General features: G+C 61.9%; 61 protein-coding genes, 3 tRNA genes and 1 pseudogene (1 of these 65 cut by a window edge). 38 read left to right on the forward strand and 27 right to left on the reverse strand.

Annotated features, from left to right (window positions below; translation table 11 throughout):
• The 6 genes from modC to B4L76_RS04225 all read right to left on the reverse strand — a co-directional run.
• Positions 1 to 365, reverse strand: the 5' end (the start) of a protein-coding gene (modC, locus tag B4L76_RS04200; RefSeq protein ID WP_296230721.1) for a molybdenum ABC transporter ATP-binding protein. It extends 727 nt beyond the left edge of the window; the window shows 365 of its 1,092 coding nt (coding positions 1–365); its start codon is at positions 363 to 365; its stop codon lies beyond the left edge, outside the window.
• A gap of 1 nt (position 366) precedes the next feature.
• The gene (modB, locus tag B4L76_RS04205; protein ID WP_296230723.1) at positions 367 to 1,047 is read right to left on the reverse strand and encodes a molybdate ABC transporter permease subunit; all 681 of its coding nucleotides are present in this window, start codon (positions 1,045 to 1,047) and stop codon (positions 367 to 369) included.
• On the reverse strand, positions 1,047 to 1,802 hold the full coding sequence (modA, locus tag B4L76_RS04210; RefSeq protein WP_296230724.1) for a molybdate ABC transporter substrate-binding protein: 756 nt from the start codon (positions 1,800 to 1,802) through the stop codon (positions 1,047 to 1,049). The genes modB and modA overlap by 1 nt, the downstream gene beginning before the upstream one ends.
• A 91-nt stretch (positions 1,803 to 1,893) precedes the next feature.
• Positions 1,894 to 2,982: an NAD(P)H-dependent flavin oxidoreductase gene (locus B4L76_RS04215; RefSeq protein WP_296230725.1), complete on the reverse strand. Its 1,089-nt coding sequence runs from the start codon at positions 2,980 to 2,982 to the stop codon at positions 1,894 to 1,896.
• Positions 2,983 to 3,021: 39 nt separating this feature from the next.
• Complete coding sequence (locus B4L76_RS04220) at positions 3,022 to 3,192, reverse strand: hypothetical protein (RefSeq protein WP_170030435.1); 171 nt, start codon at positions 3,190 to 3,192, stop codon at positions 3,022 to 3,024.
• A gap of 6 nt (positions 3,193 to 3,198) precedes the next feature.
• Positions 3,199 to 3,501 (reverse strand): DUF1883 domain-containing protein, encoded by a 303-nt coding sequence (locus B4L76_RS04225; RefSeq protein ID WP_004375922.1) that lies wholly within the window; start codon positions 3,499 to 3,501, stop codon positions 3,199 to 3,201.
• A 160-nt stretch (positions 3,502 to 3,661) separates the two neighbouring features.
• Here B4L76_RS04225 and B4L76_RS04230 point away from each other — a divergent pair, with 160 nt between their 5' ends.
• The 11 genes from B4L76_RS04230 (at position 3,662) to B4L76_RS04280 (ending at position 15,037) form a co-directional block, all read left to right on the forward strand.
• Positions 3,662 to 4,021 (forward strand): hypothetical protein, encoded by a 360-nt coding sequence (locus tag B4L76_RS04230; protein WP_296230729.1) that lies wholly within the window; start codon positions 3,662 to 3,664, stop codon positions 4,019 to 4,021.
• 77 nt (positions 4,022 to 4,098) lie between these two features.
• Positions 4,099 to 4,749: a c-type cytochrome gene (locus B4L76_RS04235; protein WP_296230731.1), complete on the forward strand. Its 651-nt coding sequence runs from the start codon at positions 4,099 to 4,101 to the stop codon at positions 4,747 to 4,749.
• Positions 4,746 to 5,660 carry a c-type cytochrome gene (locus tag B4L76_RS04240; protein WP_296230732.1) on the forward strand — a complete coding sequence of 305 codons (915 nt, stop codon included), beginning with the start codon at positions 4,746 to 4,748 and terminating at the stop codon, positions 5,658 to 5,660. Before B4L76_RS04235 ends, B4L76_RS04240 begins: the two co-directional genes overlap by 4 nt.
• A gap of 255 nt (positions 5,661 to 5,915) precedes the next feature.
• Positions 5,916 to 6,755, forward strand: coding sequence for a UTP--glucose-1-phosphate uridylyltransferase GalU (gene galU / locus B4L76_RS04245; protein ID WP_013973181.1), 840 nt, complete (start codon positions 5,916 to 5,918; stop codon positions 6,753 to 6,755).
• Between the two features lie 96 nt (positions 6,756 to 6,851).
• Positions 6,852 to 8,207, forward strand: coding sequence for a glutathione-disulfide reductase (gene gorA / locus B4L76_RS04250; protein WP_296230734.1), 1,356 nt, complete (start codon positions 6,852 to 6,854; stop codon positions 8,205 to 8,207).
• Between the two features lie 197 nt (positions 8,208 to 8,404).
• A complete protein-coding gene (locus B4L76_RS04255; RefSeq protein ID WP_296230735.1) occupies positions 8,405 to 8,929 on the forward strand; it encodes a fimbrial protein in 525 nt (174 codons plus the stop codon).
• A gap of 61 nt (positions 8,930 to 8,990) precedes the next feature.
• A complete protein-coding gene (locus tag B4L76_RS04260; protein ID WP_296230736.1) occupies positions 8,991 to 9,728 on the forward strand; it encodes a fimbrial biogenesis chaperone in 738 nt (245 codons plus the stop codon).
• A 67-nt stretch (positions 9,729 to 9,795) separates the two neighbouring features.
• The gene (locus tag B4L76_RS04265) at positions 9,796 to 12,225 is read left to right on the forward strand and encodes a fimbria/pilus outer membrane usher protein (RefSeq protein ID WP_296230737.1); all 2,430 of its coding nucleotides are present in this window, start codon (positions 9,796 to 9,798) and stop codon (positions 12,223 to 12,225) included.
• 139 nt (positions 12,226 to 12,364) lie between these two features.
• Entirely contained in the window at positions 12,365 to 12,928 is a 564-nt protein-coding gene (ahpC, locus tag B4L76_RS04270; RefSeq protein WP_054884952.1) for an alkyl hydroperoxide reductase subunit C, read from the forward strand.
• Between the two features lie 190 nt (positions 12,929 to 13,118).
• On the forward strand, positions 13,119 to 14,681 hold the full coding sequence (ahpF, locus tag B4L76_RS04275; protein WP_296230739.1) for an alkyl hydroperoxide reductase subunit F: 1,563 nt from the start codon (positions 13,119 to 13,121) through the stop codon (positions 14,679 to 14,681).
• 167 nt (positions 14,682 to 14,848) lie between these two features.
• Entirely contained in the window at positions 14,849 to 15,037 is a 189-nt protein-coding gene (locus B4L76_RS04280; protein WP_170030426.1) for a hypothetical protein, read from the forward strand.
• A 4-nt stretch (positions 15,038 to 15,041) separates the two neighbouring features.
• Here the strand turns inward: B4L76_RS04280 and B4L76_RS04285 are convergent, their stop codons facing one another.
• The 3 genes from B4L76_RS04285 to nhaR all read right to left on the reverse strand — a co-directional run bounded on the left by B4L76_RS04285 (position 15,042) and on the right by nhaR (position 17,985).
• The gene (locus B4L76_RS04285) at positions 15,042 to 15,689 is read right to left on the reverse strand and encodes a YceH family protein (RefSeq protein ID WP_296230742.1); all 648 of its coding nucleotides are present in this window, start codon (positions 15,687 to 15,689) and stop codon (positions 15,042 to 15,044) included.
• Positions 15,690 to 15,776: 87 nt separating this feature from the next.
• Positions 15,777 to 16,988 carry a serine/threonine transporter SstT gene (sstT, locus tag B4L76_RS04290; protein WP_296230744.1) on the reverse strand — a complete coding sequence of 404 codons (1,212 nt, stop codon included), beginning with the start codon at positions 16,986 to 16,988 and terminating at the stop codon, positions 15,777 to 15,779.
• A 103-nt stretch (positions 16,989 to 17,091) separates the two neighbouring features.
• Positions 17,092 to 17,985: a transcriptional activator NhaR gene (gene nhaR, locus B4L76_RS04295; protein ID WP_296230746.1), complete on the reverse strand. Its 894-nt coding sequence runs from the start codon at positions 17,983 to 17,985 to the stop codon at positions 17,092 to 17,094.
• A 132-nt stretch (positions 17,986 to 18,117) separates the two neighbouring features.
• On the opposite strand from nhaR, the gene B4L76_RS04300 reads away from it, so the two are divergent.
• Both B4L76_RS04300 and B4L76_RS04305 read left to right on the forward strand, forming a co-directional pair.
• Positions 18,118 to 18,357 carry a hypothetical protein gene (locus B4L76_RS04300; protein ID WP_296230748.1) on the forward strand — a complete coding sequence of 80 codons (240 nt, stop codon included), beginning with the start codon at positions 18,118 to 18,120 and terminating at the stop codon, positions 18,355 to 18,357.
• Positions 18,358 to 18,386: 29 nt separating this feature from the next.
• Positions 18,387 to 19,139, forward strand: a complete 753-nt coding sequence (locus B4L76_RS04305) for a TerC family protein (RefSeq protein ID WP_296230749.1) — start codon at positions 18,387 to 18,389, stop codon at positions 19,137 to 19,139.
• Between the two features lie 125 nt (positions 19,140 to 19,264).
• Here the strand turns inward: B4L76_RS04305 and B4L76_RS04310 are convergent, their stop codons facing one another.
• A complete protein-coding gene (locus B4L76_RS04310) occupies positions 19,265 to 19,441 on the reverse strand; it encodes a hypothetical protein (protein WP_296230750.1) in 177 nt (58 codons plus the stop codon).
• Positions 19,442 to 19,662: 221 nt separating this feature from the next.
• On the opposite strand from B4L76_RS04310, the gene B4L76_RS04315 reads away from it, so the two are divergent.
• Entirely contained in the window at positions 19,663 to 20,349 is a 687-nt protein-coding gene (locus B4L76_RS04315; protein ID WP_296230752.1) for a peptidase C39 family protein, read from the forward strand.
• 78 nt (positions 20,350 to 20,427) lie between these two features.
• Here the strand turns inward: B4L76_RS04315 and B4L76_RS04320 are convergent, their stop codons facing one another.
• Positions 20,428 to 21,711 (reverse strand): NAD(P)/FAD-dependent oxidoreductase, encoded by a 1,284-nt coding sequence (locus B4L76_RS04320; RefSeq protein ID WP_186674499.1) that lies wholly within the window; start codon positions 21,709 to 21,711, stop codon positions 20,428 to 20,430.
• A 203-nt stretch (positions 21,712 to 21,914) separates the two neighbouring features.
• Here B4L76_RS04320 and B4L76_RS04325 point away from each other — a divergent pair.
• The 4 genes from B4L76_RS04325 to B4L76_RS04340 all read left to right on the forward strand — a co-directional run bounded on the left by B4L76_RS04325 (position 21,915) and on the right by B4L76_RS04340 (position 23,573).
• Positions 21,915 to 21,991: transfer RNA gene (locus tag B4L76_RS04325), tRNA-Val, on the forward strand.
• Positions 21,992 to 22,180: 189 nt separating this feature from the next.
• A tRNA-Val gene (locus B4L76_RS04330) sits at positions 22,181 to 22,257 on the forward strand.
• 131 nt (positions 22,258 to 22,388) lie between these two features.
• Complete coding sequence (locus tag B4L76_RS04335; RefSeq protein ID WP_296230755.1) at positions 22,389 to 22,958, forward strand: SPOR domain-containing protein; 570 nt, start codon at positions 22,389 to 22,391, stop codon at positions 22,956 to 22,958.
• A 189-nt stretch (positions 22,959 to 23,147) separates the two neighbouring features.
• On the forward strand, positions 23,148 to 23,573 hold the full coding sequence (locus B4L76_RS04340; protein ID WP_296230756.1) for a GTP pyrophosphokinase: 426 nt from the start codon (positions 23,148 to 23,150) through the stop codon (positions 23,571 to 23,573).
• A 21-nt stretch (positions 23,574 to 23,594) separates the two neighbouring features.
• Here B4L76_RS04340 and B4L76_RS04345 read toward each other — a convergent pair whose 3' ends face one another.
• Positions 23,595 to 23,837, reverse strand: a complete 243-nt coding sequence (locus tag B4L76_RS04345) for a DUF1654 domain-containing protein (RefSeq protein ID WP_296230757.1) — start codon at positions 23,835 to 23,837, stop codon at positions 23,595 to 23,597.
• Positions 23,838 to 24,076: 239 nt separating this feature from the next.
• Between B4L76_RS04345 and B4L76_RS04350 the strand changes: the two genes are divergently transcribed.
• From B4L76_RS04350 to B4L76_RS04380, 7 genes are all read left to right on the forward strand, one after another.
• Positions 24,077 to 25,033 (forward strand): sugar ABC transporter substrate-binding protein, encoded by a 957-nt coding sequence (locus tag B4L76_RS04350; protein ID WP_296230758.1) that lies wholly within the window; start codon positions 24,077 to 24,079, stop codon positions 25,031 to 25,033.
• Between the two features lie 22 nt (positions 25,034 to 25,055).
• Entirely contained in the window at positions 25,056 to 26,609 is a 1,554-nt protein-coding gene (locus B4L76_RS04355; RefSeq protein ID WP_296230760.1) for a sugar ABC transporter ATP-binding protein, read from the forward strand.
• Positions 26,606 to 27,601, forward strand: a complete 996-nt coding sequence (locus B4L76_RS04360) for an ABC transporter permease (protein ID WP_296230762.1) — start codon at positions 26,606 to 26,608, stop codon at positions 27,599 to 27,601. The genes B4L76_RS04355 and B4L76_RS04360 overlap by 4 nt, the downstream gene beginning before the upstream one ends.
• 4 nt (positions 27,602 to 27,605) lie before the next feature.
• Positions 27,606 to 28,628 carry a LacI family DNA-binding transcriptional regulator gene (locus B4L76_RS04365; protein WP_296230764.1) on the forward strand — a complete coding sequence of 341 codons (1,023 nt, stop codon included), beginning with the start codon at positions 27,606 to 27,608 and terminating at the stop codon, positions 28,626 to 28,628.
• A 15-nt stretch (positions 28,629 to 28,643) separates the two neighbouring features.
• On the forward strand, positions 28,644 to 29,552 hold the full coding sequence (gene rbsK / locus B4L76_RS04370; protein WP_296230766.1) for a ribokinase: 909 nt from the start codon (positions 28,644 to 28,646) through the stop codon (positions 29,550 to 29,552).
• Positions 29,549 to 29,947 (forward strand): D-ribose pyranase, encoded by a 399-nt coding sequence (rbsD, locus tag B4L76_RS04375; RefSeq protein WP_296230767.1) that lies wholly within the window; start codon positions 29,549 to 29,551, stop codon positions 29,945 to 29,947. The genes rbsK and rbsD overlap by 4 nt, the downstream gene beginning before the upstream one ends.
• Before the next feature lie 167 nt (positions 29,948 to 30,114).
• On the forward strand, positions 30,115 to 31,116 hold the full coding sequence (locus tag B4L76_RS04380) for a nucleoside hydrolase (protein WP_296230769.1): 1,002 nt from the start codon (positions 30,115 to 30,117) through the stop codon (positions 31,114 to 31,116).
• On the opposite strand, the gene B4L76_RS04385 is transcribed toward B4L76_RS04380, so the two are convergent.
• The gene (locus B4L76_RS04385; protein WP_170030407.1) at positions 31,088 to 31,300 is read right to left on the reverse strand and encodes a hypothetical protein; all 213 of its coding nucleotides are present in this window, start codon (positions 31,298 to 31,300) and stop codon (positions 31,088 to 31,090) included. The two genes, B4L76_RS04380 and B4L76_RS04385, sit on opposite strands and share 29 nt — an antisense overlap.
• A gap of 271 nt (positions 31,301 to 31,571) precedes the next feature.
• Between B4L76_RS04385 and B4L76_RS04390 the strand changes: the two genes are divergently transcribed.
• Positions 31,572 to 31,892, forward strand: a complete 321-nt coding sequence (locus B4L76_RS04390) for an I78 family peptidase inhibitor (RefSeq protein WP_296230771.1) — start codon at positions 31,572 to 31,574, stop codon at positions 31,890 to 31,892.
• A gap of 187 nt (positions 31,893 to 32,079) precedes the next feature.
• On the opposite strand, the gene B4L76_RS04395 is transcribed toward B4L76_RS04390, so the two are convergent.
• Both B4L76_RS04395 and B4L76_RS04400 read right to left on the reverse strand, forming a co-directional pair.
• The gene (locus B4L76_RS04395) at positions 32,080 to 32,292 is read right to left on the reverse strand and encodes a cold-shock protein (protein ID WP_003250656.1); all 213 of its coding nucleotides are present in this window, start codon (positions 32,290 to 32,292) and stop codon (positions 32,080 to 32,082) included.
• 162 nt (positions 32,293 to 32,454) lie between these two features.
• Positions 32,455 to 32,760, reverse strand: coding sequence for a hypothetical protein (locus B4L76_RS04400; protein WP_296230773.1), 306 nt, complete (start codon positions 32,758 to 32,760; stop codon positions 32,455 to 32,457).
• A 336-nt stretch (positions 32,761 to 33,096) separates the two neighbouring features.
• On the opposite strand from B4L76_RS04400, the gene thrS reads away from it, so the two are divergent.
• The 9 genes from thrS (at position 33,097) to B4L76_RS04445 (ending at position 40,572) form a co-directional block, all read left to right on the forward strand.
• Positions 33,097 to 35,019, forward strand: a complete 1,923-nt coding sequence (gene thrS / locus B4L76_RS04405; RefSeq protein WP_296230776.1) for a threonine--tRNA ligase — start codon at positions 33,097 to 33,099, stop codon at positions 35,017 to 35,019.
• Positions 35,019 to 35,570 carry a translation initiation factor IF-3 gene (infC, locus tag B4L76_RS04410; protein WP_013972005.1) on the forward strand — a complete coding sequence of 184 codons (552 nt, stop codon included), beginning with the start codon at positions 35,019 to 35,021 and terminating at the stop codon, positions 35,568 to 35,570. Before thrS ends, infC begins: the two co-directional genes overlap by 1 nt.
• Positions 35,571 to 35,631: 61 nt before the next feature.
• On the forward strand, positions 35,632 to 35,826 hold the full coding sequence (gene rpmI, locus B4L76_RS04415) for a 50S ribosomal protein L35 (RefSeq protein ID WP_003250667.1): 195 nt from the start codon (positions 35,632 to 35,634) through the stop codon (positions 35,824 to 35,826).
• A 27-nt stretch (positions 35,827 to 35,853) separates the two neighbouring features.
• On the forward strand, positions 35,854 to 36,210 hold the full coding sequence (rplT, locus tag B4L76_RS04420) for a 50S ribosomal protein L20 (RefSeq protein WP_003250671.1): 357 nt from the start codon (positions 35,854 to 35,856) through the stop codon (positions 36,208 to 36,210).
• Between the two features lie 109 nt (positions 36,211 to 36,319).
• Positions 36,320 to 37,336, forward strand: a complete 1,017-nt coding sequence (pheS, locus tag B4L76_RS04425) for a phenylalanine--tRNA ligase subunit alpha (RefSeq protein ID WP_170030402.1) — start codon at positions 36,320 to 36,322, stop codon at positions 37,334 to 37,336.
• Between the two features lie 33 nt (positions 37,337 to 37,369).
• Positions 37,370 to 39,751 carry a phenylalanine--tRNA ligase subunit beta gene (gene pheT, locus B4L76_RS04430; protein ID WP_296230780.1) on the forward strand — a complete coding sequence of 794 codons (2,382 nt, stop codon included), beginning with the start codon at positions 37,370 to 37,372 and terminating at the stop codon, positions 39,749 to 39,751.
• Positions 39,752 to 39,755: 4 nt separating this feature from the next.
• Positions 39,756 to 40,058, forward strand: a complete 303-nt coding sequence (gene ihfA, locus B4L76_RS04435; RefSeq protein ID WP_003250679.1) for an integration host factor subunit alpha — start codon at positions 39,756 to 39,758, stop codon at positions 40,056 to 40,058.
• Positions 40,039 to 40,395: a MerR family transcriptional regulator gene (locus tag B4L76_RS04440; protein WP_170030400.1), complete on the forward strand. Its 357-nt coding sequence runs from the start codon at positions 40,039 to 40,041 to the stop codon at positions 40,393 to 40,395. The genes ihfA and B4L76_RS04440 overlap by 20 nt, the downstream gene beginning before the upstream one ends.
• Before the next feature lie 100 nt (positions 40,396 to 40,495).
• Positions 40,496 to 40,572: transfer RNA gene (locus B4L76_RS04445), tRNA-Pro, on the forward strand.
• A 70-nt stretch (positions 40,573 to 40,642) separates the two neighbouring features.
• On the opposite strand, the pseudogene B4L76_RS04450 reads toward B4L76_RS04445, so the two are convergent.
• Both B4L76_RS04450 and B4L76_RS04455 read right to left on the reverse strand, forming a co-directional pair.
• Positions 40,643 to 40,837 (reverse strand): annotated as a pseudogene (locus tag B4L76_RS04450) (site-specific integrase); the annotation flags it as partial.
• Between the two features lie 31 nt (positions 40,838 to 40,868).
• The gene (locus B4L76_RS04455; protein ID WP_296230785.1) at positions 40,869 to 41,180 is read right to left on the reverse strand and encodes a hypothetical protein; all 312 of its coding nucleotides are present in this window, start codon (positions 41,178 to 41,180) and stop codon (positions 40,869 to 40,871) included.
• Between the two features lie 103 nt (positions 41,181 to 41,283).
• On the opposite strand from B4L76_RS04455, the gene B4L76_RS04460 reads away from it, so the two are divergent.
• The gene (locus tag B4L76_RS04460; RefSeq protein ID WP_296230786.1) at positions 41,284 to 42,282 is read left to right on the forward strand and encodes a HEPN domain-containing protein; all 999 of its coding nucleotides are present in this window, start codon (positions 41,284 to 41,286) and stop codon (positions 42,280 to 42,282) included.
• A 252-nt stretch (positions 42,283 to 42,534) separates the two neighbouring features.
• Here B4L76_RS04460 and B4L76_RS04465 read toward each other — a convergent pair whose 3' ends face one another.
• The 6 genes from B4L76_RS04465 to B4L76_RS04490 all read right to left on the reverse strand — a co-directional run bounded on the left by B4L76_RS04465 (position 42,535) and on the right by B4L76_RS04490 (position 46,048).
• Positions 42,535 to 42,744 carry an integrase core domain-containing protein gene (locus B4L76_RS04465; protein WP_296230788.1) on the reverse strand — a complete coding sequence of 70 codons (210 nt, stop codon included), beginning with the start codon at positions 42,742 to 42,744 and terminating at the stop codon, positions 42,535 to 42,537.
• Positions 42,745 to 42,764: 20 nt separating this feature from the next.
• Positions 42,765 to 42,977, reverse strand: a complete 213-nt coding sequence (locus tag B4L76_RS04470) for a DDE-type integrase/transposase/recombinase (RefSeq protein WP_296230806.1) — start codon at positions 42,975 to 42,977, stop codon at positions 42,765 to 42,767.
• Between the two features lie 18 nt (positions 42,978 to 42,995).
• Complete coding sequence (locus B4L76_RS04475; protein ID WP_296230790.1) at positions 42,996 to 43,376, reverse strand: IS3 family transposase; 381 nt, start codon at positions 43,374 to 43,376, stop codon at positions 42,996 to 42,998.
• Positions 43,373 to 43,630: a transposase gene (locus B4L76_RS04480; protein WP_296230791.1), complete on the reverse strand. Its 258-nt coding sequence runs from the start codon at positions 43,628 to 43,630 to the stop codon at positions 43,373 to 43,375. The genes B4L76_RS04475 and B4L76_RS04480 overlap by 4 nt, the downstream gene beginning before the upstream one ends.
• A gap of 194 nt (positions 43,631 to 43,824) precedes the next feature.
• A complete protein-coding gene (locus B4L76_RS04485; protein WP_296230793.1) occupies positions 43,825 to 44,718 on the reverse strand; it encodes a NotI family restriction endonuclease in 894 nt (297 codons plus the stop codon).
• Positions 44,711 to 46,048: a DNA cytosine methyltransferase gene (locus tag B4L76_RS04490; protein WP_296230794.1), complete on the reverse strand. Its 1,338-nt coding sequence runs from the start codon at positions 46,046 to 46,048 to the stop codon at positions 44,711 to 44,713. Before B4L76_RS04490 ends, B4L76_RS04485 begins: the two co-directional genes overlap by 8 nt.
• 884 nt (positions 46,049 to 46,932) lie before the next feature.
• Between B4L76_RS04490 and glsB the strand changes: the two genes are divergently transcribed.
• Positions 46,933 to 47,841, forward strand: coding sequence for a glutaminase B (gene glsB / locus B4L76_RS04495; protein WP_296230795.1), 909 nt, complete (start codon positions 46,933 to 46,935; stop codon positions 47,839 to 47,841).
• Between the two features lie 97 nt (positions 47,842 to 47,938).
• Here the strand turns inward: glsB and B4L76_RS04500 are convergent, their stop codons facing one another.
• Entirely contained in the window at positions 47,939 to 48,202 is a 264-nt protein-coding gene (locus tag B4L76_RS04500) for a DUF3077 domain-containing protein (RefSeq protein WP_296230797.1), read from the reverse strand.
• 82 nt (positions 48,203 to 48,284) lie between these two features.
• Positions 48,285 to 48,527, reverse strand: a complete 243-nt coding sequence (locus B4L76_RS04505; protein ID WP_296230800.1) for a hypothetical protein — start codon at positions 48,525 to 48,527, stop codon at positions 48,285 to 48,287.
• Between the two features lie 360 nt (positions 48,528 to 48,887).
• On the opposite strand from B4L76_RS04505, the gene B4L76_RS04510 reads away from it, so the two are divergent.
• Positions 48,888 to 49,550 carry an HD domain-containing protein gene (locus B4L76_RS04510; RefSeq protein WP_296230801.1) on the forward strand — a complete coding sequence of 221 codons (663 nt, stop codon included), beginning with the start codon at positions 48,888 to 48,890 and terminating at the stop codon, positions 49,548 to 49,550.
• Positions 49,551 to 49,590: 40 nt separating this feature from the next.
• On the opposite strand, the gene B4L76_RS04515 is transcribed toward B4L76_RS04510, so the two are convergent.
• Positions 49,591 to 50,754, reverse strand: a complete 1,164-nt coding sequence (locus B4L76_RS04515; protein WP_296230802.1) for an AAA family ATPase — start codon at positions 50,752 to 50,754, stop codon at positions 49,591 to 49,593.
• 77 nt (positions 50,755 to 50,831) lie between these two features.
• Entirely contained in the window at positions 50,832 to 51,554 is a 723-nt protein-coding gene (locus B4L76_RS04520; protein WP_289132925.1) for a FadR/GntR family transcriptional regulator, read from the reverse strand.
• Between the last annotated feature and the right edge of the window lie 71 nt (positions 51,555 to 51,625).

Here is a 51,625-nt window from a genome sequence, read left to right on the forward strand (position 1 = left end):
AATTGGCAGGCCTGCTCCAGGCTGACCTTGCGTTCGGCAGGGGCCACCCGGCGCCAGCCGAACTCCAGGTTGCCACGCACCGACAGGTGCGGGAACAGGCTGGCCTCCTGGAATACATAGCCTACCGGGCGCAGGTGCGGCGGTCGGAAGTAGCCGCGAGCACTGTCTTCCCAGACTTCGCCATTGACCTCGATATAGGCACTGGCGGCCCGTTCCAGCCCGGCCAGGCATCGCAGGCAGCTGGTCTTGCCAGAGCCCGAGTGGCCGAACAGTGCGCTGATACCGCGCCCCGGCAGGTGCAGGCCGACATCCAGGGTGAAGTCGTCGCGGGCCAGTTTCAGGCGTACCACAATCGAACCGCTCATTTCAGCTCCAGCCAGCTTTGCCGCGGCGTCCAGCGTACAGCAGGAGCAGCACCAGGAAAGAGAACAGCAGCATGGCGCCAGCCAGCCAGTGCGCTTGCGTATAGGCCATGGCCTCGACGTGGTCGAAGATCTGCACCGAGACCACGCGGGTCTTGTCCGGGATATTGCCGCCGATCATCAACACCACGCCGAACTCGCCCACGGTATGGGCGAAGCCGAGGATGCTGGCGGTGATGAAGCCCGGGCGAGCCAGCGGCAGCACCACGTGGACGAAGCTATCCCAGGGGCTGGCGCGCAGCGTGGCGGCCACTTCCAGCGGGCGCTGGCCGATCGCGGCAAAGGCGTTCTGCAGCGGCTGGACCACGAACGGCATGGAGTAGATCACCGAGCCGATCACCAGGCCACTGAAGCTGAACACTACGCTGCCCAGGCCCAGTGCCTGGGTTGCCTGGCCCAGCCAACCCTGCGGGCCGAGGGCGATCAGCAGGTAGAAACCGATTACCGTGGGTGGCAACACCAGCGGCAAGGCCACCACGGCACCCACCGGGCCACGCAGCCATGAACGCGTGCGCGCCAGCCACCAGGCGATCGGCGTGCCGACGATCAGCAGAATCAGGGTGGTCAGGCTGGCCAGTTTCACGGTCAGCCAGATAGCCCCCAGGTCACTGGCGTCCAGCGGCATCAGATTTCATACCCGTAGGCTTTGATCACTGCTGCGGCCTTCGGGCCCTTCAGGTACTCGACCAACGCCTTGGCGGCGGGGTTGTCCTTGCCTTTTGCAAGGATCACCGCGTCCTGGCGAATGGGCGCATGCAAGGACGATGGCACGATCCACGCCGAACCGCTTTCGACCTTGCCGTCCTTGTAGATTTGCGACAGGGCCACGAAGCCCAGCTCGGCGTTGCCGGTGGAGACGAACTGGAACGCCTGGGTGATGTTCTGCCCCTCCACCAGCTTCGGCCGGGTGGCCTCGGTCAGCTTCAGCTTGTCCAGCACCTGCAGGGCAGCCACGCCGTACGGTGCGGTTTTCGGGTTGGCGATCGACAGGTGCTGGTACTGGTTCTTCTGCAGCACCTGGCCTTGGCTGTCGACGTAGCCTGGCTTGGCTGACCACAGGGCCAGGGTGCCGATGGCGTAGGTGAAGCGCGAGCCGGGGACGATGGCCTTTTCCGCCTCGAGCCTGGCCGGCGTACTGTCGTCGGCGGCGAGGAATACTTCGAATGGCGCGCCATTGCTGATCTGCGCGTAGAACTGCCCGGTAGCGCCATAGGCAGCGATCAGCTTGTGGCCGGTGTCCTTCTGGAAGTCCCGGGCGATGGCCTGTATGGGGGCTGTGAAGTTCGCTGCGACCGCGACCTGGACCTCATCGGCCCAGGCAGTGTTGTAGGCAAGCAGGCTGGCCAGGGTGGTGGCCAGATAGGGAAGGCGGTTACGCATGAACGCAGCTCCTCGGGTTATCGTTATATTGATAACTATATAGCGATGGGCCGCAGGTCTGAAAGAGGCAAAAAGCGCGGGTCAGGCTTGCTCAGGAAAATGCCGCTGGCCCGACCATGGCCAGTGCTTTCTCGGCAATTTCGCGGGTCAACTCGCCCGCCGGCCGGTGCCGGCCCAGGCGCAATGCCTGCCCCGACCACAGGTTGCTGAAATCGCTGATGCCCTGCGGGTCGGTGATCGCGCGCAACGGCATCAGTGCGCCACCGGCCAGCGGGAAGCGCGGTGCCAGCTCGCTCATCGGCCCCAGCTCGCGCATGATGCGGTTGTTGATACCGCGCGCCGGGCGGCCGGTGAACAGGTTGGTCAGCGCTGTATCGCTGGCAGATGCCGTGTCCAGGGCCTGGCGATGCGCCAGCGAAACCTTGGCCTCGGGGCAGAACAGGTACGCCGTTCCGATCTGTACCGCCGAGGCACCCAGGGCCAGTGCTGCGGCCAGGCCGCGGTGGTCGCCAATGCCACCGGCGGCAATCACCGGCACGCGGACCGCGTCGGCCACCTGTGGCACCAGGGCGAAGGTACCGATCTGGCTGGTGATGTCGTCGCTGAGGAACATGCCGCGATGGCCGCCCGCTTCATAGCCCATGGCGATGATCGCGTCACAGCCGTGCTGCTCCAGCCACAGGGCTTCTTCCACGGTAGTGGCACTGGACAGCACCTTGGCACCGCTGGCCTTGACCCGTTGCAGCAGGTCGGTACGGGGCAGGCCGAAATGGAAACTCACCACCTCCGGGCGCAGCTGTTCGACCAGCTGGCAGCTCTGTTCGTCGAAAGGTGCGCGGTTGGACACCGGCGTGGGGGCTGCGAAATCCGCCCCTACTTCCCGGTAATACGGTTCGAGCGCCTGTTTCCAGCGGGCATCGCGTTCGGCATCGGGCGCAGGTGGCTGGTGGCAGAAGAAGTTCAGGTTCAGCGAGCGGCCCGGGCAGGCGGCCCGGAAGGCGGCGATGTCGTCGCGCACCTGGTCAGCCGTGAGCATGGCGCAGGGCAGGGCCCCCAGCCCGCCCGCCAGGCCCACCGCAATGGCCATGGGCGCACCGCTCGCCCCCGCCATCGGCGCCTGGAGGATGGGCAGTTCAACGCCCAACAGGTCGAGGATGCGGCGGTCGGGCCAGTGGCTCATGCGGTTCTCCTTGCTTGGGCGATGCAATGGGGGCGGGGCTTACAAGGCTTTGCTGACCTGGATGTCGCTGATCTTCTCGGCGTCTTCACCGTGGATCTTGCGCAGGGCTTCCAGGGCTTGTTCGAGGGAAGCGTCGGGCATCTGCGCGAAGTCCCAGCGGCGCTGGCCGTCGAGTTTGTATTTGATGACGTACTTGATGGTCTGGGTCATGGGGCCTTACCTGAGTTTCGACGACGAACGACGGACAATCTTGATCTTGTGGGTCAAGGTCGGCTTGCGGGTGACCGAGATCGGGCGGGTGGTCACGGTATCGATGGTGATGTTCCAGAAGCCGGTACTGGGCACGGTGATCTTCGCCGGGAACTTGTCGAAATGGCCGCCGTGGTAGGTGTGACGGCCGCCATTCTTGAAGCTGCGGAAGTTGGCGTCGTTCATCAGGCGGATGTTGCAGCGCTGGGAGCACTCGATGACGACGATGTCGTCCTCGTTCAGGTGCTCGCGCTGGTGTACGAATTTCATGTGATGCTCCGCAAGGATTGGTTCTGCAAAGGCAAACGATACCATGATGTCGGGTTACACTGCCGCGCTGTTCAGCCAGGCGCAGATAAATCTGCCAAAGCAGGGAGCAAAACCGCCTGGCAGTGGTCGAAGCGGATTCTTGATGGCAGAGGTGCTGCAAATGAAGTGGATGGTGGCGGCGTTGGCGGTAACGCTGGGTGGCTGCGTGAGTGTCGCGGAGCTGGAACAATCGCATGAAACACTGGACGTGATTTCCGGCAAATCCCCGCGCGAGTATGCCGATTGCGTCAAGCACAAGCTGGCCGAAACGCGCGACCCGCTGGTGGAAGAGCAGCGGGGCGATGGCCTGCGGCTGATCGTACCGCAGAAGATCAGCTCCGGCGTCGGCCCGGCGGCGCTGGTTGACATCGACAAGCGTGGCAGCGGCAGCAGCATCAAGCTACACGAACGGTTGAACAACTTCCCGCTGCGCCTGGGCGACGTACGCACCGCAGCCACGCAATGCATCTCCGGAAGTTGATCCAGGGCAACTGATCTCGCTCCTTTTGCTTATATGTTTTAGGCCTAAGCATATAACAATAGAAAAGGAGATTCGTGATGACACCCCTGAGACGTGTCGTGGTCGGCAGCCTGCTGATCCTGGCCTGGCCTGCGGCGCATGCCGCCGATGGCCAGAAGGTCTTCACCCAGGGTGGGGCCAACCCCGCCGCCATGGCTTGCCTGGGTTGCCATGGCCCAGACGGCAAGGGCATTGCCGCTGCCGGCTTTCCGCGCCTGGCCGGGCTGCCGGCTGGCTACCTGCGCAAGCAGCTGCATGACTGGCGCAGCGGCAGCCGCAAGCAGCCGGTGATGGCGCCGTTGGCCAAGGCGTTGAGCGATGACGAGATCGACGCGGTCAGCAGCTACCTGGCCAGCCTGCCGGCCAGCCCCGCCGGCGAACTGCGCCGTCAGCAGATCGCCAATGACCCAACCACCCGCCTGGCCCTGTACGGCGACTGGAGCCGGCAGATACCCGGCTGCGTGCAGTGCCATGGCCCGGGCGGCAGCGGTGTTGGCGAACACTTCCCGCCTTTGGTTGGGCAGCCCGCCAGTTACCTGGTGGCTCAGCTTGATGCCTGGCGTGACGGCAGCCGCAGCAATGACCCCAACCAGCTGATGGTCGGTGTGGCCAAGGCCATGACCGATGACGAGATCAAGGCCATCGCCGAATTCTTCGCCCGCCCTGCCAGCCAGGAGGTCACGCCATGAAACCGCTGCTTGCAACCCTGTTGCTGCTGGCCATGGGCAGCGCCCAGGCCGCGCAGATCGCCATGGAAGACCAGTCCCAGTTGAAAGTGCCTGGGGCCCGGAAAGCGCCGCAGTTCGTGCCGCCAGCCGAAAGCGATTTGCCCGACAATGCCTTCGGCAAGATGGTGCGTGAGGGGCATGCATTGTTCGTCGACACCCGTCGGCTTATGCCTGAGGCGGTGGGCAACGGCATGAACTGCAGCAACTGCCACCTTGACCAGGGCCGGCTGGCGCATTCCGCGCCGATGTGGGGGGCGTACCCGATGTACCCCGCATACCGCAAGAAAAACGACAAGGTCAACACTTATGCCGAGCGAATCCAGGGGTGTTTCCAGTTCAGCATGAACGGCACGCCGCCGGCCGCCGACAGCCCGCAGATGACGGCGTTGGCCGTGTATTCGTACTGGTTGTCGACCAAGGCGCCGACGGGCGTGGAAATTGCCGGGCGCGGTTACCCGGAGGTGGCGCAGCCCCAGGGCGGCTACGACTTCAAGCGTGGCCAGCAGGTGTACCGCGAACAGTGCGCGATCTGCCACGGTGACAACGGCGAAGGGCAGAAGGTAGCCGGTGAGTACGTGATGCCGCCACTGTGGGGCAAGGACTCCTACAACTGGGGTGCCGGGATGCACCGCATCAACACAGCGGCGTCGTTCATCAAGTACAACATGCCGCTGGGCAGGCCGGGCAGTCTCAGCGACCAGCAGGCCTGGGACGTGGCGGCCTGGATCAACCGCCATGAGCGGCCGCAGGACCCGCGGCTGGTCGAAGACTCCATCGAGAAGACACGGCTGAAGTTCCACGCCAATGACGGGGTGAACCTGTATGGGCAGAAGGTCGATGGCGTGCTGATCGGGCAGGGCACAGGTAGCTGAATGACCTGTACCGGACTCTTCGCCGGGGAATGCTGTTGCAGTACCCTGTGGGAGCGGGTTTCCCGCGAAGAGGCCGGTACTGGCGAACGCAGCCGTGGCCATCCCTGAACGCAATATTTACCTTCCATTGGAACTATCTACACTGGGTTATCTCTATGTTCCCAACGGTCGGCCGGCGGTAGGGCATTGTAAGGTGACTGCCGCGTGATTAGACTGCGCCGAATTCCACAGGCCTAGCCTTTTGTAAGGACGTATATGATCAAAAAATGCTTGTTCCCGGCAGCCGGTTACGGCACTCGCTTCCTGCCCGCTACCAAAGCCATGCCCAAGGAAATGCTGCCGGTGGTCAACAAGCCACTGATCCAGTATGGCGTTGAAGAGGCACTGGATGCCGGCCTGAACGAGATTTCCATCGTCACCGGGCGCGGCAAGCGTGCCCTGGAAGACCACTTCGACATCAGCTACGAGCTGGAAAACCAGATCAAGGGCACCGACAAGGAAAAATACCTGGTCGGTATCCGTCGCCTGCTCGACGAGTGCTCGTTCTCCTACACCCGCCAGACCGAAATGAAAGGCCTGGGCCACGCCATCCTCACCGGCCGCCCGCTGATCGGCGACGAGCCGTTCGCCGTGGTGCTGGCGGACGACCTGTGCGTCAACCCCGAAGGTGACGGCGTGCTGACCCAGATGGTCAAGCTGTACAACCAGTTCCGCTGCTCGATCGTTGCCATCCAGGAAGTCGACCCGCAGGAAACCAACAAGTACGGCGTGATTGCCGGTGACATGATCCGTGACGACATCTTCCGTGTCACCAACATGGTCGAGAAGCCAAAGCCGGAAGACGCCCCGTCCAACCTGGCGATCATCGGCCGTTACATCCTGACCCCGGATATCTTCGATATCATTGCCAACACCGAGCCGGGTAAAGGTGGTGAGATCCAGATCACCGACGCGCTGATGCAACAGGCGCAGAATGGCTGCGTGATCGCCTACAAGTTCAAGGGCAAGCGTTTCGACTGCGGTGGTGCCGAAGGCTATATCGACGCGACCAACTTCTGCTTCGAGAACTACTACAAGACCGGCAAGGCTTATTGATCAGCCTGCTGGCCGCAAAGCCACCCTTCGGGGTGGCTTTTTTGTTTGCGGCAGCCAACGGCGTTATGCTGGGCGCCTGCCTAGGAGACTGAATACATGGCCTACGATTTTGATCTGTTCGTGATTGGCGCCGGGTCCGGCGGTGTGCGGGCGGCGCGCTTTGCCGCCGGCTTCGGCGCGAAGGTGGCGGTGGCCGAAAGCCGCTACCTGGGCGGTACCTGCGTCAACGTCGGCTGCGTGCCGAAAAAGCTGCTGGTGTACGGCGCGCACGTTGCCGACGAGCTGGAGCAGGCGGCAGGTTTCGGCTGGAGCCTTGAAGAAGGGCACTTCGACTGGGGCACGCTGATTGCCAACAAGAACCGCGAAATCGAACGCCTCAATGGCATCTACCGCAACCTGCTGCTCAACAGTGGGGTGACCCTGCTGCAGGGTCATGCGCGGTTGACCGGTGCCAATGAAGTGGAAGTGGAAGGCCAGCGCTACACTGCCGAGCACATTCTCATTGCCACCGGTGGCTGGCCACAGGTGCCGGACATTCCAGGCAAGGAACTGGCCATCACCTCCAACGAAGCCTTCTACCTCAAGGACCTGCCGCGCCGGGTGCTGGTGGTCGGCGGCGGTTATATCGCCGTGGAGTTCGCTGGCATCTTCCACGGGCTGGGTGCCAACACCACCTTGCTGTATCGCGGCGACCTGTTCCTGCGAGGCTTTGACGGCTCGGTGCGCACCCACCTCAAGGAAGAGCTGGAAAAGCGCGGCCTGGACTTGCAGTTCAACGCCGACATCCAGCGCATCGACAAGCTCGAGGACGGCAGCCTCAAGGCCACCCTCCACGACGGCCGCGAGCTGGTTACCGATTGTGTGTTCTACGCCACCGGCCGCCGCCCGATGCTCGACAACCTGGGCCTGGAAAACACCGGTGTGGAACTGGACGCGCGCGGCTTCATCCATGTCGACGATCAATACCAGACAACCGCGCCGTCGATCCTGGCCATCGGTGACGTGATTGGTCGTGTGCAACTCACCCCGGTCGCCCTGGCCGAAGGCATGGCGGTGGCGCGGCGCCTGTTCAAGCCTGAGCAATATCGCCCGGTGGATTACCGCAACATCCCCACGGCAGTGTTCAGCCAGCCACCGATCGGCACTGTGGGCCTGAGCGAAGAGCAGGCGCTGGAAGCCGGGCACAAGGTGCAGATCTTCGAAAGCCGCTTCCGCGCCATGAAGCTGACCCTCACCGATATCCAGGAGAAGACCCTGATGAAGCTTGTGGTGGATGCCGAGACCGACAAGGTGCTGGGCTGTCACATGGTCGGCCCGGATGCCGGCGAGATCATCCAGGGGCTGGGCATCGCGCTGAAGGCCGGCGCCACCAAACAGCAGTTCGACGAGACCATCGGCGTTCACCCCACTGCCGCCGAAGAGTTCGTTACCCTGCGCACCATCACCCGCTGATGGTCCCCGGCGGGAAGCATGGTCTCGTGTACACGAGGTCATGTTTCCTACCTTGGGGGGGTGATTTTCAACTGCTCGGCTGCTGAGTCAGCCTACATTTTTCCCGTGTCACCTTACTGATACTGCACCGCGCCGCATCCAGCGGCCGGGGCCTGGCAGCCAATGCCTGGCCATTTCCATGAGTAAAGAGGGTGACTATGAACTCGAAGTCGTTGCTTGCAGGCTGCTGCATGCTGTTCTTCTGGGCGCAGGCAGCACAGGCCGATTATGGCCAGATCAGCCTGGACGGCCTGGTAGAGGCGCCAACCTGTCAAATCAATGGTGGTAACGGCAACCTGCCGGTCTCGTTGCCTCCGGTAAACGCGGCATTGCTTGCCAGCCCCGGTCAGACTGCCGGGAACACGCCCTTCCAGCTGGATCTCACCAATTGCTCCCCGGGTGTCACCCGGGTATCGACCTATTTCGAAACTGGCCCGACCATCAGCCCGGAAGGGCGTCTGATCGTGGATGCAGGCGGTAGCGAGAATGTCCAGGTGGAACTGCTCAACGGTGAACAGCGGCCGATGAACCTGGCGGCGCCAAAGGGCTCGCAGAACTCGCAGGTGGTGCCGATCGTCAGCGGCAGTGCGACATTGCGCTACACCGCCCGCTACTACTCCACCGGTGGCACCACGCCTGGCTTGGTGGCAACCCGCGTGCAGTACTCGCTCGACTATCCATGACATTTCCCCGAAGGCGGCCCGTTCCAGGGCTGCCTTTCCGACGTTCCTGAGCACCTACATCATGCGTTTCTTCTTCAACGTCCTGCGGCGTGGACTGCTGCTGGCCGTCTGCCTGGCATCGCCGCCTCTTGCCGCCAATGTGGTCATCGCCAACACGCGGGTTGTGTTTCCTGCCGCCCAGTCCGAAGTCACGGTCAAACTGAGCAATGTCGGCAGTTCGCCCTCGCTGGTCCAGGCCTGGGTCGACGATGGTCGGCCACAGGCCCAGATACAGGACCTGCAGGTGCCATTCAACGTGATGCCCGCCATGTTTCGCCTCGATGCTGGCAAAGGCCAGAGCCTGAGGCTGTTCCATGACGGTGAGGCAATGCCCGCCGACCGCGAAAGCCTGTACTGGCTCAATGTGCTGGAAGTGCCCCCGAAGGGTTCGGGGAATGCCCTGCAGGTGGCGCTACGTTCACGCATCAAATTGCTCTATCGGCCGGCAGGGTTGCCGGGGAAAGCCGTCGATGCCCACCGTCGGCTTACCTGGCAATTGCTGCGTGAAGGCCAGCAATGGCTGCTTACCGCCAGCAACCCCGGCCCGTATGTGGTCAACCTGGCCAGTGTGACCCTGGAGCAGGACCGCCACAGCCCAGTGGAGCTGGGCCCCAACCATGTGCTGCCGTTCGCCAGCACCCGCTTCAGCGTCGAGCGCCTGGCTGGCCAGGCCACTGTTCGGCTGCACTATGCCTTCATCGACGACTACGGCGCGGTACGTGCCGCACCACAAGCGGTGACCGTGCATTTGGCCAACTGAGGCGCAGGGTACGATGCATAAGCCATTGCGACTCAAGCTTCGCCGTCCTTCAGCCGCGGGCGTGTTGATGGGGTTGCTCATTGCCCCGGCAAGCGCCGTCGAGTTCGATGCCGGGCTGCTTCGGGAGGGAACCCCAGCCGACCTGCGTCGCTACGAGCAAGACACGGTAGTGCCCGAGGGCAGGTACTCTCTCGACGTGATGCTGAACCAGCAGTGGCTGGGGCGTCATCGGGTGCTTCTGCGGGCGCAGGGGCAAAGTGGTCAGGCAACACCTTGCTACAGCGAAACCTTGCTGCAGGCGCTGGGCGTGGACCTGCGCCGCCTTGGCCGCGAGAGCGCCGACCTGCTCGCCCAGGAGGGCGCTTGCGCAGGGCTGGGTAGCCTCGTTGCGCAGAGCCGCGAAACGCTGGATTTCGCCAACCTGAGGCTGGACCTGAGCATCCCGCAGCAAGCCTTGCAGCGCTTGCCCGGCGGATACCTGCCGGCGGAAAACTGGGACAGCGGCATTACTGCCGGGTTCTTCGACTACCGCCTGAACCTGTATGAGCAGCAGGACCTTGAGCAGGGCAATACCACCCGCCAGGCCTACCTGGGGGTACGCTCCGGGTTCAACAGCGGCCGCTGGTACTGGCGCCACGAAGGCAGCTGGCAGGCTTCCTCGGGTATTGCCTCGCGTTATCAGGCCATGGCCACGTCGGTGCAGCGGGATATTCCCGCCTGGGCAGCGCAATTGACCATTGGCGACAGCTTCAGCCGCTCGGAAGTATTCGAGGGCAGCGCCATGCGCGGCCTATTACTGGGCAGCGACCAGCGCATGCTGCCGGAGCAGCAACGCGGCTTCGCCCCTGTGGTGAAGGGCGTCGCCAACAGCGTCGCGTTGGTCAGCATCCGCCAGCGCGGTGTGCTGATCCATGAATCCACTGTCGCGCCGGGGCCGTTCGAGATTGACGACCTGTACGCCAATGACCTGCACGATGACCTGGAGGTGACGCTGCGCGAGGCCGATGGCAGTGTGCGCACGTTCATCCAGCCCTATGCCGCCGCGCCACTGGCACTGCGCCCTGGCGCAAGGCGTTTCGAACTGGCCAGTGGCGTCTGGCGTCAGGCGTACGGGCGCTCGGGCCCGGGCTTTGTGCAAGGCAGTTGGCAGCAAGGCCTGGGCAACCACTTGAGCGTGCACGGCGGTAGCTGGTTGGCCGAGGATTACCTGGCCAGTGCCATGGGGGTTGCCATGAACACCGGGCTGGGAGCGCTGGGCCTGACCGGGTATCACGCCAGCGCCGAGCCTGCCCGCAACCGCCAGATGCGTGGCCAGGCCTGGCGCCTGAGCTGGCGCCAGCGCTTGAGCACTACCGATACCGACTTGAGCGCGACGTTGTCCCGCAGCGACGGGCCAGGCTACTACAGCTTCAACGACTATGCCCGCGCCGTGACTGGTGCGCGCATCGAACCGCTGCGTTGGCAGGCGGGCCTGGGTGTGGATCAACCCGTGGGCGAGCGGGGCGGTCGCTTCACTTTGCGCGCCAGCCTGCGACAGCGTTGGGCCGGCAGTGGCCGTAGCGAGAGTTACAGCGTTGGCTACAACAACCACATCGGGTCGCTCAGCTATGGCATCAACCTGAGCCGCGAGCTGGCTGTGACAGGCCATGCTGTCGACGCCCTCATGTTCAATGCCAGCCTGCCGCTTGGCGAGCGCCGGCGGTCCTCGCTCAGCACGGCGCTGAACAGCGACTCTCGCGGCCAGGGCAGCGCCAGCGTTCGTTGGCGAGGCGTGTCCGGTGAGCATGGCCAATGGGGCCATGGGCTGGCGCTGGTGCGCCAGGAGGGCGAGCGGGCCGACAGTGGCTTCGACGCCACCCTGCAGCACCGTGGGTCGAGTGGGGATATCCAGGGCGCGTTGTCGAGCCGGCGTGGCTATCGCCAGGCGACGCTGGGGGCGCAAGGCGCCGTGGTCGCCCATGCCGGTGGCCTGATCACCGCACCGTCGCTGGGCGAGAGCTTTGCCATCGTGCATGCGCCGGGCGCCGATGCCGCGCGCCTGCGCCAGCAACCGCAGGTCAGTCTCGACCGGCGCGGTTACGCGGTCATGCCGGCACTGGTGCCTTACCACGTCAATACGGTCGAGCTCGACCCCAAAGGCATGTCCCGTGATACCGAGTTGCAGCTGACCGCCCAATCGGTGGTGCCACGCGCCGGTGCTGCCTCGTTGCTGCGATACCCGACGCGCAGCGGTCGCCAGTTCACCTTGCGGGCCCGTTTCGAGGATGGCAGGGCGCTGCCGTTCGGCGCGCTGGTGTTCGCCGCACAGGCCAGTGGCCAGGCCAGCGAGTTGGGCATGGTCGGCCAAGGCAGCCGGCTGCATGTGCGTACCGCCAGGGATGCCGGCACGCTGCTGGTCAAGTGGGGTGACGCGCCAGATGAGCAATGTTCATTGGCGTACCAGCTGGACGAAAGGCCGATGCAGCGGGTGCACATCTGCAGGCGCGGCGGCGCTTAGAAAGCAACGTGTCTATCCAGGCACAGGCTTTATAGCCAAAACCAATGATGCGCATGAGGTTTGCCAATGAGCCTAATCACCGACCAGCGGTTAGGATTCTCTCCGTCAACTGATTCCAACCCATGAAGGAGCGTCTCTCATGCCTATCATCAACAGCCAGGTCAAACCGTTCAACGCCACCGCCTACCACAAGGGCGAGTTCGTCCAGGTCAGTGAAGCCGACCTGAAAGGCAAGTGGTCTGTGGTGTTCTTCTACCCGGCCGACTTCACCTTCGTCTGCCCGACCGAACTGGGTGACCTCGCTGATAACTACGCCGAGTTCCAGAAGCTGGGCGTGGAGATCTACGGTGTGTCCACCGACACCCACTTCACCCACAAAGCCTGGCACGACACTTCGGAAACCATCGGCAAGATCCAGTACCCGCTGATCGGTGACCCGACCCACGTCATCTCGCGCAACTTCGACGTGCTGATCGAAGAAGCCGGCCTGGCCGATCGCGGTACCTTCGTGATCAACCCGGAAGGCCAGATCAAGATCGTCGAACTGAACGACGGTGGTGTAGGCCGCGATGCTGCCGAACTGCTGCGCAAGGTGAAGGCTGCCCAGTACGTCGCCGCCCACCCGGGTGAGGTGTGCCCGGCCAAGTGGAAGGAAGGCGAAGCCACCCTGGCGCCGTCGCTGGACCTGGTCGGCAAGATCTGATTTTCGCCTGACAAGCGCCTGCGCGACGACCATGCCGCGCAGTCGCTTCTCGAAGGAAAATCCGGTCATGTGCAAGCCGTGGGCGGTGAGCAGCCGCCAAAGCTGAATTCTCTCACCGCCCCGTAAAAACGCCCGGGCGCGATCGCCTGGGCGTTTTTGTATCCGTGTTTTGAAAAAGGAATCGCCCCGTATGTTGGACGCCACGCTTAAATCGCAACTGAAAACCTACCTGGAGCGGGTCACCCAGCCGATCGAGATCGTTGCTTCCCTCGACGACGGCGCGAAGTCCCGCGAATTGCACGACCTGCTGGTGGAGATCGCCGGCCTGTCGAACCTGATTACCCTGCGCGTGGATGGTGATGACGCCCGTCGTCCATCGTTCTCGCTCAACCGCCCGAATGGCGAGATCAGCCTGCGCTTCGCCGGCATCCCCATGGGCCACGAATTCACCTCGCTGGTGCTTGCCCTGCTGCAGGTCGGCGGCCACCCGTCCAAGGCCAGTGCCGAAGTGATCGAGCAGATCCAGGCGCTGCAAGGCGAATTCACCTTCGAAACCTATTTCTCGCTGTCGTGCCAGAACTGCCCTGACGTGGTCCAGGCGCTGAACCTGATGGCCGTGCTCAACCCCAACGTGCGCCACGTGGCGATCGACGGTGCGCTGTTCCAGGCAGAAGTGGAATCGCGCAAGATCATGGCGGTGCCGAGCATCTACCTGAACGGCGAAGTGTTCGGCCAGGGCCGCATGGGCCTGGAGGAAATCCTCGGCAAGATCGACACCAACGCAGGCGCTCGCCAGGCCGAGAAGATCAACGCCAGGGACGCCTTCGACGTGCTGGTGGTCGGTGGTGGCCCCGCTGGCGCCTCGGCAGCCATCTACGCTGCACGCAAGGGCATCCGCACCGGCATCGCGGCCGAGCGGTTCGGCGGCCAGGTGCTCGATACCCTGGCCATCGAGAACTTCATCTCGGTGCAGGAAACCGAAGGGCCGAAACTGGCCACGGCCCTGGAAGAACACGTCAGGCAGTACGACGTCGACATCATGAACCTGCAGCGCGGTGAAGCGCTGATCCCGGCCACCGATGGCGGCCTGCATGAAGTCCGCCTGGCTGGCGGCGCTGCGCTCAAGGCCAAGACCGTGATCCTGGCCACCGGTGCGCGCTGGCGCGAAATGAACGTGCCGGGCGAGCAGGAATACCGCGCCCGTGGCGTAGCCTACTGCCCGCATTGCGATGGCCCGCTGTTCAAGGGCAAGCGGGTGGCGGTGATCGGCGGTGGCAACTCGGGCGTGGAGGCGGCCATCGACCTGGCTGGCATCGTCGCCCAGGTGACCCTGATCGAATTCGACAGCCAGTTGCGCGCCGATGCGGTGCTGCAGCGCAAGCTGCACAGCCTGCCGAACGTCAAGGTGATCACCAGCGCGCTGACTACCGAAGTGTTGGGCAATGGCGAGAAAGTGACCGGCCTGCGCTACAAGGACCGTACCACGGAGCAGCAGCACGAGGTGGCGCTGGAGGGTATCTTCGTGCAGATCGGCCTGCTGCCGAACACCGACTGGCTGAAGGGCACCGTCGAGCTGTCGCCGCGTGGCGAGATCATCGTCGACGCCAAGGGCCAGACCAGCATCCCGGGTGTGTTCGCTGCCGGTGACGTGACCACGGTGCCGTACAAGCAGATCGTGATTGCAGTGGGCGAGGGCGCCAAGGCTTCGCTGGCGGCTTTCGATCACCTGATCCGCACCTCGGCACCGGCGTAAGCCTGCACCGGTCTCTCGCGGCCCAAGCCGCTCTTGCAGGTACTGCGCAGGTTGCGAAAACTGTGCGCTACTTGCAGGAGCGGTTTTGGCTGCGCAAGGGCCGGCCCAGGAAAAGCAATATCCGGGGGTGTCTATGATTACTGCAGACTCCCTCAGGAATCACACCCATGACCCTGATCAGCCGCGAACCCTGGTGGCTAGTCCCGCCCAAGCCCGGGCAGCAAGAGCAGGACCTGCACTGGGGCTACCTGGAAATCTACGCCGACGGCCGCACCGTGTTCGTCGACCAGCGCCCCACTGACCGGGAGCTGGCAGAGCGCAAGAGCTGCCGCAATTTCCCCGACCCGGAGCCGTGACGGCTCAGCCTTCCAGTTCGGCCAGGCGGGCCTCCAGCGCGGCAATACGGGCTTCCAGGGCTTCGATGCGTTCTTCCGAGACGCTCCCGCCACTGCTGCGCGGGCTGCCTTCCTGCTGCCGTGCGGCGAGGATCGCCTCGATTTCAGCCGGGTCGCCCAGCGCGTGGGTATAACGGTCTTCGCGCTGCCCGGCCTGGCGCGGCAGGTGCAAAGCCAGGCCGCGGGCGATCAGGCGCTCCAACTGGTGCTGGACCTGTTCGATGTCGTCGAAGTCATGCAGGCGGTTGCTGCGGGTCAGCAGTTCGTTTAGGGTTTGCGGCCCGCGCAGGAACATCAGGCCCATCAGCACCAGTTGCGCCGGCACCAGCTCCAGCGCCTTGTCTACCCGGTGTTCCCAGCGGTCGGCGCGGCTGCCCATTTGCAGTCGCGCCATGTCTTGCCCTTCGAGGGCGCGCAGGGCCTGGCCGACCTGGCCTTGGGTAAGGTTCATGACCGGTTCGCGGCTGGTCTTCTGGTTGCACGCCAGCACCAGGGCATTGAGGGTCAGCGGGTAGCTTTCCGGGCTGGTGGCCTGCTTTTCGATCAGCGCGCCGAGAATGCGGATCTCGATGCTGTTGAAACGGCCTTCGCCTGCGGTTTGGTGTTCTGACATGGCCCTGCCTCGTTGCTGGGAAAGGCCACTAGGGTAGGTAATGCCATCGTACAAGGCAATTGGGGCCGCAACGCGGCCCCGGCCATCTCAAGCGTTGCGCCGCTCTTCGGCCTGGCACGCCGCCGCGGTGAACAGCACATCGGTGGAAGAATTCAGCGCCGTCTCGGCCGAGTCCTGCAGCACGCCGATAATGAAGCCCACCGCCACCACCTGCATGGCAATCTCGCTGGGGATGCCAAACAGGCTGGCTGCCAGCGGAATCAGCAGCAGCGAGCCGCCGGCCACCCCCGATGCACCGCAGGCACAGATCGCCGCCACGACGCTGAGCAGCACGGCGGTCGGCAGGTCTACCACGATACCCAGGGTATGCACCGCCGCCAGGGTCAGTACGGTAATGGTGATGGCCGCACCGGCCATGTTGATGGTCGCACCCAGCGGGATCGACACCGAATAGGTGTCTTCATGCAGGCCAAGGCGTTCGGACAGGGCCAGGTTGACCGGGATGTTGGCCGCCGAGCTGCGGGTGAAGAACGCAGTGATGCCGCTTTCGCGCAGGCACAGCAAGGTCAACGGGAAGGGGTTGCGGCGAATTTTCCAGAACACGATCAACGGGTTCATCACCAGCGCCACGAACAGCATGCAGCCGATCAGCACGGCCAGCAGGTGCAGGTAGCCGAGCAGGGCGTCCAGGCCGGACTGGGCGAGGGTGGCGCTGACCAGGCCAAAGATGCCCAGCGGGGCGAAGCGGATGACCACGCGTACGATCAACGTGACGCCAGTGGACAGGTCCTCGACCACGTTGCGGGTGGTTTCGCCGGCATGGCGCAAGGCCACGCCCAGGCCGATGGCCCAGGTCAGCACGCCGATGAAATTGGCGTTGAGCAGGGCGTTGATCGGGTTGTCGACCGCGCTCAGCAACAGGTTCTGCAACACTTCGCCGATACCACCCGGAGCGCTCAGCGTGGCCCCGCCGGTGCTCAGTGCCAGGGTCGAGGGGAACAGCATGCTGGCTACCACGGCCACGACCGCGGCACCGAAGGTCCCCAGCAGGTACAGCCACAGGATCGGCCGAATGTGGGTTTCCTGGCCGTGGCGGTGGTTGGCGATCGAGGCCATGACCAGGATGAATACCAGCACCGGTGCCACCGCCTTGAGGGCGCTGACGAACACCTTGCCGAGGAAGGCCAGGTCGCGGGCGATGTCGGGCGCAAGCAGGGCCAGGACGATACCGGCGATCAGACCGATGACGATCTGGGTCACCAGGCTGGTGCGGTTGAGGAAGCGGAGGACTGGGGTCATGTGCAGCGGTATCCCGGCATGTTCGAAAAGGGCGCGACTTTACCATAGACCTTTGTCGAGCAGTGTCGGCCCTTTGCGGGTTTACCCGCGAGCAAGCCCAGGGCTACCAATGAAACAACTCCCGACGCGCCCCTTCGGTAATGGCCACGATGCCCGGGTGCTTGACTTTGCGCTCCACGGAAATGGCATAGAACGATTCGTGTACGGCCTCGGTCTGCCCGACCAGTTCCACTCCGTACTGGCGGCACACCTCCTCGGCGATCACGCTGGGTGCGACAAAGATGCCGCTGCCCGATTGCCCGAACGCCTGCATCAACGCGCTGTCGTCGAACTCACCGACGATGCGTGGCTGCACCTGCTGTTCGCCCAGCCAGCGTAGCAAACGGCTGCGTACCACGGTTTCCTGGCCGGGGATCAGCAGGGGCGCATCGTGCAGGCAGCCGGGGAAGGCCCCGGCATGCCGTCGGGCCAAGGCCGGGGTGGCGAAAAAGCTCAGCCCGCACTCACCCAGTTTCTGGCTGTAGCCCTTGATGTCCAGGTGGCTGGGCATGGGGCTGTCGGAGATGACCAGGTCCAGGCGCTGGATCGCCAGGTCGGCCAGCAACCGTTCAAGCTTGTCTTCACGGCAATTGATGCGCAGCACATCGTCCAGCTCCATGGTCGGCGCCAGCAAGCGGTAGACGATGGACTTGGGCACCACATCCGCCACGCCGACGCGGAACAGGATCTGCTCCTGCGGGCCGGCCCGCAACATGGCTTCCAGTTCGCCACCCAGCTGAAACATCTGCTCGGCATAGATCAACGTCTGGCGCCCGGTTTCGGTCAGCTCCAGCTGGCGCCCGACGCGCTGGAACAGCTCCAGGCCATAAGTCTGCTCGAACAGGCTGATCTGCCCGCTGATGGTTTGCGGGGTCAGGTTCAGCTGTTCGCTGGCGCGGGCGATGCTGCCGGTCTTGGCCACGGCCCAGAAATAGTGCAATTGCCGATAGTTGAGCATCAGTGCTTTCCGGATTCGTAAAAGCCGAAGTATAACCGCTGAAAATACGAATTTTCCTGATGTATCGCGCGCATTTAGAATGCGCTCCATCGGGCGCTATGTGCGCCACCGGAACACACAAGCGAGGAACCCATGCTGCAATTCAAATCCATCGGCACGCCGCTGGTGCTAGCCTTGGCCCTGTTCACCCTGGCTGGTTGCGAGCAGGCCGAGAAGTCCGCCCAGCAGATGCTCGACCAGGCCGCGCAGTCGGCCAAGCAGGCGATCGACGATACCAACAAGGCCGCCCAGCAGGCGCTGAGCGAGGCCATCGGCAGTGAAGGGCGCGCACCCGAGGACGCCGACAAGCACAAAGACAACCAGGAAATCTGACCCTTAACCGCTGCTGCAGGATGTGAACAATGGAATACTTGCTGGAACTCGTCGCTAGCCCTACCGCCTGGGTTGCCTTGGCTACGCTGGTGGCCATGGAAGTTGTACTAGGCATCGACAACCTGATCTTCATCTCCATCCTGACCAACAAGCTGCCGGTGGAATACCGCTCCAAGGCGCGTCGTATCGGTATCAGCATGGCCCTGGTGATGCGCCTGGCCCTGCTCAGCACGGTGGCCTGGATCGTCCAGCTGACCGACCCGGTATTCGAAGTGTTCGGCAATGCCTTCTCCTGGAAGGACGTGATCCTGATTGCCGGTGGCCTGTTCCTGCTGTGGAAGGCGACCAGGGAGATCCACGAGAACGTCGACCCGCACGGTGCCAAGGAAGAAGCCAAGGTTTCCTCGACAGTTACCCTGGGCTTTGCCGCGGCGATCTTCCAGATCCTGTTGCTGGACATCGTCTTCTCGGTCGACAGCATCATCACTGCCGTAGGCATGACCGAGCACCTGCCGATCATGATCATTGCGGTGATCACTGCGGTGATCGTCATGATGGTGGCCGCCGACCCGCTGGCCAATTTCATCAACGACAACCCGACCGTGGTGATGCTGGCGCTGGGCTTCCTGATCATGATCGGCATGACGCTGATTGCCGAAGGTTTCGGCGCCCATGTACCGAAGGGCTATGTGTATGCGGCCATGGCGTTCTCGACGGCGATCGAGATTCTCAACATCCTGGCCCGCCGGGCGCGGTTGAAGCGCGAAGCGGCGCAAGGGTGAAGTAGCGGGGGCGCTTTGCGCCCCATTCGTGGGCAAGCCCGCTTCCACAGCACAGCACCGCTTCAGGGCGTGTGCTGTCCCTGTGGAAGCGGGCTTGCCCGCGAATGGCTATGAGGAATCTTTGCTCAGTGCACCCCGGCATGCCGCCGTGCCCGGTGTGCAGGCTGCGCCCGGGCAGGGGCCTGTGGCGGCAGGTGATGGTGGGCATGGCGCCGCACGATACGCATTACACCCCACAGCATGGCGGCTGCGACGCTTAGCCACATACCTACCAGCATGAGAATTGCCATGGTCAGGCTCATCTGTGCCTCCCTCTTCAGGGCCGCGCTCGGCCAGCCAGCGCTTGCCTTCCAGACACTGCTTTAGTCTAGCCGTTCGCCCGTGACGTTCCATTGACCGAAGGTCTATTGCTTGGTCCGTTTTGCTCCAAGCCAGTGCCGGGCTATACCCGCGCCGCCGTCCGCCCTATGATCGCTGGCAGAGCCGGGCGCTGCCTGCCTGGCGTTGGAACAAGCGAGTGTCCATGGAGCAAGATTCCTTCAAGTCGGCAATCACCAGCCCACGCCGGTTGTTGCTGGCCTGCCTGGTGGCAGCCAGCCTGGCCGGCTGTGCCGGCACGCCGCCCGCCGGCCTCAATGGCCTGCCACAGCGGGTCGAAATCAGCAGCGTGCCATTCTACCGTGGCAACGCCAACCACAGCGGGGCCATGGCCCTGGCGGCAGTACTGTCGCAACAGGGTGCGCCCATCACCCCGGGGCTGCTGGACAAGCCGTTGAACCTGCCCCAGGGCGCCGACGCACTGGGCAGCAGCATCCCTCGGGTGGCGCGTGACTACGGCATGGTGGTGTATCCGCTGGACAAGCAGCTGGACGCGCTGCTGACCCAGGTGGCGGCGGGCAACCCGGTGTTGTTGCGCTATGAGGACGGCGCGGCCTGGTGGGGTGAGCCACGTTACGCCGTGCTGATCGGTTATGACCGCTACAAGCAGCGCGTGCTGTTGCGCTCGGGCATGCACCGGCGACAGCTGATGGCGTTCGATGACTTTGCCTCGGCGTGGGCCAGCCAGGGAAGCTGGGCGGTGCTGGTGCAGCCGCCGCGGCAGCTGCCGGCCCAGGTCGACCGCCAGCGCTGGCTGCAGGCTGCCGATGAACTGGCCCGGGCCGGGCAGGAGATTGCCGCGAAACAGGCCGTAAGCAGCTTGGGCAGATAGCTTTGCCTGCCCCGGGCATGTCGCCGGCCGGCTCTTGTGAGAGCCGGCTCGCCGACGACAGGGCCAGGCCTGCCTACATCAGAAGCCCAGGCGATCGCGCAGGCTGTAGTACCAGGCACCCAGGGCGCTGAACGGCACACGCAGCATCTGGCCACCCGGGAACGGGTAGTGCGGCAAGCCGGCGAACGCATCGAAGCGCTCGGCCTGGCCGCGCATGGCCTCGGCCAGGACCTTGCCGGCCAGGTGGGTATAGGTCACGCCGTGGCCCGAGCAACCCTGCGAGTAGTAGATATTGTCACCGATACGGCCGACCTGTGGCAGGCGCGACAGGGTCAGCAGGAAGTTGCCGGTCCAGGCGTAGTCGATCTTCACGTTCTTCAGCTGCGGGAAGGCCTTGAGCATCTTCGGACGGATGATCGCCTCGATGTTGGCCGGGTCACGCGCGCCGTATACCACGCCACCGCCGAAGATCAGGCGCTTGTCACTGGTCAGGCGGTAGTAGTCGAGCAGGTAGTTGCAGTCCTCGACGCAGTAGTCCTGCGGCAGCAGGGTACGCGCCAGTTCCTCGCCCAGCGGCTCGGTGGTGATCACCTGGGTACCGCATGGCATGGACTTGCTGGCCAGCTCCGGTACCAGGTTACCCAGGTAGGCGTTGCCGGCGACGATGATGAATTTGGCGCGGACCTTGCCCTGCGGGGTGTGTACCACCGGGTTGGCGCCACGCTCGATGCGTACGGCCGGGGTCTGCTCATAGATGATGCCGCCCAGCGACTCGACCGCCGCCGCCTCGCCCAGGGCCAGGTTCAGCGGGTGAATGTGGCCACCGCTCATGTCCAGCATGCCGCCCACGTAGTTGTCGCAGGCCACTACTTCGCGGATGCGCTTCTGGTCCATCAGCTCCAGCTGGTTGTGGCCAAAGCGCTCCCACAGACGTTTTTGCGACTCCAGGTGGCCCATCTGCTTGCTGGTGAGGGCAGCGAACACGCCACCGTCCTTGAGGTCGCACTGAATGTTGTACTTGGCCACGCGTTCACGAATGATGCGCCCGCCTTCGAAGGCCATCTGGCCCAGCAGTTGCGCCTGCTTGGGGCCGACCGTGCGTTCGATCACATCGATGTCACGGCTGTAGCTGTTGACGATCTGGCCGCCGTTACGGCCCGACGCGCCGAAGCCGACCTTGGCCGCTTCGACGATGCTCACCTTGAAGCCGTTCTCCAGCAGGAACAGGGCGCTGGACAGGCCGGTGTAGCCGGCGCCGATGATGCACACATCGGTTTCCACCTCACCCTGCAGCGCCGGACGTGGCGGCACCGGGTTGGCCGAGGCGGCGTAGTAGGACTGGGGGTAGGGGGTGTTAGCCATGTTGCAGGAACCTCGTGTTTTATATTTTTAACGAATGTACCGATGCTATCAATAATAATAAACACCCGCTAGTCGTCCGTTGAAAATCCTTTACTCGGTCCTGGCTCGTGCACCTTTCTATAAAGGGGTTAAGATTCAGTAGCTTAGCGTGAAAAAAAGTGTTGACAGGGTTTTTGGAATGAGTAGAATGCGCACCACACGACAGGCACATAGCTCAGTTGGTTAGAGCACCACCTTGACATGGTGGGGGTCGTTGGTTCGAGTCCAATTGTGCCTACCAAATCGAAGAAGGGGTGATCCGCAAGGGTCATCCCTTTTTTCATTGGAGCTCTACGTGGCGCCCGGCCTGTTGTGCGGCGGTTGCGCAGCGAAGCTGCCTCGGCGTGGGCGGTTCTCGAAAGTTTTTGATTTTTCTCAAAAAAACGCTTTACAGCCGTGTGTTTGATCTCTAATATGCGCACCACACGACAGGCACATAGCTCAGTTGGTTAGAGCACCACCTTGACATGGTGGGGGTCGTTGGTTCGAGTCCAATTGTGCCTACCAAATCCGAGAAGGGCGATCAGCAATGATCGCCCTTTTTGCTATGCGCGCGAAGCAGGCTGTAACGTTTGGTCGCGCTTCGGGGCATGGCCCGGCGTGCTAGAATCCGCCTCTTCGAATCTGGAGGTACACGCGTGCGCAAACTGGCTGTGGTAATGGCAGTGCTCGCCCTGGCGGGCTGTGAGAACGAAGTCGAAGGCGTGCACAAGCAAGTGGCCGAACACCTGCATAACCCCAAGACGGCCAAGTTCGGTAACGTGCGGATCGACACCCAGGGCACCATCTGTGGCCAGGTGCGTGGCAAGGACGACGCCGGGCAGTACGAGCCCTACCGCAGCTATGTGGCGATCAAGCGTGATGGCCGGTACGAAATCATTGTCGATGGCAGCGGCAACAACCTGCGCATCCGCGAGCTGTGCGGCGGCGCCGACCTGCAGCGCCGCGCCGAGGCCCTGGCTGGCCAGCCGGCCCCGCAAGGCTGGGACGTGGAAGTGATCCAGGGGGCCAACATGGGGGCGCTCAGCGACATGACTGCGCGCCTGATCGAAAAGGGCATTCCATCCTCGGTGGAGTACCGCGACGGCAAGCCGGTGGTGTTGATGGGGCCTTTCCCGACCCGTGAAGAAGCCGAAGCGCGCAAGGCCGAGGTCATGGCCAAGCTGGGCACCGATTCGGTTGTCATCCAGCACGGCGCAGCTCGCTGACTGCGCGGCCCTCTGTAGGAGCGGCCTTGTTCCGCGATGGGCTGCGTAGCAGCCCCACAGAGTCTGCCGTGACGCTGAACCCTTGGGGCTGCTAGGCAGCCCATCGCGGCACAAGGCCGCTCCTACACGGACCGCGGCGGCCCAAGTTTGGCTATGCTTGGCAGGAACAAGCCGAACAGGGAGGGGCTCATGTCTACACTGGAGCGGGCCATTGCCGTGGCCGCCAGCGCGCATGAAGGGCAATATGACAAGGGTGGGGCAGCGTATATCCTCCACCCGCTACGCGTGATGATGCGGGTTTCCACCCCAGAACAACGGATTGTCGCGGTGCTTCACGACGTGATCGAAGATACCCCGCTGACCCTCTCCGACCTGGCGCGTGAGGGTTTCGCGCTGAAAATTCTTGCCGCCTTGCTGGCGCTCAGCCGTCGCGAAGGCGAGGCTTACCAGGACTTCGTGGTGCGCCTGGGCGATGACCCGCTGGCGCGCACGGTCAAACTGGCCGACCTGGCCGATAACAGCGACCTTTCGCGCATTCCGAGCCCCGGCCCAGCCGACCTGGCGCGGTTGGCCCGTTACCGCGAGGCCAGTGCCTATCTGCAGGCGCTGGCCTGATGGCGGCGGGCGCTTGCGCGGTCAATCTTCCTTGGGCACAGTCCAGAAAATCTGCACGCCGCCATCGTCGCGGTGGGCGAGGGTGACATTGTCGTTTTCGGCAATTTCCTCAAGCAACGTTTCCCAGTCTTCGGGGGTTTCCTGTTCCAGGCGGAAGATCAACGCTGCCCGGCTGCGCTGGGCGGTGGGGCTGTTGATGATCTTCTGGATACGCATGCCCAGTTGTGTGTAGCTGTTTGGGGTGGCGGAGGCAGTGTTGGACACAAGTGTTTCCTTGTTTTTGCTGTATGCACATACAGTATTTCACTGTCAGTTATTACGCAACAGGGCGCCGGGATAATATAAACGTTCGGTTTTGGAGAAGTTTTCTGGATAATCGCTCCCGGCAGTTCGCTGACATCCGACAGCCAAGCGGATTTGACAAACCTCGGTACTGTTTCCATAGTTACGTATCGCAAACGTTTGCTATCCGATAAAAACCACAAGATTCGGAGTCATCGTCCATGAAACTGCCGTTCCCCGGTCGCCTGTTGGCCCTCGCTGTCGTTGCTTCTCTGTCCTTCGCCATCCCGTTCTCGGCAGCCCATGCCGAAGACAAGCCCAAGGTTGCCTTGGTGATGAAATCGCTGGCGAACGAGTTCTTCCGCACCATGGAAGACGGCGCCAAGGACTACCAGAAAGCCCACCCTGACGAGTTCGAGCTGATCGCCAACGGGATCAAGAACGAAACCGACACCGGCGAACAGATCCGCATCGTCGAGCAGATGGTCAACGCCGGTGCCAAAGCGCTGGTGATCGCCCCGGCCGATTCCAAGGCGCTGGTGTCCGCCGTGAAGAAAGCCATGGACAAGGGCGTGGTGGTGATCAACATCGACAACCGCCTGGACCCCGAACTGCTCAAGAGCAAAGGCATCAGCGTGCCGTTCGTTGGCCCCGACAACCGCAAGGGCGCGCGCCTGGTCGGCGACTACCTGGCCAACGAGAAACTCAAGGCCGGCGACCAGGTCGGCATCATCGAAGGCGTGCCGACCACGACCAATGCCCAGCAGCGCACCGCCGGCTTCAAGGACGCCATGGACGCCGCGCAGATCAGGATCGTCTCGGTGCAGAGCGGCAATTGGGAAATCGACAAGGGCAACGCCGTCGCCGCCTCCATGCTCAACGAATACCCGGACCTGAAGGCCCTGCTGGCCGGTAACGACAGCATGGCCCTGGGTGCCGTTTCGGCCGTGCGTGCCGCTGGCAAGACCGGCCAGGTGCAAGTGGTGGGCTACGATAACATCAATGCCATCAAGCCCATGCTCAAGGATGGCCGGGTGCTCGCCACCCTCGACCAGGCAGCCAGCCAGCAGGCGGTGTACGGCATCCAGGCGGCGCTGAAGATGGTCAAGGGCGAGAAGCCCGAGGTGGATGCCGACAACGTCATCCAGACCCCGGTCCAACTCATCACCCAACCCTGAATTGCTGGCAGGAGAAACGGCCATGCCTGCATCGGCCAACGAAGTGGTGCTTGCCGCCAACGGCCTGGGCAAGACCTACGCCCAGCCGGTGCTGGCCGAGGTCAGCCTGAGCCTGCGCGCCGGCGAAGTGCTGGCCCTGACCGGCGAAAACGGCGCAGGCAAGAGCACGCTGTCCAAACTCATCAGTGGCCTGGAAGCCCCCACCACCGGGCACATGAGCTACCGTGGCCAGGCCTATGCACCTGGCAGCCGCAGCGAGGCCGAGCGCCTCGGCGTGCGCATGGTCATGCAGGAGCTGAACCTGCTGCCCACGCTGACGGTGGCAGAAAACCTGTTCCTCGATAACCTGCCCAGCCGCTTCGGCTGGATCAGCCACAAGCGCCTGCGCCAGTTGGCCACGGCCGCCATGGCCCAGGTCGGCCTCGACGCCATCGACCCGGACACCCCGGTCGGCGAGCTGGGCATCGGCCACCAGCAGATGGTCGAGATCGCCCGCAACCTGATCGGCGACTGCCATGTGCTGATCTTCGACGAGCCCACCGCCATGCTCACCGCGCGTGAGGTGGAGCTGCTGTTCACCCAGATCGAACGTTTGCGCCGGCGTGGCGTGGCCATCGTCTACATTTCCCACCGCCTCGAAGAGCTGCAGCGCGTGGCCCAGCGCATCGTCGTACTGCGCGATGGCAGGCTGGTGTGTGACGAGCCGATCCAGCGCTATAGCAGTGCCGAACTGGTCAACCTGATGGTCGGCCGCGAACTGGGCGAGCACATCGACCTGGGCCGCCGACAGATCGGTGCACCGCTGCTCAGGGTCGACAGGCTCAGCCGCGCTGACAAGGTGCGTGAGGTGTCGTTTGAGGTCCGGGCAGGGGAGATCTTCGGCGTCTCTGGCCTGATCGGCGCCGGCCGTACCGAGCTGTTGCGCCTGATCTACGGCGCCGACCGGGCCGACAGCGGCAGCATCGCGCTCGGCCAGCCACCGCAGGCGGTCACCATCGACTCGCCCAAGGCTGCAGTGCAGGCCGGCATCGCCCTGATCACCGAAGACCGTAAAGGCGAGGGCCTGCTGCTGACCCAGTCGATCAGCGCCAATATCGCCCTGGGTAACCTGGGTGCGGTGTCTCGCGCCGGTGTGCTCGATGCCCAGGCCGAACAGGCCTTGGCCGCCCGGCAGATCCAGGCCATGCGCATCCGCAGTGCCGGCCCGCAGCAAGTGGTCGGCGAGCTGTCGGGTGGCAACCAGCAGAAAGTGGTGATCGGCCGCTGGCTGGAGCGTGACTGCCAGGTGCTGCTGTTCGATGAGCCTACCCGCGGCATCGATGTGGGTGCCAAGTTCGACATCTATGGCCTGTTGGCCGAACTGGCACGCCAGGGCAAGGCCCTGGTGGTGGTGTCAAGCGACCTGCGCGAGCTGATGCTGATCTGCGACCGCATCGCCGTGCTCTCGGCCGGGCGCCTGATCGACACTTTCGAGCGTGACCATTGGAGCCAGGACCAGCTACTGGCTGCCGCTTTTGCCGGTTATCAGAAACGTGACGCACTGCTGCATGATGCAGCCCCCAGGATGGACGCATGAAAACCACCCCGCTCGACAGCCAGGGCGCTGCACCGCTGCGCCGCAGTGGCACCTATTTTGGCCTGGGTACCTACCTGGGCCTGGCCGGCGCGTTGCTGGCCATGATCGTGCTGTTCTCGTTCCTCAGCAGCCACTTCTGGTCGTACAACACCTTCAGTACCCTGGCCAACCAGATCCCCGACCTGATGGTGCTGGCGGTGGGCATGACCTTCGTGCTGATCATCGGCGGCATCGACCTGTCGGTGGGCTCGGTGCTGGCACTGGCCGCCTCGACCGTGAGCGTGGCGATCCTCGGCTGGGGCTGGGGCATGCTGTCTGCGGCGCTGCTGGGCATGGCCGTGGCGGCGTTGGCCGGCAGCATCACCGGCGGCGTTACCGTGGCCTGGCGCATCCCGTCGTTCATCGTCTCGCTTGGCGTGCTGGAAATGGCCCGTGGCCTGGCCTACCAGTTCACCGACTCGCGCACCGCCTATATCGGCGATGCCTATGCCTGGTTCTCCAACCCCATCGCCTTTGGCATCTCGCCGGCATTCATCATCGCCTTGCTGGTGATCGTGCTGGCCCAGCTGGTGCTGACGCGTACGGTGTTCGGCCGGTACCTGATCGGCATTGGCACCAACGAAGAGGCGGTGCGCCTGGCCGGCATCGATCCGCGCCCGTACAAGGTGCTGGTGTTCGCCCTGATGGGCCTGCTCGCCGGGCTGGCCGCACTGTTCCAGATCTCGCGCCTGGAGGCAGCCGACCCCAATGCCGGTGCCGGCCTGGAGCTGCAGGTGATCGCCGCCGTGGTGATTGGTGGCACCAGCCTGATGGGTGGGCGTGGCTCAGTGATCAGCACCTTTTTCGGCGTGCTGATCATTTCGGTGCTGGCCGCCGGCTTGGCGCAGATCGGCGCCAGTGAACCGACCAAACGCATCATCACCGGGGCGGTGATCGTCATCGCCGTGGTGCTCGACACTTACCGTAGCCGGCGCGCGGCCCGGCGGAACTGAAAACATGGCAACCATCAAAGACGTCGCGGCACTGGCGGGTATCTCCTACACCACTGTGTCCCATGTGCTGAACAAGACCCGCCCGGTCAGCGAACAGGTGCGGTTGAAAGTCGAAGCCGCCATTGCCGAACTCGACTACGTGCCCAGCGCCGTGGCGCGTTCGTTGAAGGCGCGCAGCACCGCCACCATCGGCCTGCTGGTGCCCAACAGCGTCAACCCGTACTTCGCCGAGCTGGCGCGGGGTATCGAGGATGCCTGTGAACGCAACGGCTACTGCGTGATCCTGTGCAACTCGGATGACAACCCGCAGAAACAGCGCAGCTACCTGCGCGTGCTGCTGGAAAAGCGCATCGACGGCCTGGTGGTGGCCTCGGTGGGCCAGGACAGCGACCTGCTGCAAAGCCTGGCCGGGGTGCGTACGCCGATGGTCATCGTCGACCGCGAACTGGAGGGCGTGGACGCCGACCTGGTGCGCATCGACCACGAGCTGGGCGCCTATCTGGCCACCCGGCACCTGCTGGAGCTTGGCCATCGCGACATCGCCTACATCGGCGGCCCCGCCGAAACCGGGGTGACCCAGCTGCGCCTGGGCGGCTTTCGGCGCGCCATGGCCGAGGCCGGCGCAGCGGCCGATGGCAACCGCGTGCTGCACTGCGACTTCACCAGCCTGGGCGGATACGCAGCGGCGGCGCAGGTGTTGCAGGGCCCGCGGCCAACGGCGATTTTCGCCGGTAACGACATGATCGGTTTCGGCGTGCTGCGCGCCGCGGCCGAACGCCAGATCAACGTACCCGCCGAGCTGTCGGTGATCGGCTTCGACGACATCGAGCTCAGCCGTTATGTATACCCGCCATTGACCACGGTCGGCCAGTCGATCCGCGAGCTGGGCGAAAGCGCTGCCTCGCTGTTGCTGGCGCGCATCTGCAAGCCCCGGCAGGGGGCGGCGGAACAACGCATCGTCACCCCGCGCCTGGTGCTGCGCGAGTCCACCGGGCCACGCCCGGACCTGTTCAATGATTACCGCTAACGCTAAGGAAATGTCATGAGTGCCAAGGTCGTGGTGGTCGGGAGCCTCAACATGGACCTGGTGGCCCGCGCCCAGCGCCTGCCCCGGGCCGGCGAAACGCTGCCCGGCGACAGCTTCTTCACCGTGCCCGGCGGCAAGGGCGCCAACCAGGCCGTGGCCGTGGCGCGCCTGGGCGGCAGCGTGGCCATGATCGGCAACGTGGGGGACGATGCCTACGGCCAGCAACTGCGTCAGGCCTTGCATGTGGAGGGGGTCGATTGTGGCGCCATCGAAACCTGCCCGGGCGTGTCCAGCGGTGTGGCGCTGATCACCGTCGATGCGTCCAGCCAGAACTGCATCGTCATCATTGCGGGCGGCAATGGTCTGCTGACACCGCAGTCGGTGCAGCGCTTCGATGCGCTGTTGCAGGCGGCCGAGATCATCATTTGCCAGCTGGAAGTGCCGGCCGAAACCGTGGCCTGGACCCTGGCCAGGGGGCATGAGCTGGGCAAGCAGGTGATCCTCAACCCGGCGCCCGCCACGGGCCCGCTGCCAGCGGACTGGTTCGCGCACATCGACTACCTCACGCCCAATGAAAGCGAAGCCGAAGCCCTGAGTGGCGTGGCGGTGACCGACCAGGACAGTGCCCGGCGCGCCGGCGAGCGCCTGCTGCAGCTGGGCGCGGGCAAGGTGATCATTACCCTGGGCGCGCAAGGCGCGTTGCTGGTCACGGCGCAGGGCCACCGGCACTTCCCCGCGCCGGTGGTGCAGCCGCTGGATACCACCGCTGCCGGTGACACCTTCATCGGTGGCTTCGCCGCCGGCCTGGTGCGCGGCCTGGAGGAGGGCGAAGCCATCGCCTTTGGCCAGCGCGCCGCGGCGTTGTCGGTCACCCGTGCCGGGGCCCAGCCGTCGATTCCCTACCTGGCGGAGCTTGCGCCATGAAGAAAACCCCGCTGCTGAACGTCGCCCTGTCACGCACCATCGCCAGCATGGGGCATGGCGACATCCTGGTGATTGGCGATGCCGGCTTGCCGGTACCGCCGGGTGTCGAACTGATCGACCTGGCCGTGACCCCTGGCCTGCCGGATTTCGCCAGTGTGCTGCGCGTGGTGCTGAGCGAGCTGCAGGTAGAGCGCCACGTGCTGGCCGCAGAGATGCAGAAAGTGGTGCCGCCGGCGCTGGTCGAGATCGAGCGCTTGAAAGGCAAGCTGGGCAAGCGTGAATGGCTGAGCCATGAGGATTTCAAGGTGCTGTCGCGCAGCGCCCGTGCGCTGGTGCGCACCGGCGAGTGCCAGCCCTACAGCAACATCGCGCTGATTTCCGGCGTCACGTTCTAACCGTCAAGACACGCTTTTTTTTGTAGGAGCGGCCTTGTGCCGCGATGGGCCGCAAAGCGGCCCCGGCAATGTTTGCTGCGAAGCTGAAAACCTGGGGCCGCTTCCCGCCCCATCGCGGCGCAAGGCCGCTCCTACAGACCTTCGTTCTGGCAACAGGAGTGCCACCCATGCTCAAACCCTTGCTACAAGGAATCGCCTTCATGGTCACCGCCACCAGCGTCCAGGCCGCCCCGATCGACCTGATCATCGACACCGACCCCGGCGCCGACGACGTAGTCGCCCTGTTCCTGGCCATGGCCTCGCCCGATGAGCTGAATATCCGCGCCATCACCACCGTGGCAGGCAACGTGCGCCTGGAAAAGACCTCGCGCAATGCCCGCCTGGCCCGCGAATGGGCTGGCCGCGAGGATGTCCCGGTGTACGCGGGTGCCGGTCGCCCGCTGCTGCGCAAGCCGATCTACGCTGCCGAGGTGCATGGCGAGGAAGGCCTCACCGGTGTCGAGGTCAAGGAGCCAAAAGCGCCCCTGGCCCAGGGCAATGCCGTGCAGTACCTGGTCGACACCCTCAGCGCCGCCAAGCCGCACAGCATCACCATCGCCATGCTCGGCCCGCAGACCAACCTGGCCCTGGCGCTGGTTCAGCGCCCGGAGATCGCCAAGGGCATCAAGCAGGTGGTGGTCATGGGCGGCGCCCACTTCAACGGCGGCAACATCACCCCGGCGGCGGAATTCAACCTGTACGCCGACCCGCATGCTGCCGAAGTGGTGCTGGCCAGTGGCGTGCAACTGACCTACCTGCCGCTGGACGTCACCCATAAACTGCTGACCAGCGACGCCCGCCTCAAGCAGTTGGCCGCGGTGAACAACCAGGCCAGCAAACGCGTGGTGGATATCCTCAACGCCTACATCACCCACGACATGGACCTGTACGGCATGCCCGGCGGCCCGGTGCACGACGCCAGCGTCATCGCCTACCTGCTCAAGCCCGAGCTGTTCAGCGGCCGGCGCATCCACATGAGCATCGACAGCCGCGAAGGGCCTACCTTCGGCCAGACCATTGCCGACTGGTATGGCGTGCTCAAGCAGCCTGCCAATGTGCTATGGGTGGAGCAGGGCGATGCCCAGGGCCTGTTCGACCTGCTCAGCGCCCGTTTGGCCCGATTGGAATAGCCGCATGCGGCGCGTAGCGTTCGAACACCTGGTCGATGAAGCTACGCGCCGCCTCGCTGCCGCGGTCGCGCACCAGCAGGTCGATGGCAATCAGTAGTAACTCTTCCGGTGTGCCGGGGCTGTACGCGCTCTGGCCTTCGGCCCATTTGACCTTGATATCGGCAACAATGCTGTGGCTGCTCATTACGCTCTCGTTGGGGGCCCGGACGAAGGACGAACACTGACCCTGGTGTTCGATGGAGGCGGGGTGCGCTCCACTTCTTGCACTAAATCATGACTTTGCGTCATTGACCTTGCGACTTAAGCATATGGCAAATGCGGCGGCTTGTGCAAAATCCGGTCACGATTGCGTTTTCGCCTGTGCCGCCTGGTTGAGGCAAACTTGACCGGTTTTGCAACAAAAGAACAGCGGAACTGTCCGATCAGGCAGTTCCCGGACCGATTTAGGAGGCTTCATGTTCCGTACCCGTGCTTACCTGGCAACCCTGGCGGTGGCTATTGTCCTGGCTGGTTGCAGCACTGGTGGCAATGCTGGCGGTAGCGCTACTTCGACCACGCCGGCTGGCAACGATGGCCGCTGCGAAGCCAGCGGCGCCGATTTCGCCATTGGCAAACCGGCCAGCGCCGAATTGCTGGAGCAGGCGCGCAAGGCCAGTGGCTCGCAGATGGCCCGTATTCTCAAGCCGCACGATGTGGTCACCCTGGAGTACCGTTCCGAGCGCCTGAACCTGAATGTGGACGAGCAGGGCAAGGTGACCCGCGTCAACTGCGGCTGACCCAGCCCTGAAAACCCGCGCGGCCCCTGTAGGAGCGGCCTTGCGCCGCGAAAGGGCCGCAGAGCGGCCCCAACAATACAAGCTGCTGCGCTGAACCCTAGGTCCGCTCCGCGCCGCTCGCGCGACACAAGGACCGCGCCCATAAAAAAACCCGCCACAAGGGCGGGTTTTTTTACAGCTATCCGAATTACTCCGGACGAACCTGTGCAGCCTGCATGCCCTTCTGGCCGCGCTCGGCGACGAAGGAAACAGTCTGGCCTTCTTTCAGGCTCTTGAAGCCGTCGGATTCGATGGCCTTGAAGTGAACGAACAGGTCGTCGCCGCCGCCTGCTGGGGTGATGAAGCCGTAGCCTTTCTCATCATTGAACCATTTGACGGTGCCTTGTTGGCGATTGGACATGGGTGAATCTCCAGAACATTTAGTTTTTTCGGTGGTGCAATGCGGCCGAGGCTACGGAGCACGAGACACATCATAGTCTAATTCTGCGCATCTAGCGCCTTTTACCTTCGCAGGATATTGATCCAGCGCAAAGAATGGCTGGCCTGCTCTGGCTGTAAGGTTTCAGCCCTTCGATGCGCAGGTTTGTTTCACCACGGTTTGTGCCTTCTGCATCAGCTTGGCGTCAACACCATCGTTGCTGTCCAGGTCGGCAATCTCCGCGTCGGTGAAATTCTCTTTGATGGCTTTGGCGCCGCAAGCGCAGTGCTTTTTCGCGGTTGCGGCGTCAACGCCCTGGCCGCTGGCCACCTGGGTGCACTGGGTCATGTAGGCGGCCTCCTTCCCGGCTGGGAAGTTGCCGGCGTTCGCAGCCACGGGCAGCAGCAGGGCGCCGGCGGCCGCCAGGGCCAGAAGAGACGGAACTCGCATAACCAGTTACTCCTTGGGTCAGGTCTCATCAAGAGTAGGTTGCTTCCCAAGGTCTGATAGGAAATTTTCCGTGTTAGTTCACCCAAACGGCGTAATTTCCAAATATTTCTGCGTGGCGTACAAGCCGCGTGCTAGCATGCCCGGCTTGTGGTCGCGCCGTTGCGCGCCGCAGCTATCTTTTTTCTTTCCAGTCACTCTGGTTCGTCCCCCGCAAGCCGAAAGGCTTCTGCCACTGTGAGGCAGGCTTCCTGTGCAGGAAGGCAGGCCGGATCTTGTACTGGCTCATCCCAACCCACGTGACCTTTGGTAGGGGTCACCACTAGGAGAGGAGGCGCCATGCCCGTTATTACTCTTCCCGATGGCAGTCAACGTTCGTTCGATCATGCCGTGTCCGTAGCCGAAGTCGCCGCTTCCATCGGTGCCGGCCTGGCCAAGGCCACCGTGGCCGGCAAGGTCGATGGCAAGCTGGTCGATGCCTGCGACCTGATCCACAACGACGCCACCCTGCAGATCATCACCCCTAAAGATGAAGAGGGACTGGAGATCATTCGCCACTCGTGCGCCCACCTGGTCGGCCACGCGGTGAAGCAGCTGTACCCGAGCGCCAAGATGGTCATCGGCCCGGTCATCGACGAAGGCTTCTACTACGACATCGCCTACGAGCGCCCCTTCACCCCTGAAGACATGGCCGCCATCGAAAAGCGCATGATGGAGCTGATCGACAAGGACTACGACGTGGTCAAGAAGATGACCCCACGTGCCGAGGTCATCGAGGTGTTCAAGGCCCGTGGCGAAGACTACAAGCTGCGCCTGGTCGAAGACATGCCGGACGAGCAGGCCATGGGCCTGTACTACCACGAAGAATACGTCGACATGTGCCGCGGCCCGCACGTGCCGAACACCCGCTTCCTCAAGGCGTTCAAGCTGACCAAGCTGTCCGGCGCCTACTGGCGCGGCGATGCCAAGAACGAGCAGCTGCAACGCGTGTACGGCACCGCCTGGGCCGACAAGAAGCAGCTGGCCGCGTACATCCAGCGCATCGAAGAAGCCGAAAAACGCGACCACCGCAAGATCGGCAAGCAGCTCGACCTGTTCCACCTGCAGGAAGAAGCCCCGGGCATGGTGTTCTGGCATGCCAACGGCTGGACCGTGTACCAGGTGCTCGAGCAATACATGCGCCAGGTGCAGCGCGCCAACGGCTACCAGGAAATCAAGACCCCGCAGGTGGTCGACCGTATTCTCTGGGAGCGTTCCGGCCACTGGTCCAACTACGCCGAGAACATGTTCACCACTTCGTCGGAAAGCCGTGACTACGCGGTAAAACCGATGAACTGCCCGTGCCACGTGCAGGTGTTCAACCAGGGCCTGAAAAGCTACCGCGACCTGCCGCTGCGCCTGGCCGAGTTCGGTGCCTGCCACCGTAACGAGCCGTCCGGCGCCCTGCACGGCATCATGCGCGTGCGTGGCTTCGTGCAGGACGACGCGCACATCTTCTGCACCGAAGAACAGGTGAAGAAAGAAGCCGCCGACTTCATCAAGCTGACCCTGGACGTGTACAAGGACTTCGGCTTCACCGACATCGCCATGAAGCTGTCGACCCGCCCTGCCAAGCGCGTCGGTTCCGAAGAGCTGTGGGACCGTGCCGAAGGTGCACTGGCCGACGCCCTGAACGAATCGGGCCTGGAGTGGGAATACCAGCCGGGGGAGGGCGCCTTCTACGGGCCGAAGATCGAGTTCACCCTGCGCGACTGCCTCGGCCGTAACTGGCAGTGCGGTACCCTGCAGTACGACCCGAACCTGCCCGAGCGCCTGGATGCCAGCTACATCGCCGAAGACAACAGCCGGGTGCGCCCGGTCATGCTGCACCGCGCCATCCTCGGTTCGTTCGAGCGCTTCATCGGCATGCTGATCGAGCACTACGCCGGTGTGTTCCCGGCCTGGCTGGCGCCAACCCAGGCGGTGATCATGAACATCACCGACAAACAGGCCGATTTCGCCCTCGAGGTGGAAAATACCCTGAACGGTAGCGGTTTCCGTGCCAAGTCGGACTTGAGAAATGAGAAGATCGGCTTTAAAATCCGCGAGCATACTTTGCTCAAGGTCCCGTACCTTTTGGTTATAGGGGATCGCGAAGTCGAAACGCAGACCGTCGCCGTACGCACCCGTGAAGGCAAAGACCTCGGCTCCATGCCGGTGGCTGAATTCACGCAGCTGCTCAACAGCGCTGTTGCCCAGCGCGGTCGCCTAGAATCGGAGTAATGACTATTAAGCGTGAAATGAGAAACGATAAACGAACTGCACCGAAAGCCCCGATCAACGAGAATATCTCGGCACGCGAGGTTCGGTTAATTGGCGCTGACGGCGAGCAGATTGGCATCGTCTCGATTGATGAAGCGCTTCGTATCGCTGATGAAGCGAAGCTGGATCTGGTGGAAATTTCTGCCGACGCGCAGCCGCCCGTCTGCAAGGTGATGGACTACGGCAAGCACCTCTTCGAAAAGAAGAAGCAGGCCAACGAAGCCAAGAAAAACCAGAAGCAGATCCAGATCAAAGAAATCAAGTTTCGTCCAGGGACGGAAGAAGGGGATTACCAGGTAAAACTACGCAACCTGGTACGTTTCCTTACCGATGGGGACAAGGCCAAGATCTCTCTGAGATTCCGCGGCCGTGAGATGGCCCACCAGGAGCTGGGCATGGAGCTGTTGAAGCGGGTCGAAGCCGACCTCGCCGAATACGGCTCCGTTGAGCAGCATCCGAAGATGGAAGGACGCCAGCTTATGATGGTCATCGCCCCCAAAAAGAAGAAGTAATCTCCCGGGCACGGCAGGCCTGATGATTATTGTGTAATTTTATCGAATGCGGAGTTCCAACATGCCAAAAATGAAAACCAAGAGCGGTGCTGCGAAGCGCTTCCTGAAGACCGCTTCCGGCTTCAAGCACAAGCACGCTTTCAAGAGCCACATCCTGACCAAAATGTCGACCAAGCGTAAGCGTCAACTGCGCGGTGCCAGCCTGCTGCACCCGTCTGACGTGGCAAAAGTCGAGCGCATGCTGCGCGTACGTTAATTCTGGTTTAGATAGAGGAAGTTACTCATGGCTCGTGTTAAGCGTGGCGTCATCGCTCGTAAGCGTCACAAGAAAATTCTGAAACTGGCTAAAGGCTACTACGGTGCACGCTCGCGCGTATTCCGCGTTGCCAAGCAGGCGGTCATCAAGGCTGGTCAATATGCCTACCGTGACCGTCGTCAGAAGAAGCGTCAGTTCCGCGCACTGTGGATCGCTCGTATCAACGCCGGTGCCCGCACCAACGGTCTGTCCTACAGCCGTCTGATTGCTGGCCTGAAAAAGGCTTCGATCGAAATCGACCGTAAGGTTCTGGCCGATCTGGCAGTGAACGAAAAAGCGGCGTTTGCTGCGATTGTCGAGAAAGCTAAAGCCGTTCTGGCTTAAGTACCCGCGACAATCACCCGGCGGCGCCAGCGCCGTCGGGCATTGAACGTCATCGATAGGGGAAGAGCCTTCAAAGCTCTTCCCCTATTTTCGTATCTGGAGTCTGTACATGGAAAACCTGGATGCGCTGGTCTCCCAAGCCCTGGAAGCTGTGGAGCGCGCTGAAGACATCAATGCCCTGGAACAGATCCGGGTTAATTATCTCGGCAAGAAGGGCGAACTGACCCAGGTGATGAAGACCCTGGGCAACCTGCCAGCCGAAGAGCGGCCGAAGGTCGGCGCGCTGATCAACGACGCCAAAGAGCGCGTTACCGTGGTGCTCAATGCCCGCAAGGCGGCCTTCGAAGAAGCCGAGCTCAGCGCTCGCCTGGCGGCCGAATGCATTGACGTCACCCTGCCAGGCCGCGGCCAGGCCACCGGTGGCCTGCACCCGATCACCCGTACACTCGAGCGCATCGAGCAGTTCTTCACCCATATCGGCTACGGCATCGCCGAAGGCCCCGAGGTGGAAGACGACTACCACAACTTCGAAGCGCTCAACATCCCCGGCCACCACCCGGCGCGGGCGATGCACGACACCTTCTACTTCAATGCCAACATGCTGCTGCGCACCCACACCTCGCCGGTGCAGGTGCGGACCATGGAGTCCAGCCAGCCGCCGATCCGCATTGTCTGCCCGGGCCGCGTGTACCGTTGCGACTCGGATATCACCCACTCGCCGATGTTCCATCAGGTCGAAGGCCTGCTGATCGACCGCGACATCAACTTCGCCGACCTCAAGGGCACCATCGAAGAATTCCTGCGGGTGTTCTTCGAGAAAGAACTGGCGGTGCGTTTCCGCCCATCGTTCTTCCCGTTCACCGAGCCGTCCGCCGAAGTCGACATCCAGTGCGTGATGTGTTCCGGCAAAGGCTGCCGCGTGTGCAAGCAAACCGGCTGGCTGGAAGTAATGGGTTGCGGCATGGTGCACCCGAACGTACTGCGCATGTCCGGCATCGACCCGGAAGAATTCCAGGGCTTCGCCTTCGGCATGGGCGCCGAGCGCCTGGCCATGCTGCGCTATGGCGTCAACGATTTGCGTCTGTTCTTCGACAACGACCTGCGCTTCCTCGCGCAATTCCGCTAGGTCAATGCCCGACGCAACTTTCAGGAGAACAGCATGAAATTCAGTGAACAGTGGCTGCGTGGTTGGGTAAACCCGCAAGTCTCCCGTGATGAACTGGTCGCCCGCCTGTCCATGGCCGGCCTCGAAGTCGACAGCGTCACCCCTGCTGCCGGCCAGTTCAGCGGCATCGTCGTGGGCGAGATCCTCGCCACCGAACAACACCCGGACGCCGACAAGCTGCGCGTGTGCCAGGTCAGCAACGGCCAGGAAACCTTCCAGGTGGTATGTGGCGCCCCTAACGCCCGCCCAGGCATCAAGATCCCGTTCGCCATGATCGGCGCCGAACTGCCCGGCGACTTCAAGATCAAAAAGGCCAAGCTGCGCGGCGTCGAGTCCTTCGGCATGCTGTGCTCGGCTGCCGAGCTGCAGATCAGCGAAGAGAACGACGGCCTGCTGGAACTGGCCGCCGACGCCCCGGTGGGCGAAGACATTCGCCAGTACCTCAGCCTGGACGACGCCAGCATCGAGATCGGCCTGACCCCGAACCGCGGCGACTGCCTGTCCATCGCCGGCCTGGCCCGCGACGTCAGCGCCCTGTACGACACCCCGGTCACCCGCCCGGTAGTGCCAGCCGTAGCGGCTGCCCACGACGAAGTGCGCCCGGTCGAAGTCAGCGCCCCGGCTGCCTGCCCGCGCTACCTGGGCCGCGTCATCCGCAACGTCGACCTGAGCAAGCCGACCCCGCTGTGGATGGTCGAGCGCCTGCGCCGCAGCGACGTGCGCAGCATCGACGCCGCCGTCGACATCACCAACTACGTGATGCTCGAACTCGGCCAACCGATGCACGCCTTCGACCTGGCAGAAATCAACGGCGGCATCCGCGTACGCATGGCCGAAGAAGGCGAGAAGCTCGTCCTGCTCGACGGCCAGGAAGTGGCCCTGCGCGCCGACACCCTGGTCATCGCCGACCACACCCGCGCCCTGGCCATCGCCGGCGTCATGGGTGGCGAGCACAGCGGTGTGAACACCGAAAAAACCCGCGACCTGTTCCTGGAAAGCGCCTTCTTCGAGCCGATTTCCGTCGCCGGTAAAGCCCGTTCCTACGGCCTGCACACCGATGCCTCGCACCGCTACGAGCGCGGCGTCGACTCGCAGCTGGCCCGCGAAGCCATGGAACGCGCCACCCAGCTGCTGCTGGACATCGTCGGCGGCGAAGCCGGCCCGGTGGTCGAAGCCGTCAGCGAACAGCACCTGCCGCAAGTCGCCCCGGTGACCCTGCGCGCCGAACGCATCACCCAGATGCTCGGCATGGAAATGGACCCGGCCCAAGTCGAGCAACTGCTCAACGCCCTGGAGCTGACCACTACCAAGAGTGGGGAAGGGCAGTGGACCGTCAACGTGCCAAGCCACCGCTTCGACATCAGCCTGGAAGTGGACTTGATCGAAGAGCTGGCCCGCCTGTACGGCTACAACAACCTGCCGGTGCGCTACCCGCAAGCCCGCCTGGCGCCGCAAGGCAAGCCGGAAACCCGCGGTGACCTGCCGACCCTGCGCCGCCTGCTGGTTGCCCGCGGCTACCAGGAAGCAATCACCTACAGCTTCATCGACCCGAAACTGTTCGAACTGTTCAGCCCGGGCGTAGAGCCGCTGCTGCTGGCCAACCCCATCTCCAGCGACATGGCCGCCATGCGCGCCTCGCTGTGGCCGGGCCTGGTCAAGGCACTGCAGCACAACCTGAACCGCCAGCAAGACCGCGTGCGCCTGTTCGAAAGCGGCCTGCGCTTCGTCGGCCAGCTCGGCGACCTGCAGCAGCAACCGATGATCGCCGGCGTGGTCACCGGCAGCCGCCTGCCGGAAGGCTGGGCCAACGGCCGCGACAGCGTCGACTTCTTCGACGTGAAGGCCGACGTGGAAGCCCTGCTGGGTTACTCCGGCGCGCTGAGCGACTTCACCTTCAGCGCCGGCAAGCACCCCGCCCTGCACCCAGGCCAGACCGCTGCCATCGAGCGTGACGGCAAGCTGGTCGGCTACCTCGGCGCCATCCACCCAGAGCTGGCCAAGGCCCTGGACCTGGACCGCCCGGTGTTCCTCTTCGAGCTGGTGCTGGGTGACGTGGTCGAAGGCCGCCTGCCGAAGTTCAGCGAGCTGTCCAAGTTCCCGGAAACCCGTCGTGACCTGGCTTTGATTGCAGGACGTGATGTAGCTTCTAGCGCGGTGCTTGAAGTAATTCGTGACAATGCAGGCGAATGGCTCACAGACCTCAGGCTGTTTGATGTCTACCAGGGTAAAGGCATTGATCCTGATAGAAAAAGTCTGGCCGTCGGCTTGACCTGGCAGCATCCATCGCGCACTCTTAACGACGATGAGGTGAACGCCGCACTGCAAAACATCCTCACCTCGCTCGAACAAAGGTTGAACACCACGTTAAGGAAATAACGGCATGGGTGCTCTGACGAAAGCTGAGATGGCCGAAAGGCTGTACGAGGAGCTAGGGCTTAACAAGCGTGAGGCCAAGGAGCTGGTCGAGCTGTTTTTCGAAGAAATTCGGCACGCACTTGAAGAGAACGAGCAGGTCAAGCTGTCCGGTTTCGGCAACTTCGACCTTCGCGACAAACGCCAGCGGCCGGGCCGCAACCCCAAGACTGGGGAAGAAATCCCGATCACTGCACGGCGCGTCGTCACCTTTCGTCCAGGGCAGAAGTTGAAGGCCCGGGTTGAGGCCTATGCTGGAACCAAGCCATAACGACGAACTGCCCCCAATACCGGGCAAAAGGTACTTCACCATCGGTGAGGTGAGTGAGCTTTGTGCGGTAAAACCGCACGTGCTGCGGTATTGGGAGCAGGAGTTCGACCAGCTCAATCCCGTGAAGCGGCGGGGGAACCGGCGGTATTATCAGCGCCAGGACGTGCTGATGATTCGCCAGATTCGTGCGCTGCTTTATGACCAGGGCTTCACCATTGGTGGGGCGCGGTTGCGGCTCTCCAGTGAGGAGGCCAAGGATGAGTCGAGCCAGTACAAGCAGCTGATTCGGCAGATGATTGTCGAATTGGAGGATGTGTTGGTGGTGTTGAAGAAGTGACCTGGTTGGTGGTGAATGAAAATTTTTTGAGAAAAAGCTTTCATTTATCAGGAGGTTAGGGTAAATTCTTCAGCGTTCTCAGAGGTTATGAGAATGTAGTCGGGGCGTAGCGCAGCCCGGTAGCGCACTTGCATGGGGTGCAAGGGGTCGAGTGTTCGAATCACTCCGTCCCGACCAAAAAAATCCCAAGGACTTAGGCCATTTCCGAAAGGGGTGGCCTTTTTCCTTTGCGTGACTTCTCAGCTTTTTACGCCTGCCTCCTCTTCAGAACTGGCAGCACCGGCCCATGCGAGTCCGTCGCTGACACCTTGTTTGCCGCCTCTATCAAGTGTCCCAGCTCCGCGGCAGAATAGTTACTGGTCACGTTGTCGTTCTTCTGGCCAAGTAGCGACTTCCGATCTTCCTCTGTTACGCCTGCCGCTTTCAGGCGCCTGCCGAAGGTGGTCTGCCCCAGCGTTGTACTCGACATCGACCTACCAGGCGCCGAGCTTGTGATACGGCTCACCGTTTCGGCTGGCCTTCTCGTGGCTGACGATTTTCCAGCTCAGGCCCTGGTCATACACCCCATCGAATTCCAACCAGGTGATGGGCACGTTCCAGTGGTGCTGGCACTCGCGGATGAAGTCGAGCGTTTCATTCTGCTCTTTGCCGGCGTTCTGGAACGTGACATGAACCCCTTCGGGCAGCTTGCCGTCGTGTGCTTCGAGGTGGTACAGCATGTAGCCGGAACCGCGTCCGCCACTGAAGCCGATCTGAGCCGGCCCGGTGATCTGGTAGGGGTTCATGGGCAATCTCCATTGCGGCGCCGCGCTAGCTCAGCGGGTGCCAGGCTCCGGTTGCAGCTCAATGCAGCTGCAGACGCTCCGTAGGTGATGTTCCTGAGGAAAGATGTCCCTTAAAATAGCTGACTTACTGAACTGGACACGGGCTTTAGTGAATATGGAAATAAATTTTTTATCTACATTCCGTTGGTTGAAAGTTGATGCAGCTCCTGGGGTATATGACCTGTTGCCCACCGTTTCAGTAGTAACGGACAGCAAAATAAGGAAATCAAAACTTACCGAAGAATTCAGAAAGCTGGCGGGCGAAATCGAATATCGCCATCTGGTAGATGCTAGCCATATTTTGATTTGCAGGCCTGAACATTCAAGTGCATTCAAGGAATTTGAACACAGCGAACCTGCACTTTTAACGTGGCTCGTATGGCTTGGCTGGCTTATAGAGGATTCTTGGCTTGTCAAAGATAATTGCATTGGCTGCGAAGTTGCATATTGTAATATGCGGCTTGGTGGTTTGAACCATTGGACGAATAATGGGATATATTCGACTTTAACAACAGCGAAAGGAGAGATGCAACAGGACGTGTCATTCTCGGCTGAAGAACTTGCCGAGTGGCTCAGCATCACCGATGAGGTGCGGACTTTAAAGCATCAGAAAGGCTACAGTTTCAAATTTTCACCGGTATCGAAGGAAAGCTCCCGTTTCGACAGGTTCCTGAGCTTTGTCCATGCATCTCGCACCGTGCCTTATCCGGCATTGAAAATTGCGCAAATTTGCAGTGCGTTGGAAAGTCTTTTCTCAACGACGACGACGGAGCTTACGCATCGTTTGTCTGAGCGCGTCGCATTTTTCCTAGGGGGAGACTCCAAAGAGATGGAGGAGAGATACCAATTCATGAAGAGGGCGTATGCTATTAGGTCTCAGGTAACCCATGGCTCACATATTAAACATTCCGATTTAGAAGCCGCTCCTCAAGTGAGTCAAGGTCTTCAGGATTTGTGTCGTAGGATTGTATTCGATATTCTGCGGAATAAAGAAAAGCAAGCCCTAGTGTATGGTTCTAATGAATATATCGAGAACTATTTTAGGCGTATCCTTTTTAGCTAATTTAGCAGGTCTGCTGATTAGTAATAACGGATGGTCAGTGGCAATTGTCTGTGAGGCCACTTGGTGGCAGGCTGATACGTTGCTGGCGTCTGCTGTACCGGGCGCGTGCGGTGATGCGTTTCACGCTGCTTTCTGCTGATTCCTGGCGCCGACAGCGGCAAAGATCCTGGCGGCCTTTGCTTCGTTGAGTGTTATGTCGGGGGGGGAGCGATCCTGTTCTGGTCAAGTTTTGCCGGACACCGATTACGGTGATCACGCCGCCTGCTGCTCCATAGCTATCGGCGACAGGTAGTTGTTGTGGCTGTGGAGCCTGATTCGGTTGTATCGCATGAAGAAGCTGGTCATATCCTGCCTGGCTTCATCAATTTCTTTGTAGCCTTTGCTGGGCACCCACTCTGACTTGAGCGTCCCAAAGAAGCGCTCTGTTGGTGCGTTGTCCCAGCATTGCCCTCTGCGGCTCATGCTTTGTGTTATCCCGTGCTCTAGCACTCGGATTGGAAGCGCTGACTGGTGTCTTGGCAGCCTTGATCCGAGTAAAACATCAAGCCTGCATGTCTACCTCGAACGCCCACCGCCATCCTCAGTGCCTTGCTAACCAAGGTGGGGTCATTGATCAGCGAAAACGCCCAACCAACGATCCGGCGGGCGAACAAATCAATGACTACTGCCAGGTGATACCAGCGTTTCCCGACCATCAAGCTGGTAACGTCGCCTCACCGGACTTGGTTGATAGCTGTTGGCTCGAAGTTACGTTCGAGCAGATTCTTGGCCACATATGCCTCGACACCCTTGGAGCGATACTGATGCCGGCGGCGCTGCCTACTGGCCAGGTTCGCCTCCTCCATGAGCTTTCGGGCCAGGTACCGCCCCACCTTGAACTGCTGGGCTTTCAGGCACTGGGAGATCATCCTAGCGCCCGCACTTCCCCTGCTTTCGACGTGCAGCTGAACGACTTTTTCTCTGAGCCCGTTGCGCTTAGTATTCGGTGCCGAGCGGCGGCGAAGCCAGTCATAAAACGCGCTGCGGGAAACGCTCAACGCACTGCAAAGCAGGCTGGTCGGATACAGGCCTGACTCTCTCAGTTCCTCGATCAAGAAAAACGATCGGGATCCGACATCAAGAGAGCCGTAGTCTTTTTTAATATTTCGGCCTCGGTCTCCAAACGCTTAATCTTGGCCCGCAGCTCCTGGAGCTCTCGCTGTTCGTCGCTGATTGCCTTGGTACCTGCTACTGGCTGGCCCTTCTGACGCTCTTTGCGAACCTGATCTACCCAGCGGCGCAGCGCCGTAGGGCCGAGCTCCATCGACGCACAGACGTCTGGAATCGATCCGTTATCATCAGGAACCATGCTGGCAGCACGTTGCTTGAACTCGCGGGTTTAGGTCTTGCGTTCTTGCATGGAACCTCCTGATTGGGCGACTCATACCGCCCTTAAGAGGTGTCCGGGATCATTAAGCCAGTTCATCACGATTCCAGCCCAATCTGTGTGCAGTGGGGGAGGTTGCCACAGACTTTAGCCGCTTGATAAATTTCGTCGAGCCGTCACAATTGGGCAAGAATTGCGTCTCGGTAGACATTTTCATTCGGCAGATTGCTAGGGGAAGTAAATGCATTCGCGACTTGGTCAACGGTGGTAGTGAACACACCCTCAGCCTTCAGCTCGCGAATCTGCCCCTCAGGCACTTCCTCGCCAATGTCGTACCACATTAGTGAAAGTGAGCCAGGTTGGAGTTGGTACTCGTACAAAGTACCGCCGAGTCTCTCGCGAATTTTGTCGTTGACTGGTTTAGGACAGACAAAGAATAAGCCGCTGCGACAAAGCCGTTCCCTTCTGAGGACATGGCCTTTGTAAATTAGCTGAGGAAGGATGCGCTTATTAACATTTTCCCAGTTGAACCCCGCAGTGCTAGCCTTCGCCGGTTTCTCATTATTCAGATACGCACGCCGCTCTTCTTGGTAGTTACCAGTGGTGTCAATAGACTGGACTTCGATGGCCACGAAGTCTTTTAAATCGCCCTTGTCATCGAGTCGTGCCAAAACCCAATCGACAAAGTAACCGCCGGACTTGCCACGATTTGGAAGTCTAAGCTCCTTTCCCCATCTCTTGCCAAAAACCGCAACTTTTATCTTGCCAGGCGATACTATAGCTGCTCGGGCCTCATTGCCGCGGAAAAGCTCAACATCGCCCTCAAATGCCACCTTTGCAACATCCAATAAGATGCGATAGTCATCAGCATAAAGGCGGTACGGGCAGCAAATCACTGGGCCTGTGGTCATAGGCTTGAGAGTGCAAACGCCGCTAATATCACCGTTGCTCAGCGTTTTTACACACTTTGCGGCTACAAATGGGCACTCTGAGTTGGCCCGCGCTTGGCGGGCCTTCTGTGATTGGTCAGTAGGTGCATATCCGAAAAATTCAATGATTCGGCTAGCCAAGCGCAAGTTCCTTTTGATGTTGTCTAGGAACAACCCTAGTATTGGTGGATGCCCAGTGGGCTAAGAGCTTCTCTGCTATTGCTTTCGCCATCAATACCGGAACCGCATTCCCGACCTGTTCATATTGGCTGACACGCGAACCTAAAAACTTATACGTATCAGGGAACGACTGGAAGCGTGCAGCTTCACGTACTGTGAGGGTGCGGTTTTGGTACGGAAGGAAGACTGTACCCCAGTGTGGATCACATTTCGTCAAAACTGTACCTGGCAGTCGATCAGGATGCAATCTCCCATAACGTTTAGTGTGGTCTGATCGTCGAGCACGTTGCATCCCTTTCGGTAGTAATTCGAATGGAATATCTCTCCAGGATCCTCCTGGTTGTACATGCATCATCCGCTCTGCATTTTGCTTCGACAGTTTAGCTGCGAAATGGTTATAGGTTTCACCGCTTGGATTGCGAATACTTTTTGCAAAGCTGCTTTCAGCGGGAGTGAGATATTCAATTGTCTCCGCACCTTCGCCCATTTCAAGTGGAGGCAGGTCTGAAATTGCTTCATTTACCGTCACGGCGGGTTTGAGGCGCTCGCGATCTAGCTCTCCGAGCTGGAACGTCATGGTGTTGCCGCCTCGGAAGTTAGCTCGACCTATAGCATAATGCGAGGGGATAGGATGCTCAATAGGGCCCGCCAGAGACCCCAGCAAGATCAATCGCCAACGCTCTTGGGGTACGCCGTAGTGTGCAGCAAAAAGAATCTTGGCGGTGACGTGATAGCCGAGGTTCGTGAAAATTTCGATAATGTGCCGGTAAACCTTACCATCCCCAATCGACAAAAGGCCTGGAACGTTTTCAAACACAAACGCTTGAGGCATGAACTCCTCAAGAAATCGCTCATAGTGCCTAAAGAGCTTGTTTCGAGGATCCTCAAGGAAGCGTTCGGGTGCGTTAATTGAAAAGCCTTGGCAGGGAGGCCCGCCGACTAGCACATCAAGTTCACCCCTTTCCAGGCCGAGTTGGACGCGGATTGCAGCGGGATCAACTTCCTCGATGGGACGACAATCCGCAATGGCTTCAGGGTGGTTGAGGCGGAAGGTCTCTATCGCTTCGGGCATGATGTCATTACCATACAGGCTAATGTAGCCAGCCTGTCGAAAGCCCTCGGTGATGCCCCCGGCGCCACAAAAAAGATCGATAGTTCGGCGCGGAGCCATGCCCGTTCCTCCGTGGGTAAGTGGACCAGACATCGTTTTAGGGTTTCCAAGGCGGCACAATGCTCCTTTTGGAATATTTTTACCGCTAACGTCAATCGTCATATCATGCTCAATAGCCATTTCTCTACTTCTGTCAGTAGGGGTGGTTAGATAGGGGCAGCGGTTGCCGCCGCTGCCCCTATCGTTGTCCGAATCTGTCGGGAAAGCTCAGTCAGTTCAGTCTTGGCTCGCTTGGCTCAGGGAACAACGCCCCTTGACCGCGTTCGTGTCTTTCGACGTAACACTGCATAAATTCGCGAAGCACCTCGGATGCTTTTCGTTCCTCTGCTGTACATGCTGACTGAAATGCCTCGCGCAGATCTTTTTCAATGCGTATGCGCAAGCCAACGTCTTTGCTGCTCATAACTATGGTAGTCCTGGATACACATATGTGTATCCATATCATCGCCGACTAGTGCAGCGTAGGCAAGCGAACAGCGATCGATGGCTCTAGGAGCGTTCCGGCAGCGGTGACGGGCCGAGGTGCCCTCAGGTATCCGTTCGGTAAGCATCCGCCCAACTCAGCTTGCATAGTCAGGTCGGCATTCACTGCGAGGGCAGCCGCTCGATTTCACTTGCCCGCTGCGTCGGTAGCCTCGCCAGCACAGAAGGTCTTGGCTGGGTTGTTGTCGATGGGTAGCCCATCGTCGACATAGAGCGTCAAGGGGCATCAACATGCGTTCGAGCTGTTGATACGGCAGCTTGCAGGTGCCCGGGTGAGATTTACATTTACAACTAAACCGCCCATTAGATTCGACCTGCATTGAGCTTTTTCTCATTGTATCCGACGATGGTTTGCTCAGCGCCGCCTGCAGGTACAAGCCTGCTGACCCTACTGGCCCAGTAGTGTCTGCCCGTCACGGTAGCCTCCGCCATTTCTTGTCGAATGTGTGATTTCTCCCGCTTAACCTTCGTCAAGAACACTACCCCTAAGCCGTCGTCTGGGGATTGATACAGGGCCCTCCATGCAAACGCTGTTGAACGAGATTCTCGAAGAAGTACGTCCCTTGATCGGCAAGGGCAAAGTGGCTGACTACATCCCTGCGCTGGCCGACGTGCCGGCGAACCAGTTGGGCATCGCCGTCTACGGCAACGATGGCAGTTATCACTGCGCAGGCGACGCCCTGGTACCGTTTTCGGTGCAGAGTATTTCCAAGGTGTTCAGCCTGGTCCAGGCGATTGGCCATTCGGGCGAGGCCATCTGGGAGCGGCTTGGCCATGAGCCCTCGGGCCAGCCATTCAACTCGCTAGTGCAGTTGGAGTTTGAACGCGGGCGCCCGCGCAATCCCTTCATCAACGCGGGTGCGCTGGTGATCTGCGATATCAACCAGTCGCGCTTTGCAGCACCTACCTTGTCGATGCGCGATTTCGTGCGCCGGCTGTCGGGCAACCCGCATATCACGATCGATGCGCGTGTCGCCGATTCGGAGTACCAGTTCCGCGCGCGTAACGCGGCCATGGCGTACCTGATGCAGTCGTTCGGCAACTTCCATAACGAAGTCGAAACGGTGCTGCGGAGCTATTTCAGCTACTGCGCGCTGCAAATGAACTGCCTCGACCTAGCCAAGGCGTTCTGCTTCCTGGCCAACGATGGTTTCTGCAAGCACAGCGGCTCGCAGATCCTCACCCCGCGCCAGACCCAGCAGGTGAATTCGATCATGGCCACTAGCGGGCTGTATGACGAGGCGGGTAATTTCGCCTACCGCGTGGGGTTGCCCGGCAAGAGCGGTGTAGGGGGCGGGATTGTGGCGATCGTGCCGGGGCAATTCACTGTGTGCGTGTGGTCACCTGAGCTGAACGCTGCGGGCAACTCTCTGGCCGGGATGGCGGCGCTTGAGTTGCTGAGTTCACGTATTGGATGGTCGGTGTTCTGATTAACAGCATTGCTGATTAGCCATGTGACCGGGCGTACGAATTGCCTTCAAGTCTGGGCTTCGCTCCAGATCCTGAAGGCAATTCAGTGAGTGATGTTCAGCGCATCATGCCCAGCTCGGCATCATCCATCAGCGCCTTGGCTAACGCGCACAGGTAGTGCGAGGCCCATATCAGCTGAGGCTTGTCTTCCATCAGGCCGTCCAGGGTCAGGTCCCGTGCGTAGCCCATCAATTCCGAGGCCTGTTCGCGGGCGCTCTGGCAAGGGATGCCGGCTTCGATGCGGAAGAGGGGGTGGGTCTGGTTTTCACCCTGGTAAAAGGCGGTCTTGCCGACGGTGCATCTGGTTTCTTCAGTAGGCATTGTTCAATCTCCCCGAAAATCTCTAGTGCCTGCGCTGGCTCTATTGCCGGCAAGCCAGCTCAGGCGACATAACGTTGAAGCCTTAGTGCAAGGGCCGTGGCTCAGAGGACATCTGCACCTGGATCAGCGCTTGCTCAAGCAGGGCTCGCAGCGTCTCCAGTTCATGCATCGACGCCATCATGAGAATTGATGCCGGTGACTTAGGATGCAGCAGCATTGCCTGATGTACGACAGTCGACGCGCACAACGCGTAATCCGTCGCCTGGATCAGGGTATCTTCAAGGGATTGGAGGTTTTGAGGCGGATCTGGAACTATTTTTAGCATTTTACTGTGTTCTCGGTAGGGCCACCGCCAGCCCGCTGTCAAACGGAAAGGTGGCAGCTGTACATGGGTTGACAGACCGGCGAACACAGAAACCGGCGCACGCGAGCGTGCCCCATGCACAACCGCCATAAACGGGTATGCACTGTGTATCATCGCGGCCTGTCAAAGCCGGTCGTTGATGTGCAACGACGGACCGAGACTAGAGCGCTTAAAAAACGTCCGCAACGAAAAACAGGCGCAGGGAGTATCTTTGGGAAATGGCCTACATGGAAGTGCTTATTTCTGATTTTTCGCACGTTATCCTTCACAGCTCGTAGCGCTTGCTGCAGCGCATTCACCTCGAAACGGAACGCACCAGCGATGACCAGCGAAGCTTTCGCCCCCTTCCAACACCTCGCCGCTCAACTGCTGAAACATCTCCCGCCAGACCACCACGACGGCTCCCACGACCTCGCCCACCTCCACCGTGTATGGGTAAACGCGCAGCGCATCCAGCGGGCAGAGGGCGGCGATTTGGAGGTACTGCTGGCCGCGACGCTACTGCACGACTGTGTGCCGGTCGAAAAGAACTCACCTTTGCGCAAGCAGGCGTCGAGCTTGTCGGCCGACAAGGCCAGCGCCATCCTCACCGCGCTTGGCTGGCCATTGCCGCGTGTCGAGCAAGTAGCCCATGCGATCAAAACGCACAGCTATTCCGCAGGTTTCGAGCCGGCGAGCCTCGAAGCCCGAATTCTGCAGGACAGTGATCGCCTGGACGCCATCGGTGCGGTGGGTATTGCCCGATGTTTCTACGTATCCGGGCGGATGGGCTCGGCGCTGTACGATTTCGAGAATCCCGCTGCGCAGGGGCGGGCGTATCAGGACACGGCCTACGCCATCGAGCACTTTCATACCAAGCTGCTCAAGCTGGCATCGGGCTTCAAGACGGCGGAAGGGGCGCGCTTGGCTGCCGAACGCCACGCGCGGCTGGAAACCTACCTTGCGGATTTCATGGAGGAGGTCGGGGCTAACGGCGTTGGCTGAGGCAAGTGGCACATGGCTCAAGGTCTGCGAGGGCGCAGATTCAATCAGGCCATCGCCACAGCGGCTCGTCCAGCAAGCCAACCCCGCGTAACCCGGTCTGCCCCTGGCGCTTTTCCAGCTCCAGCACATTGCACCCGTCGCACGCCCGCAACGCCTCGATCAAAGGCCGGCTGTGCGACACCACCCACACCTGGCTACGTTGCGAAGCGCGAATGATCAGGCGCGCCAGGGCGGGCAGCAGGTCGGCATGCAGGCTGGTTTCCGGTTCGTTCAGCACCATCAGCGAGGGCGGGCGGGGTGTCAGCAGCGCGGCCATCAGCAACAGGTAGCGCAAGGTACCGTCCGACAGTTCCGCACCCGCTAGCGGCCGCAGCAGCCCGTGCTGGTGCAGCCGCACGCTGAACAACCCTCCAGGCGGTGCATCGATCTCCAGCCGGCTGCCGGGGAACGCGTCCTCCAGTGCGGCCATCAGGTCTTCGGCATCGCCAATTTCGATGATGGTTTGCAGCGCCGGGGCGAGGTTGCGTCCGTCGTGGTGCAGCACCGGTGAACGGGTACCCAGCTGTGGCTGGCGGCAGGGGGCGTCGCGGTCGATGCGGAAGTGGTCGTAGAAGCGCCAGCTGTTGATGTACGCGCGCAGCTCGCCAATCTCTGGCGCCTGGCGTGGGCGGTCGACAATGTTGAAAAAGCTTTCGCCGCTGTCGGCATGCTGGTCGAGCACCGCCCAGCTGTTGCCTTCGCGGGCGCGCACCAGGGCGTTTCGGCGCTCCACCAGCAACGACGCGGGCCGGTAGGCGCCCGCGGCCCAGATGGCTTCGCACTTGATCTCGGGGTCGAGCATGAAGGCAGAGGGGTACGGCAACGGAATCGGCAGGCCGAGGGAGATGGCAAAGCTGAGGTCCGCCGTCGCAAAGCCCAGGCGCAGGCGTTTGGCCTGGCTCGGGTGCTGGCCCTGGATCGGCACTTCGCCGCGCTGCATGCGGGCGCTGGGTTCGGGCCCGGCCCACCAGGTCGAATCCAGCCCGCCTTCACGGGCCAGCGCTGCGACCACGCCGCCCTGGGCGGTTTCGGCGAGCAGGCGCAGGGCCTTGTACAGGTTGGATTTGCCGCTGCCGTTGGCGCCGGTCACCAGGTTGAGCTGGCTCAGCGGCAGCACCAGGTGGTTGATCGAGCGGTAGTTGCCGATGGCGAGGGTGGTGAGCATGCGGTGTGTCCAGGCTATGGCGCCGAGCGGGTCATTCTGGCCGAACGGCGGCCGCATGGCTACCGTTCAGCGCCGCCTCAGCTGGCCGGGTCCTGGCCCAGCACCTTGGCCAGGGCCACCCGGGCATCTTCCAGCTGCACCAGTGAAGCATGCCGCGCGCCCAGTGCGTCGCCGTTCTGGATGGCGGTCAGGATTGCCTTGTGCCGGGGCAGGGCGAGTTGGTCGAAATTCGCCCGCTGGTTGGAATAGCGCACCGACTCGCGCAGTGCCATCGACAGCATGTTGCACAGGTAGGCCAGCAGGTCGTTGTGGGTGGCGTCGGCGATGCGGGCGTGGAAGTCCAGGTCGGGTTGCAGGCGCTCTTCATGGTTGCGGGCGGCTTCCATACGCTGGTAGGCCTCGGCGATCGACGCGACGTCCTCGGCGCTGGCGTTGGTGGCGGCCAGCGCGGCGGCGGCGGGCTCGATGACCCAGCGCACGCTGGACAGCATGTTGAAGAATTCCTGCTGCGGCGTGGCCTGCATCAGCCAGTGCAGTACATCGGGGTCGAGCATGTGCCAGTCATGCCGGGGCCGGACCAAGGTGCCGGTACGCGGGCGGGCTTCGATCAGGCCCTTGGCGGTGAGGGCGCGCATGGCCTCGCGAAATACCGGCCGGCTGATCGCGTAGGTTTCGCACAGGCTGGCCTCGGAAGGCAGCTTCTGCCCGGGTGCGAGTTGGCCGGAGACGATCTGTACGCCAAGGTCCTGGACCAGGGTGGCGTGCATGCTCTTGCGCGTGGTGGGCTGGCGGTAGTTCATGTGCGGCAGGGGCGATCCTTCGGGCGGGGGCAGCATCATAGCATTAGCGCGGCGACGCAGTGGATGGCACC

Origin of the sequence: Pseudomonas sp. UBA4617 (assembly GCF_002386445.1) — a bacterium.
Lineage (GTDB): Bacteria > Pseudomonadota > Gammaproteobacteria > Pseudomonadales > Pseudomonadaceae > Aquipseudomonas.

What these genes read in the sequence shown, in the direction of transcription:
- B4L76_RS04265 (WP_296230737.1), top strand. Translation starts at nt 9,796, where the DNA reads ATGGGGTTGCTCATTGCCCCGGCAAGCGCCGTCGAGTTCGATGCCGGG.
- pheS (WP_170030402.1), top strand. Translation starts at nt 36,320, where the DNA reads ATGGAAAACCTGGATGCGCTGGTCTCCCAAGCCCTGGAAGCTGTGGAG.
- B4L76_RS04230 (WP_296230729.1), top strand. Translation starts at nt 3,662, where the DNA reads ATGAAGTGGATGGTGGCGGCGTTGGCGGTAACGCTGGGTGGCTGCGTG.
- B4L76_RS04220 (WP_170030435.1), bottom strand. Translation starts at nt 3,192, where the DNA reads ATGACCCAGACCATCAAGTACGTCATCAAATACAAACTCGACGGCCAG.
- ihfA (WP_003250679.1), top strand. Translation starts at nt 39,756, where the DNA reads ATGGGTGCTCTGACGAAAGCTGAGATGGCCGAAAGGCTGTACGAGGAG.
- glsB (WP_296230795.1), top strand. Translation starts at nt 46,933, where the DNA reads ATGCAAACGCTGTTGAACGAGATTCTCGAAGAAGTACGTCCCTTGATC.
- B4L76_RS04310 (WP_296230750.1), bottom strand. Translation starts at nt 19,441, where the DNA reads ATGAGCCTGACCATGGCAATTCTCATGCTGGTAGGTATGTGGCTAAGC.
- B4L76_RS04440 (WP_170030400.1), top strand. Translation starts at nt 40,039, where the DNA reads ATGCTGGAACCAAGCCATAACGACGAACTGCCCCCAATACCGGGCAAA.
- B4L76_RS04240 (WP_296230732.1), top strand. Translation starts at nt 4,746, where the DNA reads ATGAAACCGCTGCTTGCAACCCTGTTGCTGCTGGCCATGGGCAGCGCC.
- B4L76_RS04520 (WP_289132925.1), bottom strand. Translation starts at nt 51,554, where the DNA reads ATGAACTACCGCCAGCCCACCACGCGCAAGAGCATGCACGCCACCCTG.
- galU (WP_013973181.1), top strand. Translation starts at nt 5,916, where the DNA reads ATGATCAAAAAATGCTTGTTCCCGGCAGCCGGTTACGGCACTCGCTTC.
- thrS (WP_296230776.1), top strand. Translation starts at nt 33,097, where the DNA reads ATGCCCGTTATTACTCTTCCCGATGGCAGTCAACGTTCGTTCGATCAT.
- pheT (WP_296230780.1), top strand. Translation starts at nt 37,370, where the DNA reads ATGAAATTCAGTGAACAGTGGCTGCGTGGTTGGGTAAACCCGCAAGTC.
- infC (WP_013972005.1), top strand. Translation starts at nt 35,019, where the DNA reads ATGACTATTAAGCGTGAAATGAGAAACGATAAACGAACTGCACCGAAA.
- rpmI (WP_003250667.1), top strand. Translation starts at nt 35,632, where the DNA reads ATGCCAAAAATGAAAACCAAGAGCGGTGCTGCGAAGCGCTTCCTGAAG.
- gorA (WP_296230734.1), top strand. Translation starts at nt 6,852, where the DNA reads ATGGCCTACGATTTTGATCTGTTCGTGATTGGCGCCGGGTCCGGCGGT.
- B4L76_RS04460 (WP_296230786.1), top strand. Translation starts at nt 41,284, where the DNA reads ATGTCCCTTAAAATAGCTGACTTACTGAACTGGACACGGGCTTTAGTG.
- B4L76_RS04490 (WP_296230794.1), bottom strand. Translation starts at nt 46,048, where the DNA reads ATGGCTATTGAGCATGATATGACGATTGACGTTAGCGGTAAAAATATT.
- B4L76_RS04280 (WP_170030426.1), top strand. Translation starts at nt 14,849, where the DNA reads ATGACCCTGATCAGCCGCGAACCCTGGTGGCTAGTCCCGCCCAAGCCC.
- rbsK (WP_296230766.1), top strand. Translation starts at nt 28,644, where the DNA reads ATGAGTGCCAAGGTCGTGGTGGTCGGGAGCCTCAACATGGACCTGGTG.
- ahpF (WP_296230739.1), top strand. Translation starts at nt 13,119, where the DNA reads ATGTTGGACGCCACGCTTAAATCGCAACTGAAAACCTACCTGGAGCGG.
- B4L76_RS04390 (WP_296230771.1), top strand. Translation starts at nt 31,572, where the DNA reads ATGTTCCGTACCCGTGCTTACCTGGCAACCCTGGCGGTGGCTATTGTC.
- B4L76_RS04400 (WP_296230773.1), bottom strand. Translation starts at nt 32,760, where the DNA reads ATGCGAGTTCCGTCTCTTCTGGCCCTGGCGGCCGCCGGCGCCCTGCTG.
- B4L76_RS04500 (WP_296230797.1), bottom strand. Translation starts at nt 48,202, where the DNA reads ATGCCTACTGAAGAAACCAGATGCACCGTCGGCAAGACCGCCTTTTAC.
- B4L76_RS04465 (WP_296230788.1), bottom strand. Translation starts at nt 42,744, where the DNA reads ATGAGCCGCAGAGGGCAATGCTGGGACAACGCACCAACAGAGCGCTTC.
- B4L76_RS04380 (WP_296230769.1), top strand. Translation starts at nt 30,115, where the DNA reads ATGCTCAAACCCTTGCTACAAGGAATCGCCTTCATGGTCACCGCCACC.
- B4L76_RS04300 (WP_296230748.1), top strand. Translation starts at nt 18,118, where the DNA reads ATGCTGCAATTCAAATCCATCGGCACGCCGCTGGTGCTAGCCTTGGCC.
- B4L76_RS04320 (WP_186674499.1), bottom strand. Translation starts at nt 21,711, where the DNA reads ATGGCTAACACCCCCTACCCCCAGTCCTACTACGCCGCCTCGGCCAAC.
- B4L76_RS04350 (WP_296230758.1), top strand. Translation starts at nt 24,077, where the DNA reads ATGAAACTGCCGTTCCCCGGTCGCCTGTTGGCCCTCGCTGTCGTTGCT.
- rplT (WP_003250671.1), top strand. Translation starts at nt 35,854, where the DNA reads ATGGCTCGTGTTAAGCGTGGCGTCATCGCTCGTAAGCGTCACAAGAAA.
- B4L76_RS04360 (WP_296230762.1), top strand. Translation starts at nt 26,606, where the DNA reads ATGAAAACCACCCCGCTCGACAGCCAGGGCGCTGCACCGCTGCGCCGC.
- B4L76_RS04215 (WP_296230725.1), bottom strand. Translation starts at nt 2,982, where the DNA reads ATGAGCCACTGGCCCGACCGCCGCATCCTCGACCTGTTGGGCGTTGAA.
- B4L76_RS04480 (WP_296230791.1), bottom strand. Translation starts at nt 43,630, where the DNA reads ATGGTTCCTGATGATAACGGATCGATTCCAGACGTCTGTGCGTCGATG.
- B4L76_RS04515 (WP_296230802.1), bottom strand. Translation starts at nt 50,754, where the DNA reads ATGCTCACCACCCTCGCCATCGGCAACTACCGCTCGATCAACCACCTG.
- B4L76_RS04455 (WP_296230785.1), bottom strand. Translation starts at nt 41,180, where the DNA reads ATGAACCCCTACCAGATCACCGGGCCGGCTCAGATCGGCTTCAGTGGC.
- B4L76_RS04505 (WP_296230800.1), bottom strand. Translation starts at nt 48,527, where the DNA reads ATGCTAAAAATAGTTCCAGATCCGCCTCAAAACCTCCAATCCCTTGAA.
- B4L76_RS04510 (WP_296230801.1), top strand. Translation starts at nt 48,888, where the DNA reads ATGACCAGCGAAGCTTTCGCCCCCTTCCAACACCTCGCCGCTCAACTG.
- B4L76_RS04470 (WP_296230806.1), bottom strand. Translation starts at nt 42,977, where the DNA reads ATGGTCGGGAAACGCTGGTATCACCTGGCAGTAGTCATTGATTTGTTC.
- B4L76_RS04385 (WP_170030407.1), bottom strand. Translation starts at nt 31,300, where the DNA reads ATGAGCAGCCACAGCATTGTTGCCGATATCAAGGTCAAATGGGCCGAA.
- ahpC (WP_054884952.1), top strand. Translation starts at nt 12,365, where the DNA reads ATGCCTATCATCAACAGCCAGGTCAAACCGTTCAACGCCACCGCCTAC.
- B4L76_RS04285 (WP_296230742.1), bottom strand. Translation starts at nt 15,689, where the DNA reads ATGTCAGAACACCAAACCGCAGGCGAAGGCCGTTTCAACAGCATCGAG.
- B4L76_RS04395 (WP_003250656.1), bottom strand. Translation starts at nt 32,292, where the DNA reads ATGTCCAATCGCCAACAAGGCACCGTCAAATGGTTCAATGATGAGAAA.
- modA (WP_296230724.1), bottom strand. Translation starts at nt 1,802, where the DNA reads ATGCGTAACCGCCTTCCCTATCTGGCCACCACCCTGGCCAGCCTGCTT.
- modB (WP_296230723.1), bottom strand. Translation starts at nt 1,047, where the DNA reads ATGCCGCTGGACGCCAGTGACCTGGGGGCTATCTGGCTGACCGTGAAA.
- B4L76_RS04365 (WP_296230764.1), top strand. Translation starts at nt 27,606, where the DNA reads ATGGCAACCATCAAAGACGTCGCGGCACTGGCGGGTATCTCCTACACC.
- B4L76_RS04260 (WP_296230736.1), top strand. Translation starts at nt 8,991, where the DNA reads ATGCGTTTCTTCTTCAACGTCCTGCGGCGTGGACTGCTGCTGGCCGTC.
- B4L76_RS04315 (WP_296230752.1), top strand. Translation starts at nt 19,663, where the DNA reads ATGGAGCAAGATTCCTTCAAGTCGGCAATCACCAGCCCACGCCGGTTG.
- sstT (WP_296230744.1), bottom strand. Translation starts at nt 16,988, where the DNA reads ATGACCCCAGTCCTCCGCTTCCTCAACCGCACCAGCCTGGTGACCCAG.
- nhaR (WP_296230746.1), bottom strand. Translation starts at nt 17,985, where the DNA reads ATGCTCAACTATCGGCAATTGCACTATTTCTGGGCCGTGGCCAAGACC.
- B4L76_RS04255 (WP_296230735.1), top strand. Translation starts at nt 8,405, where the DNA reads ATGAACTCGAAGTCGTTGCTTGCAGGCTGCTGCATGCTGTTCTTCTGG.
- B4L76_RS04355 (WP_296230760.1), top strand. Translation starts at nt 25,056, where the DNA reads ATGCCTGCATCGGCCAACGAAGTGGTGCTTGCCGCCAACGGCCTGGGC.
- rbsD (WP_296230767.1), top strand. Translation starts at nt 29,549, where the DNA reads ATGAAGAAAACCCCGCTGCTGAACGTCGCCCTGTCACGCACCATCGCC.
- B4L76_RS04305 (WP_296230749.1), top strand. Translation starts at nt 18,387, where the DNA reads ATGGAATACTTGCTGGAACTCGTCGCTAGCCCTACCGCCTGGGTTGCC.
- B4L76_RS04235 (WP_296230731.1), top strand. Translation starts at nt 4,099, where the DNA reads ATGACACCCCTGAGACGTGTCGTGGTCGGCAGCCTGCTGATCCTGGCC.
- B4L76_RS04225 (WP_004375922.1), bottom strand. Translation starts at nt 3,501, where the DNA reads ATGAAATTCGTACACCAGCGCGAGCACCTGAACGAGGACGACATCGTC.
- B4L76_RS04340 (WP_296230756.1), top strand. Translation starts at nt 23,148, where the DNA reads ATGTCTACACTGGAGCGGGCCATTGCCGTGGCCGCCAGCGCGCATGAA.